Genomic DNA, 52,550 nt, shown 5'->3' with positions numbered 1-52,550 from the left:
CGCCACCGCTCCGTTTTCGGCGTGCCCGGCGGGCCGCGCCGGGGGGCCCCCCCCCCCCCCCCGCGGCCAGCCGGTCATCGCTGACCCGTGGCATCGGTTACAACTCCCGTCGTTGCACTCGCCCGGTCAGCTCTTGATCATGTTCCGCAGGACGTACTGCAGGATGCCACCGTTGCGGTAGTAGTCGGCCTCGCCGGGCGTGTCGATGCGCACGACCGCGTCGAACTCGACCTTCTCGCCGTTCTCCCGCGTCGCGGTGACCTTCAGCGTCTTCGGGGTGACACCTTCGTTGAGCGCGGTGATGCCCTCGATGTCGAACACCTCGGTGCCGTCCAGGCCGAGAGTCTTGGCCGACTCGCCCGCCGGGAACTGCAGCGGGACGACGCCCATGCCGATGAGGTTGGAGCGGTGGATGCGCTCGAACGACTCGGTGATGACGGCCTTGACGCCCAACAGGACGGTGCCCTTCGCCGCCCAGTCACGCGAGGAGCCCGAACCGTACTCCTTGCCGCCCAGGACGACCAGCGGGATGCCGGCTTCCTTGTAGTTGACCGACGCGTCGTAGATGAACGACTGCGGGCCGCCCTCCTGCGTGAAGTCGCGCGTGTAGCCGCCCGAGACACCGTCGAGCAGCTGGTTCTGCAGACGGATGTTCGCGAACGTGCCGCGGATCATGACCTCGTGGTTGCCGCGACGGCTGCCCAGCGAGTTGTAGTCCTTGCGTGCGACGCCGTTCGCGTCCAGGTACTGCGCGGCCGGGGTGCCGGGCTTGATCGGACCGGCCGGGCTGATGTGGTCGGTGGTGACCGAGTCGCCGAGCAGTGCGAGGACGCGAGCGCCCGCGATGTCGGCGACGGGCTCCGGGTCGATCGTCATACCGTCGAAGTACGGAGCCTTGCGGACGTAGGTCGACTTATCGTCCCACTCGAAGGTGTCGCCCTCCGGGGTGCTCAGACCCTGCCAGCGCTCGTCACCGGCGAACACGTCCCGGTAGGAGTTGCGGAACATGTCCTGGCTGATCGCGTTCTTGATGGTGTCGTCGATCTCCTGCGCCGACGGCCAGATGTCCTTGAGGAAGACGTCGTTGCCGTCGGTGTCCTGGCCGAGGGCCTGCGACTCGAAGTCGAAGTCCATCGTGCCTGCCAGGGCGTACGCGATCACCAGCGGCGGCGACGCCAGGTAGTTCATCTTGACGTCGGGTGAGATGCGGCCCTCGAAGTTGCGGTTGCCCGAGAGCACAGCGGTCACGCTCAGGTCGTTGTCGTTGACCGCGGCGCTGATCTCCTCCGGCAGGGGGCCGGTGTTGCCGATGCAGGTGGTGCAGCCGTAACCGCCGAGGTAGAAGCCGAGCTTCTCCAGGTACGGCCACAGGCCGGCCTTCTCGTAGTAGTCGGTGACGACCTGCGAGCCCGGAGCCATGTTGGTCTTGACCCACGGCTTCGAGGTGAGGCCCTTGTCGACGGCGTTGCGAGCGAGCAGGCCAGCGCCGATCATGACAGACGGGTTCGAGGTGTTGGTGCACGAGGTGATGCCCGCGACCGCGACGGCTCCGTGGTCGAGGATGAACTCGCCGTGCTCGGCCGTGGTGACCTTGATCGGCTTGGACGGGCGTCCCTCGGCACCGTTGGCCGCCGAGCGGACGTCCACTGCGCCGTCGTCGGCGAACGAGAGGGCTGCCGGGTCAGACGCCGGGAACGACTCTTCGACGGCCTCGTCGAGCTGGGTGTGCTCGGCGGTGTTGCCCTCTTCCACGTAATTGTGGATGTCCTTGCGGAAGGCGATCTTCGACTCGGACAGCAGGATGCGGTCCTGCGGGCGCTTCGGGCCTGCGATCGACGGGACGACGCTGCCCAGGTCGAGTTCGAGGTACTCCGAGTACGCGGGCTCGCGGTCCGCGTCGTGCCACATGCCCTGTTCCTTGGCGTACGCCTCGACCAGCGCGAGCTGCTCGTCGTCGCGGCCGGTCAGACGCAGGTAGTTGATGGTCTCCTCGTCGATCGGGAAGATCGCGCACGTCGAACCGAACTCGGGGCTCATGTTGCCCAGGGTGGCGCGGTTGGCCAGCGGCACCTCGGCGACGCCCTTGCCGTAGAACTCGACGAACTTGCCGACCACACCGTGCTGACGCAGCATGTCGGTGACGGTCAGGACGACGTCGGTCGCGGTGACGCCCGGCTTGATCTCGCCGGTCAGCTTGAAGCCGACGACGCGCGGAATGAGCATCGAGACCGGCTGGCCGAGCATCGCGGCCTCGGCCTCGATGCCGCCGACGCCCCAGCCGAGGACGCCGAGGCCGTTCTCCATCGTGGTGTGCGAGTCGGTGCCGACGCAGGTGTCCGGGTAGGCCTTGCCGTCACGGACCATGATCGAACGGGCCAGGTACTCGATGTTGACCTGGTGGACGATGCCGGTGCCCGGGGGGACGACCTTGAAGTCGTCGAACGCGCCCTGGCCCCAGCGCAGGAACTGGTAGCGCTCGCCATTGCGCTGGTACTCCAACTCGACGTTCTTCTCGAACGCGTTGGCGGTGCCGAACACGTCGAGGATCACGGAGTGGTCGATGACCATCTCGGCAGGGGACAGCGGGTTCACCTTATTCGGGTCCCCGCCGAGGGCGGTGATCGCCTCACGCATGGTGGCGAGGTCCACGACGCAGGGCACACCGGTGAAGTCCTGCATGAGGACGCGGGCCGGGGTGAACTGGATCTCGATGCTCGGATCGGCGCTCGGGTCCCAGTTGGCGAGTGCGTTGATGTGCTCGGTCGTGATGTTGGCGCCGTCCTCGGTGCGCAGGAGGTTCTCGGCGAGAACCTTCAGCGCGTACGGCAGCTTCTCGGTGCCGGGAACTGCGTTGAGACGGTAGATCTCGTACGAGTTCTCACCGACCTCAAGCGTGCCGCGGGCTCCAAATGAATTGATGCTCATGTGTGCTCCACTCTGTTCGGGCTGACCGGCGACGGGCTGCGTCCCCGGAAGTTTGTGAAGTGTCGCGAGGACGGCCGGGTCTCTGCCGTGTCGCTACGGCTCCCATCCTAGCAGTACAAACGTACTGGTTTGCACGGAACCGGGAGTCGACGCGCCGAATTCACCTGCGGGTGAGATGCGTCGCAGTCGTGGCCGTATGATCCCTGCCGTATTGTCAACGCGGCAGTTGTTCGCCCCATGCCCCGAGACGGGCATGTTCTGAGATGAGGAAGCCCGCGCATGAGTCCGCAGCCGGTCGTGTTCACCGTCGCCGCTCCCGACCCGGTCGGTGGACGCCCCGCTGACGCGTGGGCCGATCTGGACATCGCCGCGATCACGAAGCAACTGGAGGCGACGGGTGTCTCGGCACCGGCCGATCAGGTTCCGGAACTGACGGCACTGGTCAAGGAGGCCGAGTCCGAAGGGCACGACCTGTTCATCCTGGTCACCGACAAGAATTACGTGCCGTTCACCGTCTATCGCGACATCGCGCACCAACTGCAGAGCTCCACCGGTGGCACCGTCCTGGTCTTCGGCCCGGGTGGCATCGGCACCAGCTCCACCGACTTCAGCCGCGTCGAGATCGAGGACGCGACGGCGGAGAAGAGCACGGGCGCGCCCGTCCCGCAGGCCGCGCGTGAGATCTACGAGAAGGCCACCGAACCCAACGTCGACTGGACGTTGGCCACCATCGCGCTCATCGTCGTGGTCATCGTCGGCGCGGTCGCGGCGCGGCTGCTGAGCCGTCGAGGCGCGGCCACCACAACGACGGCCGACGAGATCGAGCCGTCGTCCGACGACGCCGAACTCGACGCTGACGCAGGCGCAGGCGCGGCAAACACTTCCGGCTCGGACGCCGACGCCCCGCGCTGACCCCCGGCCGCCCGCCGTTCGCCCGAGTCGCAGTCGCTCGCCCCGGCGGGCCTGTGTGTTATCTAACTGTGACGACCGGATCGGCCGTTCCCCTTTCTGCTGCTCACCCGTGTTCCCGCAGGTAATCACGCCTTTGTAATTCTCTGGAGCCAGTTTTCAGTGGTGCTCATGTGACGTACGGTGCAGGGGACACTTGTGGTGTGCGGGGGACGATTGTTAAGGGAGTGCACGGTAGATGCGAGCTGATGCGGGCACGCGGTGGACCAGACGAGGAAGCGTGGTGGGAGCGTTCGCGCTCGCCACCCTTCTCGCTGCCGGTCCGGCGGTCGCTGAACCGACGAAGTCGAATCCGGTCGCCGCGCTGATCAACCAGATCGCCGACGTCGACCAGAACCTGACCGAACTCGCCGACGCCGTCGCCGCCAAGCAGGAGACGGTGAACAAGTCGCTCGTCGACTTCCAGAACGCGGTCGCCGCCCGACAACTCGCCGTCGAGGCGAATAGGGGCGCCAAGTCGTCGTTGGAGGAGGTCAGCGGCGAAGTGGAGCGCGCACAACGTGAATTCGATGCGTTCGTACGGAGCGTGTACCGCCAAGGCAACGGTCAGGGCGCCATGACCAAGTACGTCGCATCGGACGATCCCGAGAAGATCCTCGAGCAGATGACTGCCGTCGACCAGGTGACCCGCCAGCAGCAAAGCGTGATCCGTCGGCTCCAGGTCGCGCGGAATCAGCAGGCCAACCGAGTCGCGGCGACCGAGGTCACCAAGAAGCAGACTGTCGCCGCGGCCGCCGACGCGTCGGCCCGCCGTGACGACGCCGTCAGCGCGTACAAGGCTGCGCAGTCGGCCGTCCGCGATCAGCAAGAGCAGCGCGTGGAACTCGCGCACGAACGCGATTCGCTCGCCACGCGCCTGGCCGCGCTGCGCGGCAAGCCGACGTCGAAGACGACGACGGCCGCTCCGAAGCGGCCTGCCGTGCCGGGCGTCCCCAAAGAGGTGACCGACGGACTCGGCCGCGCCGTCGACGCGATCCCGAGCAAGCCGGTCGAGGGCGACGACGCGATGGCACAGGCCGCCCAGGCGGCAGCGCGCCTCGCGACCGACACCGGACAGGCTTTGCTGGCGAGCCTCGTCGGCAATCAACAGATCCCGCATTCGGAGCTGCTCGACGAACTCGGCATCGGCGGAACCAGCCCCTTCGAGGAGGGCGACAACAACACGTTCACCCGCCTCGGCAACGGCTCCCTCGGTTCACTGTTCGGCGGACAGGGCGGCACGCCCGGCCAAGTTCGGCCCGGGCTGCGCGGCGAACAGGCGATCAACCTCGTCGTCGACCGGATGAAGTCCCAGCTCGGCGTCACCTACGCGTGGGGTGGCGGCGACGCCAACGGCCCGACCCTCGGCATCCGTGACGGTGGTGTCGCCGACAGCTACGGCGACTACCAGAAAGTCGGGTTCGACTGCTCCGGCCTGATGATCTACGGCTTCGCGGGCGTCGGCATCGATCTGCCGCACTACACCGGCTACCAGTACACGTCCGGACCTCAGGTCCCGCTGTCGCAGATGCGGCGCGGCGACATGATCTTCTACGGCCCGAACGCGAGCCAACACGTCGCCCTCATCCTCGGCGACGGGACCATGCTCGAAGCGCCGCAGTCGGGCGACGTCGTGAAGATCTCGCCCGTCCGGACCGCCGGCGCCATGCCGAACGTCGTCCGCCTCCTCTGAGACAAGCTGCTCGCCGGGCCCGCGTGGGCTCGGCGGTCCGTCGGCGCCGTGAACGATGCTCTGCGCGTGTGGAGCGGCGGACACCACCGGCCGAGGCGCTACTGTGGTCTGCAGAACCACGCACGTCGATCTTCAGGAGCGAACGCTTGACTTCAACGGACAGTCCGGACCTGGCACTCACGGCCGAGGACTCGAAGGTACTCGAACGCGCGATGTACGAGGTCAAGCGCGTGATCGTCGGACAAGACAAACTCGTCGAGCGGATCCTGGTCGGACTCCTCGCCAAGGGGCACATCCTGCTGGAGGGTGTCCCGGGCGTCGCGAAGACCCTCGCCGTCGAGACGTTCGCGACGGTCATCGGCGGAAGCTTCTCGCGCGTCCAGTTCACGCCGGACCTCGTGCCCACCGACCTGATCGGCACCCGCATCTACCGTCAGGGCCGGGAAGAGTTCGACACCGAACTCGGTCCGGTGGTCGCGAACTTCCTGCTCGCAGACGAGATCAACCGCGCTCCGGCCAAGGTGCAGTCGGCGCTCCTGGAGGTCATGGCCGAACGGCACGTGTCCATCGGCGGCACGACGTACCCGATGCCCGAGCCGTTCCTGGTGATGGCGACCCAGAACCCGATCGAGAACGAAGGCGTCTACCCGCTTCCCGAAGCGCAGCGCGACCGCTTCCTGTTCAAGGTTCTCGTCGACTACCCGAGCGTCGAAGAGGAACGCGAGATCGTGTACCGGATGGGCAACACGCCGCCGTCGGCGTCGCCGATCCTCGACCCGGAGACCACGTTGCGCCTGCAGGCGAAGGCCGCGAATGTGTTCGTCCACCATGCGCTCATCGATTACGTGGTCCGCGTCATCAACGCCACACGTCGGCCTGAGGAGGTCGGCCTCACCGACGTCCGTCAGTGGCTGGCGTACGGTGCGTCCCCGCGTGCCACGCTCGGCATCGTGGCCGCGGCCCGCGCGCTCGCATTGATCAACGGGCGCGACTACGTGACCCCGCAGGACGTCGTCGAGGTGATTCCCGACGTGCTCCGGCACCGTCTGGTTCTCAGCTACGACGCACTCGCCGACGAAGTCACCGCCGAGCACATCATCACCCGGATCCTGCAGACGGTCGGCCTGCCTCAGGTCAGTGCGACACCGGTCGCGCAGGTACCGGTGTCGGCTCAGGTGGCCCAGGCACAAGCACCCCAAGCACCACAAGCGCCACAGGCCCAAGCACCACAGGCCCAAGCACCTCAGGCCCAAGCACCTCAGGCCCAGCCGCAGCAGGCCCAGCAGGCACCGCAGACAAGCGGTCCGGATCAGCAGGGCCATGCCGGGCGCTAGCGGCTACCCGTCGTTCCATGAGGGGACGCTCAACGATCCACAGCTGACCGCAGCGCTCAAGTCGCTGGAACTGACGGTGCGCCGCAAGCTCGACGGCGTGCTGCAGGGCGAGCATCTCGGGCTCATCCCTGGTCCGGGATCAGAGCCGGGCGAGGCCCGCCCCTACCAGCCGGGCGACGACATTCGGCGGATGGAGTGGTCGGTCACGGCGCGCACGTCGACCCCGCACGTGCGGCAGATGATCGCCGACCGTGAACTCGAGACCTGGTTCGTCGTCGACGCCTCGGCGAGCCTCGACTTCGGTTCGGGCGACCGGACCAAACGCGATCTCGCGGTCGCGGCGTGCGCGGCGATCGTGCACCTGACCGCGGGCGGTGGGAACCGGCACGGGGCCGTCATCGTGACCGGGGACGACATCGTCCGGATCCCGGCGCGAGCGGGGCGGGCCCACGATCGTGAGCTCCTCAAGGCGGTCGCCACCACCGAACGAAGTGCGCCGGGGGTGCGCGGCGATCTCGATGCGGGCCTCGAAGCGCTGCGCAGACCGCTGCGTCGACGCGGTCTCGCGGTGGTCGTCAGCGATTTCCTCGGGCCGCTCGACTGGACTCGTTCGCTGCGCGCCATCGGCGCCCACCACGAACTCCTAGGTGTCGAGGTGCTCGATCCGCGAGACATGGAGATCCCCGACGTCGGCCAACTGACGTTGCGTGACGCGGAGACCGGTGAGCTGCTCGACGTCGACGCGACGCCGCAGCTACGCACCGACTTCGCCGCAGCCGCCAGCGCTCATCGCGCCGAGGTCCATCGGGCGTTCCGCGGCAGCGGAGGCCCAGTGATGTCGCTGCGCACCGACCGCGACTGGATCTCCGACACGGTCCGGTTCGTCGGCGAGCGGCGGCGCGGCATGGCGGCGGGGGTCGCCCGATGAGCGAATGGTTCGCGCACCCGTGGTGGCTGCTGTCGATCCTGCTGGTCGTCGCACTGGTCGGCGTGTACGTGTACGTGCTGCGCAAGCGCAAGGCTCGAGCGCTCGCGTTCTCGAACATGGACGTCCTCAAATCGGTGACGCCCGGGAAAGTCGACAGGTTCCGGCATGTCCCGTTCGCGATCCTGGCCGTCGGGCTGCTGCTGTTGACGATCGCACTCGCGGGCCCGATCGCCGAACGCGATGTGGCACGCAACCGCGCGACCGTCGTGCTGGTGGTCGACGTCTCGCAGTCGATGAAGGCGACAGACGTCGCACCGTCGCGGCTGCAGGCCGCACAGGCCGCGGGCAAACGGTTCGCCGACGATCTGACCGACGGAATCAACCTGGGCCTGGTCTCGTTCGCGGGCACCGCGTCGACCCTGGTCTCGCCGACACCCGATCACGAGGCGACGAAGTCCGCACTCGACAACTTGAAGCTCGCCGAGAAGACCGCGACCGGTGAAGGCATCTTCGCGGGTCTACAACTGATCCAGACGCTGAATGCGGCGTTGGGCGGCGACGAGGCTGCTCCACCCGCACGGATCGTGCTGCTCTCGGACGGCAAGCAGACCGTCCCGCAGAGTCCGGACGATCCGCGGGGCGGGTTCACCGCGGCCCGCAAGGCGAAGGAAGAGGAGATCCCGGTGTCGACGATCTCGTTCGGCACGTTGCACGGCACCGTCGACATCGAAGCGCCGGGCGGCGGGACCGAACGGGTCGGCGTCCCGGTGGACGACGAGTCGTTGCGGACCATCGCAAACCTGTCCGGCGGCGACTTCTTCACCGCGTCGAGTCTCGACGAGCTGAACAAGGTCTACGACACATTGCAGAAGCAGATCGGCTACGAGAAACAGCGAGGAGACAATTCGCGTCCGTGGTTGTTGGCCGGAACGTTGATCGTTCTGCTGGGCGCGGTCGCCGGCTTGCTACTCAACCGCAGACTTCCGTAGACCCAGACTTCCGTAGACCCAGCAGACCCAGCAGACCCAGCAGACCCAGAGGGCCCTGGACCCAGACCGCGTTCGCAGTCGCGTCCTCCCTGAGATAGGTTGATCAACCATGGCAGAGACCACACAGACCCCCGAACAGACGCCGCGTTCGGTCCTCGTGACCGGCGGCAACCGCGGTATCGGATTGGCTGCCGCTCGCCGGCTCGCGGCCGACGGACACAAGGTCGCGGTGACCCACCGCGGCTCGGGCGCGCCCGACGGCCTGTTCGGTGTGCAGTGCGACGTGACCGACACCGCATCGGTCGAGCGCGCGTTCGCCGAGGTCGCCGAGCACCAGGGGCCCGTCGAGGTGCTGGTCGCCAACGCGGGCATCGACGAGAACATGCTGCTGATGCGTCTCTCCGAGGAGAGTTTCACCAAGGTCGTCGACACCAACCTGACCGGAGCCTTCCGCTGCGCGAAAGTCGCGACCAAGGGCATGCAGCGGGCCAAGTTCGGGCGCATGATCTTCCTCGGGTCGGTCGTCGCGACGTCCGGCATCCCCGGGCAGGCGAACTACGCGGCGTCGAAGGCCGGTCTCATCGGTCTGGCCCGGTCGATCGCGCGTGAACTCGGGTCGCGCAACATCACCGCGAATGTGGTGGCTCCGGGCTTCATCGAGACGGACATGACCGCTGCGATGGAGGACCGCTACGTCGAGATGGCCAAGCAGGCCATTCCGCTCGGCCGGACCGGCAAGCCCGAAGACGTCGCGGCTGCCATCAGCTTCCTCGCCTCCGACCAGGGCGGGTACATCAGCGGGGCGGTCCTGCCCGTCGACGGCGGCATGGGCATGGGCCACTGAGCCCGCACCCGTCCGACCTCCCCAACACCTCGAGTAGGAGCATCTCGTGACCGGCATTCTCGACGGAAAGACGATCCTCGTCACCGGCATCATCACCGACGCGTCGATCGCGTTCCACACCGCGCGGGTCGCGCAGGAGCAGGGGGCGACGGTGATCATCACCGGGATCCCCGAGCGTCTGCGACTCATCGACCGCATCGCCAAGCGTCTGCCGCAGGAGGTGCCGCCCGCGATTCCGCTCGACGTCACCGATGAGGAGAGCCTCGGCGCCCTCGCCGACGCGGTCCGGGCGATCGCCCCGCAGGGCGTCGACGGCGTCGTTCACTCGATCGCGTTCGCGCCGAAGACGCTGATGGGTCCGGACGCGGTGCCGTTCCTGGAGGGCCCCGGCCCCGACGTCGCACGGTCGTTCGAGATCTCGGCGTGGAGCTACGCATCGCTCGCACGGGCGGCGCTGCCCGTGATGAACGAGGGCGGCTCCATCGTCGGCATGGACTTCGATCCGCGCACCGCGCTGCCCGACTACAACTGGATGGGCGTCGCCAAGGCAGCCCTCGAGTCGGTGAACCGGTACGTCGCCCGCGAGGTCGGCGAAGCCAAGCGGATCCGCTCCAACCTCGTGGCGGCGGGACCGATCAAGACCCTTGCCGCGAAAGCCATCTCGGGTACGGCGACCGACGACGCCAAGAAGCTGAACATGTTGAACAAGTACTGGGACGGTGCGTCGCCGATCGGCTGGAACGTCGACGATCCGGGCGTGGTCGGCACCAGCGTGTGCACGCTGCTCTCGGACTTCCTGCCCGCGACGACCGGTTCGATCGTCTACGTCGACGGCGGCGCGAGCCACAACACCTGGTTCCCGGACGACTTCCTGAACTGACATGACCGCGTCAGAGGTTCGACCGGCCGACGAGCCGTTCGACGCGCTGCTCTTCCTCTCCTTCGGCGGTCCCGACAAGCCCGAGGACGTGCGCCCGTTCCTGGAGAACGTGACGCGAGGTCGCGGCGTTCCGCCGGAACGTCTCGACGACGTGGTGCAGCACTACCTGCACTTCGGCGGGGTGTCGCCGATCAACCGGTTGAATCTCGACATGATCGGCGCGCTCAGGGGTGAACTCGACGGGCGTGGGCGGTCGGCGTTGCCGATCTATTTCGGCAACCGCAACTGGCATCCGCTGGCGGCGGACACGGTGTCGTCGATGGTCGACGACGGGCACCGTCGAATCCTGGTGTTCCCGACGTCGGCGTGGGGCGGATACTCCGGGTGCAGGCAGTACCACGAGGACATCGCGGGCGCGATCGCCGACGCCGGCGTCGGCCGCGACGTCGTGCTCCGCAAGCTGCCGCAGTTCTGTGACGAGCCGGAGTTCCGCGGCGCCGTCGCCGACGCGGTGCGGGAGGGATTGAACCGGTTCCCGGACGGTCCGCCGCCGCGGCTGGTGTTCACGGCGCACTCGATACCGGAGTCCGCCGACCGAGCGGCGGGCCCTGCCGCCGACGGCGGTCGGCTGTACTCGCGGCAGGTGTCCGACGCGTCGGCCGCCGTCGCGGGTCTGGTCGGTGTCACCGAGTTCGACGTGGTCTGGCAGTCCCGGTCGGGCCCGCCCCAGATCCCGTGGCTCGCTCCGGACATCTGTGACCATCTGCGCGCGCTGTCGTCCGACGGTGTGTCTCGCGTGGTGGTGTGCCCGGTCGGTTTCGTGTCCGACCATCTCGAAGTGGTGTGGGATCTCGACACCGAAGGCGCCGAGTTGGCCGCCGAACTCGGCATGGAGTACGTCCGTGTCCCGACCGTCGGCACATCGGCGCGGTTCGTCTCGTTGGTCGCCGACATCGTCGAACGGTACGCCGACGGCGGCGGCGACATCAGCGCGATGGGGTGCGGCGACGACGGCCGGATCTGTCGACCCGACTGCTGCGTCCCGGTGAAGCGACCCGCGCGGTCCGGCTAGGCCCGGCTGTTCGGGGTACGGCCGTTCACCGTCGATAGTCGACGATGCACGTGTTGATCGCGGCCGTGCGTGCCGTGCGAGTGAGCGCGGTCAGCGCGCGGAACCGATCGTCGGCGAGATCGTGCTGCACACCGGTGACACCGATCGACGACGTCCCCGCCAACGCGACGATCGCGTCGATCTGTGCGGCCGACGCGAGCACGCGGTCGACCCGGGGGTTGTCGTGCGGTGGGAGGTCGACGCGACGTGCCTGCGTCATCGCGGCCAGTGCGTCCCGGAGGTCGGCAGGTGAGGACGACCGCATGCCCGACAGTCCCGCGATGATCTGTGCGGCCTCGCTGACCGCCTCGCGCAACTGGTACTCGAGGTCGCCGAGCGGGAGGTCGGCGGACAGCCGGTCGACGGCGATCGGCGTCCGTGATCGCAGCAGCGTCCACCGGCAGCGTTCGGGCGTGCCGCGGGCGATCAACGCCAGCGCGTCCACCGGCCCCGCCGCCGTGCGGGGACGGGGGTCGATCAGGAGAACTTCGCCCGCAGCCATCGCGGCGTCGGTGATCGGGTCGGGCGGCAGCCCCTGAGCGTCGCCGGGGGCCGGCAGGCGGACCGCGAGATGCGCATTGCCCGCGACGGCGTCGAGCACGGCGAGCGCGTCCCCGGATTCGTCGACGCCGTCGAGTTCGTGGGCTTGCGCGAAGTCGTGCAGCGTGTGCAGCACGTCGTCCGGCGCGCAGCGGTGCGCGTCGCGCGCGGCGGCCCACACGGCGAGAGTCGCCGTCGGCCAGGCGCGCATCATGGTGATTTCGGGAGTGCTCATCGCCTGTCCACGATACGCGGAGAGTCGCACCGGCCTGACCGTCCTCATGCCCCCTGTCGTCCGCATGCCATAGGGTTGTGCACCGTGATGGACGATCGTTACGGCCGCGACGTGCTGGCCTCACCCCGCAGGAGCAAGCCGAAGGCCCCAGAGATCGCGGCGGAGCGCGACCTCGTCGTCGAAGACCTGGCCACCGGATTCTGTGGCGCAGTCGTCGGCATGGAACGCAGCTATGCGGGCGACATGGTTCGTTTGGAGGACCGGCACGGCCGGGTCCGGGTGTTCCACATGTACCCGGCCGCATTCCTCATCGACGGAAAACCCGTGACGCTCGTCCGACCGAAGGGTCGCGGGCCCAACGCGCCGCAGAGCATCCAGACGGCCTCCGGGTCACGCGCTCTGCCCAAACAGCGTGCGCGGACCGCTCGTGCGAGCCGGATCTTCGTGGAAGGCGTCCACGACGCGACACTCCTCGAACGGGTGTGGGGCGACGACCTCCGCGCCGAGGGCGTCGTGGTGGTGAGCCTCGACGGCTTGGATAACCTCGACGAGGCGCTCGCCGAGTTCGAACCCGCGTCGAACCGTCGAGCGGGAGTGCTCGTCGACCACCTCGTCGCCGGCACGAAGGAAGCGAAGCTGACCGCCGAGGTGGGGGAGAACGTCCTGGTGTGCGGTCACCCGTACATCGATGTGTGGGAAGCGGTGAAGCCCGCGTCGGTCAAGATCACCGCGTGGCCGAAGATCCCGATGGGGATCGACTGGAAGACCGGGATCTGCGACGAGCTCGGGTGGGGGACTCCCCGCGACGGATGGCGCCGGGTGCTGGCAGGCGTGTCCAGCTTCCGGGACCTCGAGGTCCCGTTGCTGCGGAGCGTGGAGGAACTCATCGACTTCGTGACCGTCGGTCCGGACGACGCCGACCGGTGACGCCCGGCGCGGTGGCGGCGCGTGCGCGGGCCCGTCACGCTCACGCGCGTCACATCGCGATCAACCAGCCGATCCCGGCGACGCCGCACGCCCACATCACCGAGGCGAAGGTGCCGAGAATGAACTGTTCGCTGGCGCGCGGCGCGCGCAGTTCGGAGAACCGGGCGAGGCTCTTGACGGCCAGGATCACCGCGAGTCCGGCCGGCCAGGACATGAGGAGGCACGCGGCGACACTCGCGCGTTCGAGCACCCCGATGATCCGGCCGCCGCGCAGCGGGGTCTGGTCGGGCTCGTCGTCGCTCGGATCATCGTGATTGTCCGCGCGGGTGGGTATCCCGCCTGCGGCGAGGACGAGGCGGACGACGTTGCTGCCTGTCGCCGCCGCGGCGACGACGGTGAGCACCGCGGCCGCGACGTACGGGCCGCCGGTCACCGGGTCGGCGATCCACGCTCCGATCGCGGCGACGGCGAGGAGGACGGTGACGACGACAGCGGTCACGCCGTCGGCCACCAGCACCTGTCGATCGGTGGCACGCGGATCGTCGACGAGCCTGCTGCGCAGCACGCTGCCGATGATCGAGATGATCACCGCGACGGCGAGCAGGGGGATGGGGATCATCGTGCGTCCGCCTCGGTCAATAGCCGGGCGAGGAGGGCTTCGGCGGGAATCTGCAGGTCCCAGCCTGCTGTCGCGAGCCGTGACGACATGGCTTGCGGGGTGATGCCGAGCCGGTCGGCCGCGGTGGCCTGCGTGATACCGGTACGCATGAGTGCGACTGCTTCTCGTCCGGCCTCGGAGCGGTTCGCGAGGACGTCGACGAGGAGGCCGGCCGCGGTCTGAGCGTGGACGGTCCAGTCGGACGAGCCGACCACCCGGATCCGTCGTCGATCGCGTTTCGCGGCTTCGACGGCTTCGCGCGCCGCCTCGAACGCTCGGCCCCGGCCCGCGCGGGTGGCGGCGGGCAGTGGAAGGTCCACGGTGCCGACGCCGATGCCGACGCTCCAGTTGTCGGTGGCGGCGAGGTCGACGGCGATCGCCGTGATCTCGTCGGCGGCGTCGAACACCGCTTGGACTTCGTCGCCTGCGGTGCGATCGAACGGGCGGACGGTGTGGGCCGTCGCGTATCGGTCGATGATGTCGGGGACCCGGTCCCGATCGGTTCTGCTTCCACGTTGGTCGACGGTGAGCACGTACACGGTTCTGCACCTCCGGGGCAGTAGATCAGGCGAGGCAGTAGATCAGGCTTGTTGGCTTGATATGGCCCTAATCAAGGCTATAGACATGATTCCTTGCGGGCAAGGGTCACTCATTGACAGGCATGCGGGCGTCGATGACCAGACCGACCAACCCGACGGCGAACAGGCCGCCGGAGACGAACACCATGGCCGGGTGCGTCTCCCCGGTCAGTGCGTCGGCCAGGAAGACGACGGCTGCGGTGCCCGGCGCGGTGCCGACCACCGACGCGACGAGATACGGGACCGGGCGCACCGCCGACAGGCCGGACACGTAATTGACGAGCGCGAACGGGCACACCGGGATCAGCCGCAGCGAGCCGACCGCGAGCCAGCCGCGTCGCTCGAGTCGGCTCTCCACCGTCGCCACCACGGGTTTGGCCAGCAGCGGTGCGACTCGGGCGCGGCCGAGCCTGCGGGCGAGCACGAACGCGACGGCCGCGGCCAGTGTCGCGGCTGTCAACGAGCCGACGAAGCCGAGCGCAGGCCCGAACAGGACGCCTGCCGCCACCGTGAACGGGGTGCGGGGGAGCGGTGCGATGCAGGCGATCGTGTACACGCCGAAGAAGACCCACGCGAACCACGGCCCCAGGCTGTCCGACCATTCCCTCGCCAGGCTGATCGACGGGAGTGGGACGAAATAGGCGCCGATGAGAACCACGACCACACCGATCAGTCCGATGACCGCTCGGCGCGTCGCTCGGGAGCGACCGACGGTGGCCGCTTTGTCGAGCGGGTTGAGCCCCGTCGCACCTTCGAGTGGGACGGCTTCTTCGGTCAAGCCTTCTCGGCCGTGTGCATCAGGGCGCATCGACACTCATCCTACGATGAAGGTCACAGGCTGATGTGCTGGCCGAGCGATCGATCGGTTAAGGTGCTTCAGGCACGTTTCAAATCGCGTATGACGGAAGGCTGCTGACCCATGACGGCAGGTGAGAATCCGGTGGACCCCCGGTTGAGCCAGGCGTACGACCGCTGGACGAAAGCAGCAGCCGGGGTGCTGGCCAAATCGGCGCGCGTCACCCCGGACGAGTTGACCGACAGTCCCGAGGCGCTGTTGTCCACTCCGACGCGCGACGGCGTCGTCGTCCGGCCCCTCTACACCCGTAAGGACGAGGCCGCCGAACCCGGGGTGCCGGGCTCGTTCCCGTTCGTCCGCGGCGCAGACCCGGTCCGCGACGTCACCCAGGGGTGGCGCGTCACCGAGCGCTTCGGCGACTCCACCGACCAGCGCGACGCGTCCGCGATCAACGAGAGCATCCTCGACGCCGCGGGCAACGGCACGAGCGGCCTGTGGCTGACAGTCGACAGCCGGGGGCCCGACAGCCTGAGCCCCGAAGATCTGTCGAGCGTGCTCGAGGGCGTGTACCTCGATCTGATGCCGGTGACGCTGGACGCGGGAGCCGACGGCATCGCCGCCGCCCGCGCGTTCCTCGCCGTCCTCGCTGCGGCGCCCGCCGCCCCGGAACAGGCTGCCATCACCGCCGCTACGACTCACAGCCTCGGCCTCTCGCCGTACACGGCCGCGTTTTCGGGCCGCCCCACCGTGTCGGCATCCGACGCCGCAGCACTCGCCGCTGAGGCGCCCGAAGGAGTCCGCACCTTCCGCGTCGACGGCGCCGACTTCGCCCAGGCGGGTGCGTCGAACGCGCAGGAACTCGGCCTGGCCGTCGCGGCCGCGGTCGCCCACGTGCGCGACGCCGTCGCCGCAGGTCTGGACATCGCCGCGGCGTTGCGCCAGGTGACGTTCGCTGTCTCGGTCGACGACGACCAGTTCGCGGGCATCGCCAAGCTCCGCGCGCTCCGCACGATGTGGGCACGCGTGGCCGACGTGCTCGGCGCGGCAGAGGCGGGCGCCGCCGTTACCCACGCGGTGACCGATCTGGCGATGTTCACCCAGCGCGACCCCTGGGTGAACATGCTCCGCAGCACAGTCGCCGCCTTCGGTGCGGGTGTCGGCGGGGCCGACCAGGTCACCGTCCACACCTTCGACGCCGCGATCCCGGTCGACGCCCGCACGTCGCGTACCTCCTTCACGCGACGCATCGCGCGGAACACGCAGCTGCTCCTTTTGGAGGAGTCGAATCTGGGTCGCGTCCTCGACCCGGCAGGCGGATCCTGGTACGTCGAATCGTTGACCGCCGAGCTCGCGGCCGCCGCTTGGTCGGTGTTCGCCGACGTCGAGAAGCAGGGCGGATACCGGGCCGCGCTCGACGCAGGAGACGTCGCCGCACAGGTGTCGCAGGCGTTGGCGGCGCGGGAGGACGCCGTCGCGCACCGCACCGCCGCGGTCACCGGCGTCAGCGAGTTCCCGAACCTGGGGGAGCCGAGGTTGGGTGTCGGTTCGGCCGACACCGACAATCTGCCGACCGCGGCGCCCACGCTGGCCCGTGTCGCCCGCCGATTCGAAGCTCTGCGCGACCGCGCCGACGCCGCGCCGACGCGTCCGCAGGTACTGATGCTGCCGCTCGGTCCGATCGCTGAGCACAACGGCCGGACGACGTTCGTCGCGAACCTGCTCGCCGCGGGCGGTATCGACGTCGTCAACCCCGGACCGTTGACCCCGGGCGAGGTCGCCGCGGCCGTCGAGGCGAACCCGAGCACCGTCACCGTCCTGTGCGGCACCAAGGCGCGTTACGCGGACGACGGTGCAGCGGCGGCCTCGGCCGCTCGCACCGCGGGCGTCGGCCGACTCCTGGTCGCCGGGCCCGAACGCGAGTGGACCGCCGACGAGGCGGTCGATGGCCACCTGAAGGTCGGCATCGACGCCGTCGCCGTTCTGACCGAACTGCTCGACGCCCTCGACCCTGACACTGCCTCTACTGCGACTGCGGGAGCGTGAACGCATGAGTGACACCACCATTCCGAGTTTCGCCGACGTCGAACTGACGACTCCGGCCGCCGAAGCGGGCAGCGGTGAAGCCCTCACCGACGGTTTCGCGATCCCGCACGGCTACACGGCCGAGCAGGTCACCTGGGACACGCCGGAGCAGATCGCGGTTCGCCCCGTCTACACCCGAGCCGACCGCGACGCGGCCGCCGCAGACGGCGGTTACCCGCTCGACTCGATCCCCGGCGAGGCTCCGTTCATCCGCGGTCCGTACCCGACGATGTACGTCAACCAGCCGTGGACGGTCCGGCAGTATGCGGGCTTCTCGACGGCAGCCGAGTCGAACGCCTTCTACCGGCGCAACCTGGCCGCAGGCCAGAAGGGCCTGTCGGTGGCGTTCGACCTGGCGACGCACCGCGGCTACGACTCCGACCATCCGCGCGTCGCGGGAGACGTCGGCATGGCGGGCGTCGCGATCGACTCGATCCTCGACATGCGTCAGCTGTTCGACGGCATCGACCTGGGTAGCGTCTCGGTGTCGATGACGATGAACGGCGCCGTGCTGCCGATCCTCGCGTTGTACGTCGTCGCCGCCGAAGAGCAGGGCGTGCCACCGGAGAAGTTGGCCGGGACCATCCAGAACGACATCCTCAAAGAGTTCATGGTCCGCAACACCTACATCTATCCGCCTGCGCCGTCGATGCGGATCATCTCGGACATCTTCGCGTACACGAGCACCAAGATGCCGAAGTTCAACTCGATCTCGATCTCCGGCTACCACATTCAGGAAGCCGGTGCGACGGCCGATCTGGAGCTCGCGTACACGCTCGCCGACGGCGTCGAGTACATCCGAGCCGGTCTGGAGGCCGGCCTGGACATCGACAAGTTCGCGCCGCGCCTGTCGTTCTTCTGGGGCATCGGCATGAACTTCTTCATGGAGGTCGCCAAGCTGCGCGCCGCGCGACTGCTGTGGAGTGAACTGGTCGCCGACTTCGAGCCGACGAACGCCAAGAGCCTCTCGCTGCGCACCCACTCGCAGACGTCGGGCTGGTCGCTGACCGCGCAGGACGTCTACAACAACGTCGCACGCACGTGCATCGAGGCGATGGCGGCGACGCAGGGCCACACGCAGTCGCTGCACACCAACGCCCTCGACGAGGCGATCGCTCTGCCGACGGACTTCTCGGCGCGGATCGCGCGCAACACGCAGCTGCTGCTGCAGCAGGAGTCGGGGACCACCCGGCCCATCGACCCGTGGGCCGGCTCGAATTACGTCGAGTGGCTCACCCACCAGTTGGCGGAGAAGGCGCGAGCGCACATTCAGGAAGTCGAGTCCGCGGGCGGCATGACCAAGGCGATCGAGGAGGGACTGCCCAAGCTGCGCATCGAAGAGGCTGCGGCACGCACCCAGGCCCGTATCGACTCGGGTCGCCAGCCGCTCATCGGCGTCAACAAGTACCGGTCGGAGCAGGACGAGGAGATCGAGGTTCTCAAGGTCGAGAACTCGAAGGTGCGTGCCGAACAGATCGCGAAGCTGGAGAAGCTGCGGGCCGACCGCGACCAGCCTGCGGTCGACGCCGCACTGGCGAATCTCACTCGTGCCGCCGCAGAGCCGGGCGGCAGCGAACTGGACAACAATCTGATGGCGTTGGCGATCGACGCGGCGCGCGCGGGCGCGACCGGCGGCGAGATCTCCGACGCGATGGAGAAGGTCTTCGGTCGCCACCAGGCCGAGATCAAGACGATCAGCGGTGTCTATCGAAACGAAGCGGGTGAGGCGGTGTCGAACATCGACGAGGCGCTGGCCGTGGTCGACGAGTTCGCCGAGGCCGAGGGCAGGCGTCCGCGTGTCCTGGTCGCGAAGATGGGGCAGGACGGTCACGACCGCGGCCAGAAGGTGATCGCGACGGCGTTCGCCGACCTGGGCTTCGACGTCGACGTGGGTCCGCTGTTCGCCACGCCCGAAGAGGTCGCTGCACAGGCCGCCGACAACGACGTCCACGTGGTGGGTGTCTCGTCGTTGGCAGCAGGGCACCTCACGCTGGTGCCCGCCCTGCGCGAGGCACTGGCCGCCGTCGGTCGTGAGGACATCATGATCGTCGTGGGCGGCGTCATCCCGCCGGGCGACTTCGACGATCTGTACGAGGCGGGCGCCGCGGCGATCTTCCCGCCCGGCACGGTCATCGCCGACAGCGCGGTGGACCTGATCGGCAAGCTGGCCGAGCAACTGGGCCTGGACCTGGCCTCCCGGAACACGTGAGTGGTCAGGCACGTGAGCCGGTAGGCACATGAGTCGGGAGGAGCGTATGAGCGCGGCGCAACGACGATCGATCGACGTCGACGCATTGGCGGCCGGTGTGCTGGCGGGGCGTCGCGCCGATCTGGCGCGCGCGATCACACTCGTCGAATCGACACGTCCGGATCACCGCGAGGCAGCGCAGCGGTTGCTGCTGCAGGTCAGCCCGCACGCGGGGAAGTCGTTCCGGGTCGGGATCACCGGCGTGCCCGGCGTCGGCAAGTCGACCACTATCGAAGCGCTCGGGATGTATCTGATCTCGCAGGGCCATCGGGTGGCGGTGCTGGCCGTCGACCCGTCGTCGACGCGGACCCGCGGTTCGATCCTCGGCGACAAGACCCGGATGGGTCAGCTGTCCGCAGCCGCCGACGCCTACGTTCGTCCGTCGCCGACGTCGGGGACCCTCGGGGGCGTCACTAAGGCGACCCGCGAGACGATCGTGCTCGTCGAGGCCGCCGGATACGACGTCGTGCTCATCGAGACCGTCGGCGTCGGCCAGTCGGAGGTCAGCGTCGCGAACATGGTCGACACGTTCACCTTCCTGACGTTGGCGCGGACGGGCGACTCGTTGCAAGGCATCAAGAAGGGCGTCCTGGAGCTCGCGGAGATCGTCGTCGTCAACAAGGCGGACGGGAAGCACCTGAACGAGGCGCGCGGCGCTGCACGCGAACTGCGGAACGCGTTGGGCTTCATCTACCCGCACGATGCGCTGTGGACGCCGCCCGTCCTGACGATGAGCGCGATGGAGAAGTCCGGTGTGGACGACTACTGGGCGGCCGTCGAGAAGCATCGTGACGTGCTGACCGAGGCGGGGGAGTTCGCTCGCCGTCGAGCGCAGCAACAGGTCGACTGGATGTGGACGATGGTGCGCGAGACCGTGCTGAACCGGATCGATGCCGCGCCGGGGGTGCGTGCGATCCGCGCCGAGGTGGAGGCTGCCGTTCTGGACGGCTCGCTGACACCCGCGTTGGCCGCCGAACAGATCGTCGACGGCGCCGGCTTCTAAACCCGGAATCCGAGTACACACGGGGTCCTGATAAGGGGACTCGGGCACAAGCCTCACGTAGACGGCCAGAACGCCGAGATTTCGGTTCGAAGGACCACATACGTGAGGGTTGTGCCCGACCGTGTCATCGAGAGACCGTGTCCACGAGAGACCGTGTCCACGAGAAAGCCGCGGCATCGTTCACACGATGTCGCGGCTTCGTTACAGAGTGTCCGAGGGGGGACTTGAACCCCCACGTCCGTTAATAGGACACTAGCACCTCAAGCTAGCGCGTCTGCCATTCCGCCACTCGGACTCGATTCAGTTGTTGCACGGGCGTTTCGCTCGTGCTCGACAACAATAACCAAGGTTGCCCCGGTATCCCAAATCGCCTAGTAATTGAGGGTGTGAGCCCGATTCAAGCAACCGAAGAAGTCGTCGACATCGTGAGTCGACTCATCCAGTTCGACACATCCAACACCGGTGTCCCGGAGACCACGGTCGGTGAGGCGGACTGCGCTCGCTGGGTGCAGGAGCAGTTGGCGGAGGTCGGTTACGCGACCGAGTACGTCGAATCGGGGATGCCTGGCCGCGCCAACGTGTTCGCACGCCTCGAAGGCGCAGACCGGCAGCGCGGCGCACTTCTGATCCACGCGCACCTCGACGTGGTGCCCGCTCAGGCCGAGGACTGGAGCGTGCACCCGTTCTCCGGAGCGATCCGAGACGGCTACATCTGGGGCCGCGGCGCGATCGACATGAAAGACATGGCAGGCATGGCGCTGGCGCTGGCACGCCAGTTCAAGCGCGACGGCACCGTGCCGCCGCGCGACATCGTGTTCGCATTCCTCGCCGACGAGGAGGCAGGCGGCACACTGGGATCGCAGTGGCTGGTCAAGAACCGTCCCGAACTGTTCGACGGCATCTCCGAGGCGGTCGGTGAGGTCGGCGGGTTCTCGTTGACCGTCGACCGCCCGGACGGCACCGTACGCCGGCTGTACCTCGTCGAGACGGCCGAGAAGGGCCTGGCGTGGATGAGACTCACCTGCAACGCCACCGCGGGCCACGGCTCGTTCCTGCACTCCGACAACGCAGTCACCGAGATCGCCGCCGCCGTCGCGAGGATCGGCGCCCATCGGTTCCCGCTCGTGATGACCGAGTCGGTGTCGGAGTTCCTGACAGCGCTGTCGGAGGAGACCGGGCTCGACTTCAGCCCCGAGACGCCCGACCTGGAAACGGCCCTGTTCAAGATCGGCAACCTGGCCCGCATCGTCGGCGCGACGCTCCGCGACACCGCGAACCCGACGATGCTGTCGGCCGGCTACAAGGCCAACGTGATTCCGCAGCAGGCCGAAGCGGTCATCGACTGCCGCGTCCTGCCCGGCCGCCAGAAGGAGTTCGAGGCGACCATCGACGAACTCATCGGGCCCAACATCACCCGCGAATGGATCACCCACCTCGACGCCTACGAGACGACATTCAACGGCCACCTCGTCGACGCCATGAACGACGCTGTCGTGGCCCACGACGAGAACGGCCGCACCGTGCCGTACATGCTCTCCGGCGGCACCGACGCGAAAGCGTTCGCCAAGCTCGGTATCCGATGCTTCGGGTTCGCACCCTTGCAACTGCCGCCGGAACTCGATTTCGCGGCGCTGTTCCACGGAGTCGACGAGCGGGTGCCGGTAGAGTCGATTCTGTTCGGTACCAAGGTTCTTGAGCATTTCCTCCACCACTGCTGAGCGTGTGGGCCGTGGCCGCGGAGGGCGAAAGGAAACGATCGTGACTGCATTCGATCCGTACTCGGTTCTGCCGAGTCTGCCCGACATCACTGTGACGTCGAACGACTTCACGGAGGGACAGACACTGCCCACCCCGCAAGTGTCGGCGATCTTCGGCGCCGGGGGAGACGACGTCTCACCGCAGTTGAGCTGGTCTGGCTTCCCCGCGGAGACGAAGAGCTTCGCGGTGACCTGCTTCGACCCGGACGCGCCGACCGCCTCGGGTTTCTGGCACTGGGCGGTCGCGGACATCCCCGCGACCACCACGTCGCTGCCCGCCGGTGCGGGATCGCCCGACTCGGCCGACCTCCCTGCCGGAGCCGTCACCCTGGGCAACGACGCGGGGCTCGCCCAGTTCGTCGGTGCAGGCCCGCCTCCGGGACACGGTCCGCACCGTTACATCTTCGCTGTGCACGCCGTCGACGTGGAATCACTCGACCTGCCAGACGGCGCGACCCCGGGGTTCCTCGGATTCAACCTGTTCTCCCGCGCCATCGCCCGCGGCACGCTGTCCGCAGTGTTCGAGCTGCCGGGCGAATAGCGGACCCGCGCTGCTGATCGAGCGGAGTCCAGACGGCGCGGCCGACTGTGCTCGATCAGCGGTTCGCGGAACCGACCGCCTCGCTCAGTGACGAGAAGCCGTGCGAGCGGAGCCGTCCGGCGATGCCGTCGTTGAGGTCGCGGAGCCAGCCGGGGCCACCGTAGATGAAGCCGGTGTAGACCTGGAGGAGATCGGCGCCTGCGCAGATCCGTTCCCACGCCTGGTCGACGGTCTCGATTCCGCCGACACTCACCAGGGCCATCCGACCGCCGACGCGGCTGTACAGTCGGCGCAGCACCGCGAGCGAGCGGTCCGCGACCGGCGGGCCCGACAGTCCGCCAGCACCCATCGCGTCGACGTCGCCTCGTGGCGTGGTGAGGCCGCCACGGCCGATCGTCGTGTTCGTGGCGACGATGCCCGCGAGACCGAGCTCCTCCGCGAGATCGGCGACGTCGTCGATGTCCTCATCGGACAGGTCCGGCGCGATCTTCACCAGGACTGGGACCGACGCGACCTCCAGGACCGCGGCCAGCACCGGACGCAACGACTCGACGGCCTGTAGGTCACGCAGTCCCGGCGTGTTCGGGGAGCTGACGTTGACCACGACGAAGTCGGCGAGCGGGCCGAGCAGGCTCGCCGAGAACCGGTAGTCGTCGACGGCGCCAGCGAGTGGCACGACTTTCGTCTTGCCGATGTTGGCGCCGATCGGCACCCGGACCGGACCGGGCCGAGCCTCGACGAGTTTCGCCGCCGCCGCGGCCGCGCCCGGATTGTTGAATCCCATCCGATTGATGAGTGCACGGTCGGCGGGAAGCCGGAAGAGTCGCGGCCCAGGATTGCCGGGCTGCGGCTGCCCGGTGATCGTGCCGATCTCGGCGTAGCCGAAACCGAGCTGCCCCCACGCGTTGACGCACTCGGCGGACTTGTCGAAGCCTGCGGCGAGACCGACGGGCGCCGGGAAGTCGACACCGAAGACGGTGCTGCGCAGGGCGGGATCGGATCCCGCGAACACCCGCGACAGCAGGGTGCGGACCACCGGAAGCCTCCCGGCGACACCGATCATCCTGGCCATGATCCGGTGGATCCGCTCCGGCGGAACCAGGAACATCACCTTGAGGAGCGGGGGATAGACCAGTCGGTTCAACGTACTCAACATGGTGACGACTCCAAGTCTCCGAACGCGGGGTGAATGCGGGACACGGGTGGGTTCGGCGACGCGGCGCTCACGACGTGATCACAGTCGGGGCGACGACCTGCAGACCGTCGTCGCGACCAGATGCGAGCAGCAGGTCGCCGCTCGTCGGGTCGACCGCCATCGCGGTCACTTGACCGACAGTCGGGACCCGGCCGCGTTCGCGGGCGTCACCCCGCGACAGGTCGTAGGCGACGGCCTCGTTCTCGGCGGTCGAGGACACCCACAGCAGGTCGCGCTTCTCGTCGTAGGCGAGCGCGAACGGACTCGCGGGAGCGGGGTGGCGCAACCGCATCACGATCGGATCGCCGAAGAACGCGTAGAACTCGTCGTCGCGGGTCCCCGTCACCATGATGCGACCGAAGCGGTCGACGACGGCGTTCGTCGCGCCGTTGCCCGCGCGCAGCGACGCCTTACGGTCGCCGCTCTCGACGTCGATCGGAAGGATCGCCGACTGAGCGCGGTCGAACACGCTGACCTGGCCCTCGACCTCGGTCGCCGACGTCGGCGCGACGAGGATGTCATCGACGCGTGCGAAGCCGCCGAACTCGTCGATCCGCTCACCGGCCGCGGACAGCACGAGCACCTTGCCCTTCGCCGTGCCGACGAGGACCTTGTCGCCGTCGACGGCCAGCGAGAGCGGGGAATCGATCGGCGCATCGGCGACCGACGTGCGCCCGTCACCGTCGACGCGGACGAGTCCGCGCGGTCCCACAGCCAGGAAGTGATCGTCCAGGGCGATCAGATCGACGACGCCGTCGATCGGCAGGGCGACACGATTCGGCGCGGGCGCGTCCTGCCCCGCGCCGTGGTGGAGGGTGACGGTGCGGCCGTCGGCGCCGAGCACCGCGGTCGTCGATCCGGCGACCGCGATCGCCGCCGCCGCGTCCTGTGCGACGACGGTGCCTGCGGGCTTCGCGGTGTCGGTCGGCGACGTCGCGGCGGTCGCGACCGGAAGCGTGTCGAGCGACGACGAGTCGCCGTCGTCGGAGTCGGAGCCGCAGGCCGTCAGGGTGAGAGTCACTGCCACCGCGAGAAGGCCGGCCGTCCATCTGGTTCGCACACGCATGGCATCCATCTTGCTGGATAAGAGAAAATCAAGGTTCGATGGGTAGCATCCACCCTCGTGATCGAATCGATGAGTTGGCTGCAGGCGGTGGTGCTCGGAGCACTGCAGGGCGTGACCGAGTTCCTACCGATCTCCTCGTCCGGGCATCTGCGCATCGTGTCGCAGATCTGGTTCGGCCAGGACGCGGGCGCGTCGTTCACCGCGGTCACCCAGCTGGGAACCGAACTCGCGGTGCTGCTGTACTTCGCGAAGGACATCGGCCGGATCGTCGTCGCGTGGTTCGCCGGTCTCCGCGACTCGTCTCGTCGCGACCTCGACTACCGACTCGGCTGGTACGTGATTCTCGCCACCATCCCGATCGGCCTCCTCGGCTATCTCCTCAAAGACGAGATCCGTACCGCGGGCCGCAACCTCTGGCTGGTGGCGATCATGCTGATCGCGTTCTCGTTCGTGTTCCTCGCCGCGGAGATCACCGCGGCCCAACGGCCCGGCAAGTCCCTGGAGCAGATGAGGCCGCGCGACGCGCTCGCGATGGGCATCGCGCAGTGTCTCGCGCTGATCCCGGGTGTCTCCCGGTCGGGTGGCACGGCGAGCGCCGGCCTGTTCTTCGGGATGAAGCGGGAAGCCGCGTTCCGCTTCTCATTCCTGATCGCGATTCCCGCGGTCCTCGCGTCCGGTCTGTTCAGCCTGCCGGACGCCTTCAGTCCCGACGGGAGCGGGGTGAGCGCGTCCGGACCGCAGATCCTGGTCGCCACCTTCATCGCTTTCGTGCTCGGCTACGTGTCGATCGCCTGGCTGCTCAAATTCGTGTCGGGCCACTCACTCGCCTGGTTCGCCGGCTACCGCATCGCGCTCGGTCTCCTCGTTCTGATCCTGCTGACCGCGGGCGTCATCACGACCTGAGCCCCCAGCCCTGTCATCACGCCTGCCCTGTCATCACGCCTGTCTCGTCATCACGCCTGTCTCGTCATCACCCGTCTGCTGTCACCCGTCTGCTGTCACCGGCCTGCCGTCACGCCGTAGCCTGAACGCCATGACGGTGATCCTCGTCCGGCACGGACGATCGACGGCCAACACCTCCGGCGTCCTCGCGGGACGGACCCCGGGCGTCGCGCTCGACGACAAGGGGCGTGCCCAGTCGCTCGACCTCATCGGTCGCCTCGGCGACGTCGCGAGCCGGCTGCAGGCGGTCGTCCGGTCACCGCTGCAGCGGTGCGGGGAGACCGTCGCGCCGCTCGTCGACCAATTGGACGGGGTCCCCGAAGTGATCGACGACCGGCTCGCGGAGGTCGACTACGGGCAGTGGAGTGGACGCAAGCTCACCGACCTCGTCAACGAGCCGCTGTGGAAGACGGTGCAGCGGAACCCGTCGCACGCGGTGTTCCCCGACGGCGAAGGCCTCGCCGACGTGTCGCGGCGAGCGACGGCCGCCGTCCGCGCGCTCGACCGCGAGTACAGCGGCGCGGACGGACACGGAGTCTGGCTGGCGTGCTCGCACGGCGACGTCATCAAGTCCGTCGTCGCCGATGCGCTCGGCATGCACTTGGACGCGTTTCAACGCATCGTCGTCGACCCGGCATCGATCACCGTGATCGGATACTCGCACGACCGTCCGTACGTGCTGACCGTCAACAACGGCGGTTCGCTGACCCTGCCCGCGCCGCGGGTGCACGCAGACGCCGAGGTCGGCGGCGGAGCGGGCGCCTGAGTCCGCGGGTACCGTGAAGACGATGAGAAGGAAAGCGGAGTAGACGTGTCGCGCACCATTCATGAGTTCCGGACGCCGAACCGTTTCGTGGCGGGCACGGTCGGCGAGCCCGGCGACCGGACGTTCTTCCTCCAGGTCTCGCAGGACCAGCGGTTGATGAGTGTCGAACTCGAAAAACAGCAGGTCCTGATTCTCGCTGATCGTCTCGGCTACCTCCTCGACGAAGTCGCCCGGCGGTTCGGTGCCTCCGTGCCCCCGGAGACGGATGCCGTCGCGGACACGGCGCCGCTGACGATGCCGATCGATGCGGAGTTCCGCGTCGGCTCGATGGGGCTCGGCTGGGACGCCGAAGCCTCGTCGGTCGTCGTCGAACTCCTGGCGATCACCGAGCAGCCGTTGGACGAGAGCGTCATCCTCGACGACACCGACGAAGGACCGGACACGGTCCGGATCTTCCTGAACGCCGACGCAGCACGCGAGTTCAGCGCACGATCGATGCGGGTCATCTCCGCCGGACGGCCGGTGTGCCCGCTGTGCAACCAACCGCTCGACCCGAGCGGGCACATCTGCGCACGCAGCAACGGGTACAAGCGCGACGTCGAGTTCTCGCGGTCGATCGAGTTCATCGATCCCGACGTGCTCGCCGCGTTGGGGCGAGTCATCCCTGGAGTCGACACTGCGTTCGAGGTCGAAGACGACTTCTCCGATGAGTTCGACGAGTCTGATGAATCCGGCGAGTCCGACGAGTCTGACGACGATACGCGCGAGTGAACTCCGACGTTCTCGAGGTCCTCGCAGGCGGGGACCTCACCGTTCTCGGTCGGGTCCCGACGGCGAGCAACCTGGCGTTGGCCTGCCGAGTCTCCGACGGCGACGCCGAGTTCATGTGCGTCTACAAGCCGATCCGCGGCGAGGCCCCGCTCTGGGACTTTCCCGACGGGCACCTGGCCGGGCGCGAGGTGGCGACCTATCTGATCAGTGACGCGTTGGGGTGGGATCTCGTGCCCGAGACGGTATTGCGCGACGACGGCCCCGCCGACGCCGACCTCGGTCCCGGCATGGTGCAGCGGTGGATTCACGTGCCCGACGAGCCGTCCGGACCCGACCCGGTCGACCTGGCGCCCCTCGACGAGATCGCCGACGACCAGATGCCCGTCCTGCATGCCTACGACGAGGACGGACGTCTGGTCGCACTGGTGCACGCCGATCGCCCGGACTTGTTGCGGCTCGCCGTGTTCGACGTGGTCATCAACAACGCCGACCGTAAGGGCGGCCACATTCTCGTTGACGGGGACGGACACCTGTACGGGATCGATCACGGGATCTGTCTGCACGCCGAGAACAAGCTCCGGACCGTTCTATGGGGCTGGGCGGGTCGGCCGCTGCCCGCCGAGTCGAGCGACGATCTGTGCCGGCTGGCGAAGCGGCTCGCCGACCCCGACGACGTACTCACCGTGCGTCTGCGCGGACTGATCACCGACGAGGAGATCGCGGCCGTGCGCCGTCGCGCCCGCGTCCTCGGCGACGACGGGGTGCTGCCGATGCCGCCATCCGAACGCGCCATCCCGTGGCCTCCCTTCTGACCGGTTGAGCCGATGACGGTCCACCTTCCGACAGGCCCCGATACTCGGCCCGGGCGCACCACACATACAGTTGGACGCATGCAGTCGTGGTCGTCGCCCCAGATTCCCTCCGTGCCCGGCACCGCACCGGCCCTCCGCCTCTACGACACGTCCGACGCACAGGTGAAACCACTGGCTCCGGGGCCGGTAGCCACCATGTACGTCTGCGGTATCACCCCGTACGACGCCACCCACCTCGGCCACGCCGCGACCTATGTGACGTTCGACCTGATCAACCGGGTCCTGCGCGATCAGGGCCACGACGTGCACTATGTTCAGAACATCACCGATGTCGACGATCCGCTGTTCGAGCGTGCGGAGCGTGACGGCGTCGACTGGCGTGACCTCGGGTCGGGGGAGATCGACCTCTTCCGCGACGACATGGCAGCACTCCGCGTGTTGGCGCCCCGTGACTACATCGGAGCCGTCGAATCAGTCGACGAGGTCGTCGCCGCCGTCGAGCGGCTCCTGGAGATCGGCGCCGCGTACATCGTCGACGACCCCGAGTACCCGGACGTCTACTTCGACGTCGACGCGACGCCCCAGTTCGGCTACGAGTCGAACTACGACGTACAGACCATGGCCACGTTCTTCGCCGAACGCGGCGGCGATCCGGACCGGAAGGGCAAGCGCAATCCGCTCGACGCGCTGCTGTGGCGTGTGCAGCGTCCCGGCGAACCCGCTTGGCCGTCGCCGTTCGGCGACGGCAGACCCGGCTGGCACATCGAGTGCTCGGCCATCGCGCTCAACCGGCTCGGGATGGGGTTCGACGTTCAGGGCGGTGGCAGCGACCTGATCTTCCCGCACCACGAGTTCTCCGCCGCGCACGCCGAAGCCGCCACCGGTGAGCGACGGTTCGCGCGCACCTACGTCCACACCGGCATGATCGGGCTGGACGGGGAGAAGATGTCCAAGAGCCTCGGAAACTTGGTGAAGGTGTCGGTGCTGCGCGCCAACGGCGTCGACGCGAGTGCCGTCCGCCTCGGCCTGCTCAGCGGCCACTACCGCCAGGACCGAATGTGGACCGATCAGGTGCTCTCCGACGGCGAACGGCGCCTGGCGACGTGGCGACGGGCCGCACGCGTGTCGACCGCGCCGGACGCGACGGACACCGTCGCCCGGTTGCGCCAGCACCTCGCCGACGACCTGGACACGCCGAAAGCGCTCGCCGCCGTCGACGCCTGGGCTGCGGACGCGATCCTCGGGATCGGCTCCTCGACCGAGTCGCCTGGGCTGATCGCGGACGCGGTCGATGCACTCCTCGGCGTCGACATCGCACCGCGAGGGTGACGGCATGCCTCGGAAGACCACCATTCCAGCCAGCACGTCCGAAGGTGTGTGGACCGTCGTCACGCACACGTCGACGTACGTCCTCGACTTCGGCGAGATGACGTTGCTGCGTGCCCCCGGCGTCGGCAGGCACGACGATCAACGGTGGGAGGTCAGCGAGCTGCGGCGCGACTCGCAGGACATCCCGCTGCTCGGCGTCAAACAGTGCACGGTCGGTGAGCCGGCTCAGTTCTGGGTATCGGCCGCCGACGACCCGGACGTGCGGACCTGGCGGATCACGACCCCGGTGGTCGAGATCGAACAGATCGGCTGAACCGACGCGTTAGCGTCACTGGCCTTCGTTGCGGCGACGCAGGTACCGCTCGAACTCGGCGGCCAAGGTGTCGCCGTCGACTTCGGTGAGCGCGCCCTCGTCGTCCGACGACGCTGCGTCCTCGGTCTCCTCGAGCTCCCGAACATACGCCGCCATGTCGTCGTCGTCCGACATCATCTCGTCGACGGCCTCCTGCCACTGCTGAGCCTGCTCGGCGAGCGGCCCAGTGTCGATCGACACCTCGATGACCGCTTCGAGCCGGTCCAGCAGCGCGAGTACGGCCTTCGGGTTCGGCGGGTGCGCGATGTAGTGCGGCACCGCCGCCCACAGCGAGATCGACGGAACGCCAGCCTGGACGAACGCGTCCTGCAGTACTCCGGTGATCCCGGTCGGCCCCTCATACTTGCTCGGCGACAACCCGAAGCGGGTCGCGGCGGACTTCGTCTCGGCGGACCCCGACACCGGCACCGGCCGAGTGTGCGGGGTGTCGGCCAGCAACGCGCCCAGCATCACCACGAGCTCGACGCCGAGCGCCTCGGCGAGGTCGACGAGCTGCGTGGAGAAGGTTCGCCACCGCAGATTCGGTTCCGGGCCGAGGACGAACACGACGTCGCGCTGGCTGTCGGGGAGCGTCGCGTACGACACCGACGTGCTCGGCCACTGTATGCGTCGGGTCACCCCGTCGACTTGGGCGATCGTGGGCCGCGTCGACGCGAAATCGTAGAACTCCTCGCCATCGATCTCTTGAAGATCGGTGGCGTCCCAGGTAAGAGCCAGATGTTCCACCGCGCCGGTGGCGGAATCGCCCGCGTCGTTCCATCCGCCGAAGGCGACGATCATGACCGGGCGGCGCAGTACGGGTAGTCCAGGGGGACGCGGAGAGTTCACTGGGCAGAGCCTACGGGGGAGTACGAACTGGGGCGAACTACCCTAGGGGGCATGCCATACTCCTCGACTCGACCAGACAACTACGACTCGACATTCCTGCAGGCGATGTCGAGCCGCGTACTGATCGGCGACGGAGCCATGGGAACGATGCTGCAGAACGCAGATCTCGACGTCGACACGGACTTCCTCGGCCTCGAAGGCTGCAACGAGATTCTCAACGAGACCCGTCCGGACGTGCTCGCCGGCATCCACCGACGTTACTTCGAAGCGGGTGCCGACGCTGTCGAGACGAACACCTTCGGCTGCAACCTGTCGAACCTCGGCGACTACGACATCGCGGACCGGATCCGTGAACTCGCCTACAAGGGCACGGCCATCGCACGCGGGGTGGCCGACGAGATGGGCCCGTCCGCGGACGGCACCGACCGGTTCGTTCTCGGTTCCATCGGCCCCGGCACCAAACTGCCGAGCCTGGGTCACACGACGTTCGCCGCGATCCGTGACGCCTACCAGGAGTGCGTGCTCGGCATGCTCGACGGTGGAGCCGACGCGATCCTCATCGAGACCTGCCAGGATCTGCTGCAGTTGAAGGCGGCCGTCGTCGCGGCCCGCCGGGCGATGGACGAGTTCGGTCGGCATCTGCCGATCATCGCCCACATCACAGTCGAAACCACTGGCACGATGCTCGTCGGGTCGGAGATCGGCGCGGCGTTGGCCGCGATCGAGCCGCTCGGCGTTGACGTCATCGGGCTGAACTGCGCGACCGGCCCCGCGGAGATGAGCGAGCACCTGCGCTACCTCTCCAAGCATTCGCGGGTGCCGATCTCGGTGATGCCGAACGCAGGCCTCCCGGTGCTCGGCAAGAACGGAGCCGAATACCCGCTCACGGCGCCCGAACTGGCCGACGCGCTCTCGTCGTTCGTCACCGACTACGGTCTCCAGTTCGTCGGCGGCTGCTGCGGCACCACGCCCGAGCACATTCGTCGGGTCGCCGACGCGGTAAGCGTCCTGCAGGCACGCGAGCGCACTCCCGACCACGTGTCGGAGACGTCGTCGCTCTACACGGCGGTCCCGTTCGATCAGGACGCCAGCTTCCTCGTCGTCGCCGAACGCACCAACTCGAACGGGTCCAAGGCGTTCCGTGAGGCGATGCTCGCGGGCGACTACCAGAAGTGTCTGGACATCGCGAAGGCGCAGACGCGCGACGGCGCCCACATGCTCGACCTCAACATCGACTACGTGGGCCGCGACGGTGCGCTCGACATGACGGAGCTGGCGAGTCGTTTCGCGACGGCGTCGACGCTGCCGATCATGATCGACTCGACCGAGCCGGACGTGATCAAGGCCGGCCTCGAACATCTCGGCGGCCGGTGCGCGGTCAACTCGGTGAATTACGAGGACGGAGACGGCCCCGACTCCCGTTTCGCTCGGATCATGGCGCACGTCGTCGAACACGGAGCGGCGGTCGTCGCCCTCACCATCGACGAGGAGGGGCAGGCGCGCACCGCCGACCACAAGGTCGCGATAGCTGAGCGGTTGATCACCGACCTCACCGAGAACTGGGGGCTGGCCGACGAGGACATCATCATCGACGCCCTCACCTTCCCGATCTCGACCGGGCAGGAAGAGGTCCGTCGCGACGGCATCGAGACGATCGAAGCGATCCGCCGGATCAAGGAGTCCCACCCCGAGGTTCACTTCACGCTCGGCATCTCGAACATCTCGTTCGGGCTCAATCCGGCGGCCCGCCAGGTGCTGAACTCGGTGTTCCTGCACGAGTGCGTCGCCGCGGGCCTGGATACGGCGATCGTCCACGCGTCGAAGATCCTGCCGATGGCTCGCATCCCCGACGAGCAACGAGAGACCGCTCTCGACCTGGTGTACAACCGGCGACGCGAGCAGGGCGCGGACGGACCGGACGATGCAGGCTATGACCCGCTGCAGAAGCTCATGCAGTTGTTCGAGGGCGTCTCGGCGGCGTCGGCGCGCGAATCGCGTGCCGCTGAACTCGCCCGGATGCCGCTGTTCGAGCGGCTCGCGCAACGCATCGTCGACGGTGAACGCAACGGTCTCATCGAAGACCTCGACGAGGCACGGTCGACGGTTCCGCCATTGAGCATCATCAACGACCACCTGCTCGCCGGCATGAAGACTGTGGGCGAGCTGTTCGGCTCGGGCCAGATGCAGCTGCCGTTCGTCTTGCAGTCCGCGGAGGTGATGAAGGCCGCCGTCGCGCATCTCGAACAGTTCATGGAGGCCTCCGACGACGACGGCAAGGGGCGCATCGTCCTGGCGACCGTGAAGGGCGATGTCCACGACATCGGAAAGAACCTCGTCGACATCATTTTGAGCAACAACGGGTACGACGTCGTCAACATCGGCATCAAGCAGCCGATCGCGACGATTCTGTCCGCGGCCGAGGAGCATCGGGCCGATGTCGTCGGCATGTCGGGGCTGCTCGTGAAGTCGACGGTCGTGATGAAGGAGAACTTGGAGGAGATGAACTCGCGCGGCAAGAGTGAACTTCCCGTCCTCCTCGGCGGCGCCGCGCTGACCCGAACGTACGTCGAGGGCGACCTCGCCGACATCTACGAGGGTGACGTCCGGTACGCCCGCGACGCGTTCGAGGGACTGACCCTCATGGACGAGATCATGGCGATCAAACGCGGTGACGGGCCGGACCCGGACAGCCCGGAGGCCAAAGCGGCGGCCGCGAAGGTCGCCGAACGCAAGGAGCGACGCGAACGTTCCAAGCGGATCGCCGAGAAGCGCAAGGCCGCCGAGGTCCCCGTCGAGGTTCCCGCGCGGTCGGACGTCGCCGCCGACAACGAGGTTCCGACGCCGCCGTTCTGGGGCACTCGGATCGTCAAGGGCATCCCGGTCGCCGACTACTCGGCGATGCTCGACGAGCGTGCTCTGTTCCTCGGCCAGTGGGGCCTTCGTGGCACGCGCGGCGACGACGGGCCGGGCTACGAGGATCTCGTCGAGACCGAGGGTCGGCCGCGGCTGCGCGAATGGATCGACCGGCTCTCGACGGCGGGCATCCTGCAGCACGCCGCCGTCGTCTACGGCTACTTCCCTGCGGTGAGTGAGGGCGACACCGTCCACGTGCTCGAATCGCCGGATCCGTCGTCGCCGGTCCGGCACAGTTTCGAGTTCCCGCGCCAGCAGCGTTCGAAGTTCCTGTGCATCGCCGACTTCATCCGGTCCCGTGAGCAGGCGCTCGCCGACGGGAAGGTAGACGTGCTGCCCTTCCAGTTGGTGACGATGGGCACGCCGATCGCCGACTTCGCCAACGAACTGTTCGCGGCGGACTCGTACCGCGACTACCTGGAGGTTCACGGCATCGGTGTGCAGTTGACCGAGGCACTCGCCGAGTATTGGCATCAGCGTGTGCGCAGCGAACTGTCGTTCACCGGTGGCGTGATGGCCGACGAGGACCCGGACCTGCCGCAGGGCTTCTTCGACCTCGAGTACCGGGGCGCCCGCTACTCATTCGGATACGGGGCGTGCCCGAACTTGGCGGACCGCGCGAAGATGATCGACCTGTTGGAGCCGGGCCGAATCGGCGTCGAACTGTCCGAGGAACTGCAGTTGCATCCCGAGCAGTCGACGGACGCGTTCGTTTTGCACCACCCGGAGGCGAAGTACTTCAACACGTAGATCGGTCGGCGTGCCGAGGGTGGGGGTCGGACCACTTCGCGCCCGACCCTTCCAGGAGGACACCAGTGACCGATGACGCACGCCTTCCCGACGCCCTGTTCTGGGATATGGACGGGACGCTGCTCGACACCGAACCGTTGTGGGAGAAGGTTCTCGTCGAGTTCGCGAACCGGCTCGACATCGAGATGACCGACGCGCTGCGGGATTCGACGATGGGAAACAGTTCGGTCGACGCGATGACGAAGGTGTACGACGCGGCCCTCGTCCCCGAGGCCGGTCGTGACTTCGACGCCGACGAAGACTGGATGGTTCAGCGTGTCCTCGAGTTGTTCGACGGCGGCCCGCCGTGGCGGCCGGGCGCGGTCGACGCGCTCGAGTTGGTTGCCGGAGCCGACATCCCGATGGTTCTCGTGACGAACACGATGCGGGAGGTGACCGACGTGCTGTTGTCGACGATCGGCGCCGAACGGTTCGTCACGACGGTGTGCGGCGACGAGGTCGAGGCTGGCAAACCCGCTCCGCACATCTACCGTCGTGCCGCCGAACTCGTCGGTTTCCCGATCGCCCGCTGCCTGGCGGTCGAGGACTCGCCCGCGGGTGCGGCCGCGACGTTCGCCGCGGGCGTGCGCGCGATCATCGTGCCGTCGGCGATCGAGGTGCAGCCGCGCGCCACGTACACCTACCGGGACTCGCTCGTCGGTCTCAACCTCGACGACCTGGCGGCCGCCCTCGCGCACCCCCACGTTTGAGCACCGTCGCTGGCTCCCCGCACATCACTCAACCGGCGGGGCGGAAGCTGGTCGCGGCGCTCTCACCGGATCAACGGGCCGGTCATCCGACGTCGTGCGCGTCGTGCGAAAATAGGTCACGTGAAAACCTTCGACGAACTCTTCGCTGAGCTGGCCGACAAGGCCGAGACCCGCCCCGAAGGCAGCGGCACGGTGGCCGCGCTCGACCACGGCGTCCATACGCTCGGCAAGAAGATCATCGAAGAAGCGGGCGAAGTGTGGTTGGCCGCCGAACACGAGTCCGACGACGCGCTCTCGGAAGAGATCTCGCAGCTCGTCTACTGGCTCCAGGTCATGATGATCAAACGAGGCCTGAACCCGGCCGACATCTACCGCTACCTCTAGGAACGTCTGACTCATGTTGCGTGTCGCAGTCCCGAACAAGGGCGCATTGTCTGAAGCCGCTGCCGGGATCCTCTCCGAAGCCGGCTACCGGAAGCGGGCCGATCCGAAGGACCTGTCCGTCATCGACGTCAACAACGACGTCGAGTTCTACTTCCTGCGTCCCAAAGACGTCGCGATCTACGTCGGGGCGGGGACCCTCGATCTCGGAATCACCGGGCGTGACCTGGCCGCCGACTCCGGCGCCGAGGTACTCGAAGAGGTGGCGCTCGGCTTCGGGTCGTCGTCCTTTCGGTACGCCGCGCCTGCCGACCAGGGGTGGGGGGTCGAAGATCTCGCCGGCAAGCGGATCGCGACGTCATACCCGAATCTCGTGCGCCGCGACCTCGCCGAACGACGGATCGAAGCGGAGATCATCCGCCTCGACGGCGCCGTCGAGATCTCCATCCAGTTGGGGGTCGCCGATGCGATCGCCGACGTCGTCGGCTCCGGGCGGACTCTGCGACTGCACGATCTCACGGCTTTCGGCGACTCGCTGTGCGACTCCGAAGCGGTCTTGATCCGCAATCCCGAATCGCCTGAGCCGTCGAAGGCTGCGAAACAGTTCATCGCACGCGTGCAGGGCGTCGTCTTCGGTCAGCAGTACGTGATGATCGACTACGACTGCCCGAAGACCCTCCTGGACGCCGCCGTCGCCAAGACTCCGGGCATCGAGTCTCCGACGGTGTCCCCGATGCTCGACCCGGATTGGCTCGCCGTCCGAGCGATGGTCCCGCGCAAGACGCATCAGTCGCTGATGGACGACCTGTCTGAGCTCGGCGTCCGCGCCATCCTCGCCTCCGACATCCGCAGCTGCCGCTTCTGACGCGTCGCGCGCACGCCCTTGTGACGCGACGCGCACGGGCCTCTCCGGCCAGCGTCCGCTCAGCCGGCGGGGGCGATCATATCGGTCTGGGCGGACCGGCCGAGGAAGCCGGAGACGTCGTACAGGTCGGCGAAGCTTGCGCCGTAGCCGGCGGCCCCGATCGCGAGGTCCGCGTCTAAGCCCAACCAGGGGCTCGTCGGCTGTGCGACGAGATGCACGGTCGTGTCCATGTTCATCCACGACCACTGGGTCGGATCGACCTGTGTGCCGACGCCGTTCGCGACGTCGAGCACCGTGAACATCGATTCGAGCGGTGACATCTCCTCGTCTTCGATCAACCCGATCGCAGGGCGAATCCAGACGGCAGGGGTCTGCCCGTTCCGACCGGCCTGGCGTGCGATGACGGTGGTCCCGATGAAGCCGATCCTGCCCCACGGGACAGCCATCTCACCATCGTCGGGGAAACCCACGATCTGCGGGAGCTCGTCCGGTCCGGCGGGCAGCGGTGGCACCGGCGAATGCTCGACGGGCGACGAGTCGCCGGTCATGATCCGCCACGCGACGGTGCGTGCCACGACCCGGAACTCGCCGGACGGCGCCTGCACCTCGAGATCGGCGGCCACCTGAGCGATGCGCTTGCCCGGTCGCACCACCGATGCGCGGACTCGGTTCACGCCGAGGCCAATCGCGCCGAGAATCTCCGTGGTGACCCGCGTGAACGCCTTCCCGTCGTCGCCTGCGGCGCGGATCAATGCACGCATCATCAGACCGGCGGGCGGACCGCCGTGCTGGATGTCCGACGACCAGACGCTCACCGTTGCCGCCGTCGGGACGAAGTACTCGTACCCGGGATCGGCGCCGTCGGGCGCGGCGATCGGACGGTAGTAGCTGGGGGCTGCCGGTGCATGCTCAGACATGAGCGCCACTCTATGCTTGGGGGAGCCTCAGCTCGCCCTCGACCCGAAGGACACCCACACCGATGCCGACGACCGGCCCATTCGCCGAGGGCGACCGCGTGCAACTCACCGATTCCAAGGGGCGCAAGTTCACTGTCGTCCTCGAACCGGACAAGCAGTTCCACACCCACAAGGGCGGTATCGAACACAACGACCTGCTCGGCGCTAATGAGGGGTCGATCGTCACAACGGTCAACGGAACCGAGTATCTCGCGCTCCGTCCGCTGCTCACCGACTACATTCTGTCGATGCCGCGCGGCGCCCAGGTGATCTACCCGAAGGACACCGCGCAGATCGTCTCCGAGGGAGACATCTTCCCCGGCGCTCGCGTCCTCGAAGCAGGCGCCGGATCGGGATCGTTGACGCTGTCGCTGCTGCGCGCGGTCGGGACCGAAGGGGCGGTCCTGTCGTACGAGGTGCGCGACGATCACGCCGAGCATGCGGTCCGCAACGTCGAGACCTTCCTCGGCAAGCGGCCGGACAACTGGCGACTGGTGGTCGACGACCTCGCCAACCATGATCCGGCCGACCAGTACGACCGCATCATCCTCGACATGCTCGCGCCGTGGGAACAGCTCGAACTCGTGTCGAAGACGCTCAAGCCCGGCGGTGTCCTCACCGTCTACGTCGCCACCGTCACGCAGCTGTCGAAAGTGATGGAAGGCCTGCGGGACCTGCAGTGCTGGACCGAACCGCGCGCCTGGGAGTCGCTGGTCCGCGAGTGGAGCGCCGTCGGTCTCGCTGTTCGCCCCGAGCACCGCATGCAGGGTCACACCGCGTTCCTCATCACGGCACGCCGACTGGCCGACGGCACGGAAACCCTCCGGGTGAAACGCCGTCCGACACGCGGGTAGCGTAGAAGCAGGTACAGCGTCACAGTTTGTACAGCGTCACAAGCTGTACGACATCACAGGTTGTACAGGGACGAAGGAGGACCGATGACCCCGACGACGGAGTCTGGTGCGCAGGGACAAACTCCGCAGGAGCAGATCGACAAGCTGACCGAGCGCAACGCGAAGCTTCTCGACACGCTCAGGGAAGCACGCCAACAACTCGTCACACTGCGCGAAGAGGTCGACAATCTCGGTCAGCCGCCGAGCGGCTACGGCGTCCTCCTCGGTGTCGCCTCCGACGACAACGTCGACGTGTTCACCTCCGGACGCAAGATGCGATTGACGGTGTCGCCGAACATCGACGTCGCGGCGTTGAACCGCGGCCAGTCGGTTCGATTGAACGAAGCGCTGACCGTCGTCGAAGCACTCGGCTATGACGAGGTCGGTGAGATCTCCACTCTCCGTGAGGTCCTCGACGGCGGTCGCCGTGCGCTCGTCGTCGGGCACACCGACGAGGAGCGGGTGGTGCAGCTCGCCGACACGCTCGTCCACCTCGACGGGGGAGGCGAGTCCGACCGGAAGCTGCGGCCCGGCGATTCGCTCCTCGTCGACGGCAAGGCCGGTTATGCGCTCGAGCGCATCCCGAAGGCCGAAGTGGAGGACCTCGTCCTCGAAGAGGTGCCGGACGTGGACTACACGGACATCGGTGGTCTGCGCCGACAGATCGAGCAGATCCGCGACGCCGTCGAACTGCCGTTCCTGCACAGCGACCTGTTCGCCGAATACTCGTTGCGTCCGCCGAAGGGCGTGCTCCTGTACGGTCCTCCCGGCAACGGCAAGACGCTCATTGCGAAAGCGGTCGCGAACTCGCTCGCGCGGCAGATCGCCGAACACCGCGGCGACAACTCGGCCGAGGCGAAATCGTACTTCTTGAACATCAAGGGGCCCGAACTCCTCAACAAGTTCGTCGGCGAGACCGAACGCCACATCCGGTTGATTTTCCAGCGCGCCCGAGAGAAGGCGTCCGAAGGAACCCCGGTGATCGTGTTCTTCGACGAGATGGACTCGATCTTCCGCACCCGCGGTTCGGGCGTCTCCTCCGACGTCGAGACGACCGTCGTCCCGCAGCTGCTCAGCGAGATCGACGGTGTCGAAGGCCTCGAGAACGTGATCGTGATCGGCGCGTCGAACCGCGAGGACATGATCGATCCCGCGATCCTCCGCCCGGGCCGCTTGGACGTGAAGATCAAGATCGAGCGTCCCGACGCCGAATCGGCGATCGACATCTTCTCCAAGTACCTGACCGTCGATCTGCCGTTGCACCCGGACGACGTCGCCGAGTTCGGTGGGCAGCCGCAGGCCTGTGTGGACGCGATGATCCAGCGCGTCGTCGAGCGGATGTACTCGGAGACCGACGACAACCGCTTCCTCGAAGTGACCTACGCCAACGGCGACAAAGAGATCATGTACTTCAAGGACTTCAACTCCGGCGCGATGATCCAGAACATCGTCGACCGCGCGAAGAAGTACGCGATCAAGGCGCACCTGGAGAGTGGGCAGCGCGGCCTGCGGATCGGGCACCTCATGGACTCGATCCTCGACGAGTTCTCGGAGAACGAAGACCTGCCGAACACCACCAACCCGGACGACTGGGCTCGGATCTCGGGTAAGAAGGGCGAGCGCATCGTCTACATTCGGACGCTCGTCACCGGTAAGGGGAGCGGTGCCAGCCGCGCCATCGACACCGAATCGAACACCGGGCAGTATCTGTAGTTTGCGAAGTCATTCCGGTGAACGTCTCAGCCGACGTTCACCGGATATGGTGTTGTGCGATGAACACTCAAGGAGTCAGTCCGCTGCGGGTCCGCGTCGGTCAGGGCGCGCAGCAGACGATTCGGGACTCGCCCGCCTCGCTCGGCCGAACCCCCGACAACGACGTCGTGGTCGACCACCCACTCGTATCGCGGCGGCATCTGTCGATCGAGTGGTCCGCAGGCGACGGTTGGCAGGTCATCGATGCGGGCAGCACCAACGGGATGTTCGTCGGCGGCGTCCGCCAGACGGTCGTCACGGTCGCAGGCGGAGCCCGAATCAATCTGGGCGACGGCCAGACCGGCCCCGTCCTTGAGTTGACTCCGCTCGCGCCGTCGCCGCCGACGATCGTGCCGCCCGGCGATAGCGGTCGGGCGCGCCGGCCGACTCAGCGGCCCGCGCCACCGTCGCAGCCGGTTCGTGCACAAGCCCAACGCCCGATCTCGCATCCCACACCGGCCCAGCAGGGTCCGGTACAGCAGCAGCGGCGCCCGCCGACGCCGCCGCCTGCCTACCCGAGCCCGGTACACCCAGACCCGGTCCGACCGGGCACCACGCGTGCGGTCACCTCCGCTGCGGCTCCACGGTTCGGGGATCTCCCCGACGCACCGCATCTTGCGGCGCTGCACCAGAATGCGTCCGCGATCTTCGAGGTCCCCGACAGTCTGCGCGGGCGCGAGGCCATCGCGGTGGCGGGCACACAGTCGATCGGACGCACCCCGGACAACGACATCATCGTCAGCGATGTCCTCGCGTCGCGGCACCACGCGAAGCTGACCTCAACGCCGCAGGGCCTGCTCCTGGAAGACCTCGGGAGCGTCAACGGGACGTTCGTCAACGGGCAGCGCGTCATGGCGCACCGGTTGACCGACAACGACGTCGTGACGATCGGCAACTCCGACTTCGTCATGTCCGGTGGTTCCCTCGTCCGTGGCCGACCGCAGACCGACGTCGCGGGCGGCGTCCAGGTGGACGGCGTCTCGTTGACGATCGACGGTAAGACCCTGCTCAACGACATCTCGTTCGACGCCGGACCCGGTTCGCTCACCGCGATCATCGGACCGTCCGGTGCCGGCAAGTCGACGATCTCGAAGATCGTTGCGGGCCTTGGCGATCCGACGGTCGGCGTGGTGCGGTTCGAGGGCCGCGGAGTGCACAGCGAGTACGAGGCACTGCGGACCCGGATCGGCATGGTCCCGCAGGACGACGTGCTGCACCGCAAGCTGACGTTGCGGCAGGCGCTGCGCTACGCCGCCGAACTGCGTCTGCCCTCGGACCTGTCGACGGCCGACCGCGACCGAGTGATCGACGGCGTCCTTTCCGAACTCCAGTTGACCGAACACGTCGACACTCGCGTCGACAAGCTCTCCGGCGGCCAACGCAAGCGCGCGTCCGTCGCCATGGAACTGTTGACCGGGCCGTCGCTGCTCATCCTCGACGAGCCGACGTCCGGTCTGGATCCGGCGTTGGACCGTCAGGTGATGCAGACGCTGCGTCGCCTCGCCGACGCCGGCCGCGTGGTCCTGGTGGTGACCCATTCGCTGACCTACCTCAACCTCTGCGATCAGGTGCTTCTGCTGGCGCCGGGCGGCAAGACGGCGTTCAGCGGTTCACCGCAGGACGTCGGCTCCGAACTCGGCACCACCGACTGGGCGGAGATCTTCGCGTTCACCGCGGACCAGCCCGACCTGGCGTGGCACAACTACCGGCAACGGCATCCGCGCACGTCGTCGCCTGCGCGCGCTCCGGCGGTCGGGCCGCCGGTGAAGGCGCACCAGGCGAGCGTCGGGCGTCAGACCTCGACGGTGGCCCGCCGCCAGCTGCGCTTGATCCTCGCCGATCGCGGATACTTGATCTTTCTGTTGCTGCTGCCGATCGTGCTCGGCCTGCTCACGCTGGTGATCCCCGGATCCACCGGGTTCGGCATCAGTGCGAGCGATCCGGGCGCGATGATCGCGACCGATCCCGTCGAAGCCGTGCAGCTCCTCGTGGTTCTCGTCATCGGTGCCGCGTTCATGGGCGCCGCCCTGACCGTCCGCGACCTCGTCGGCGAACGCCCGATCTTCGAACGCGAACGGGCGGTCGGGCTGCGTCCGGGCGCATATCTGGCGGCCAAGGTCGTCGTGTTCTTCCTGGTGACGGCGGTGCAGAGTGCGATCATGCTCGGCATCACGTACGGACTGCGCGACATCCCCGAATACGGCGGCGTGGTGCTGCCGCCCGCCGCGGCCCTGTTTGTCGCGGTGGCGGCCCTCGCGTGTGTGAGCACGCTGGTCGGGCTCGCGATCTCGTCGCTGGTCCGATCCAATGAGCAAACGATGCCGCCGCTCGTCATCGTGGTGATGGTCCAGCTCGTCTTCTGCGGCGGCCTGTTCCCGATCAGCGCGGCCGGCGCCGCACAACTCGGGTGGGTCTTCCCCGCCTACTGGGGGTACACGGCGGCAGCCCAAGCCGTCGACATTCCGCAGATCAATCCGGAGGCGAGCCAGGTCAAAGCCACGCCGGGAGAGTCCGTGGAGTACCCGTGGTGGACGCCGACGGCCGGGCACACGGCGCTCGCCTACGGTGTGCTCGCGCTGATGGCGGTGCTGCTGATCGCACTCGTCTACTCGCGACTGCGGCTGCGCAGACGGTGAGACCGAGCGTCGTCCGACCCGGTGACGCGGGGAGCGCCGGTCGTTCGCGGAGCGCTCGCGAGTCCCGTTAGGCTGGGCGCATGGAGCGCATCATCGGCACCGAAGTCGAATACGGCATCTCGGCGCCCGGAGACCCGGCCGCGAACCCGATCATGACGTCGACGCAGGCTGTCCTCGCCTACGCTGCCGCCGCCGCGGTTCCGCGGCGCGAGCGGCGGACCCGATGGGACTTCGAGGAGGAGTCGCCGATGCGCGACGCGCGAGGCTTCGACCTCGGTCGCCACTCAGGTCCCGCGCCGATCATCGACGCAGACGAGATCGGCGCCGCGAACATGATCCTCACCAACGGCGCCCGCCTCTACGTCGACCACGCGCACCCGGAGTATTCGGCGCCCGAGGTGACCGATCCGATGGACGCGGTGATCTGGGACAAGGCAGGCGAGCGAGTGATGGAGGAGGCCGCACGGTACGTCGCGAGCGTCCCCGGCGCACCGCGGCTGCAACTGTATAAGAACAACATCGACGGCAAGGGTGCGTCGTACGGCACGCACGAGAACTACCTGATGCGTCGGGACACTCCGTTCGACTCGATCATCGTCGGCCTCATGCCGTTCTTCGCGTCCCGACAGGTGATCTGCGGGTCCGGTCGTGTCGGCATCGGCCAGCGCGGCGAGGAAGCCGGCTATCAGCTGTCCCAGCGCGCCGACTACATCGAGGTCGAGGTCGGTTTAGAGACCACGCTCAAGCGGGGCCTGATCAACACCCGTGACGAGCCGCACGCCGACCCCGACAAGTACCGCAGGCTTCACGTGATCATCGGCGACGCGAACCTCGCCGAGACCGCGACCTACCTCAAGGTCGGCACGACGGCACTCGTCCTCGACCTCATCGAAGCGGGGGTGGACCTCACCGACCTCGCACTCGCGCGCCCGGTCGAGGCCGTGCACGCCATCAGCCACGATCCGACCCTGCGGGCGACGGTCGCACTCGCCGACGGACGGGAGATGACCGCGCTCGCCCTCCAACGCGAGTACTTCGCACGTGTCTCGGCGCACCGCGACGCGCACGCGGCACACGACGAGCGTGCCGCGCACGTCCTGCAGACGTGGGCCGACGTGCTCGACAAGCTCGAACGCGATCCGATGGAGTGCGCGGACATCCTGGACTGGCCCGCCAAGCTGCGCCTGCTCGACGGCTTCCGCAACCGGGAGGGGCTCGGCTGGGGAGCGTCGCGTCTGCAGCTGATCGACCTGCAGTACTCGGACGTCCGTCTCGACAAGGGGCTCTACAACCGTCTCGTCGCGCGGGGCTCGATGAAACGACTCGTCACCGAGGAACAGGTGACGGCCGCGGTCTCGGCGCCGCCGGAGTCCACGCGCGCCTACTTCCGCGGCGAATCGGTGCGTCGCTTCGGCTCGGACATCGCGGCCGCGAGCTGGGATTCGGTGATCTTCGACGTCGGCAGTGACTCGCTCGTCCGCATCCCGATGCCCGAACCGCTCCGCGGCACCCGCGCACACGTCGGCGAACTTCTCGACACCGCCACGTCGGCTGTCGATCTCGTCGATCAGCTGACCGCGACCTGACCGGCGATTCGCCGCACGGCACATCGCAGAGCCCCGGTAGTGTTGAGGGACAACCACTCTTCAGGAGGCGATGATGGCGCAGGAGCAGGCGAAACGGGGCGGCGGTTCGGGCGACGACGAGGTGACCGGCTCAGGAGCCGCCGGGCAGGAGCGTCGCGAGAAGCTGGCCGTCGAGACCGATGATCTGCTCGACGAGATCGACGACGTGTTGGAAGAGAACGCTGAAGACTTCGTCCGCGCCTACGTCCAGAAGGGCGGGCAGTGACCGCCGGTGTCGGCGGCCAGTCCAGGCATGACATCTCGTCGTTCACCGACTTCCTCCGCGTGAACGCACCCGACCAGCTGCCGGGCGCGTCCACCGGGGGACGGGTGCCGAGCGACGCCGCCGACCAGATCCCGCACGGCACGACCATCGTCGCGGTCAGCTACCTCGGTGGTGTGATCCTGGCGGGCGACCGTCGGTCGACGATGGGCAACATCATCGCGACGCGCGACGTGCAGAAGGTCTACATCACCGACGAGCACTCCGCGGCGGGCATCGCGGGGACCGCGGGCATCGCGATCGAGATGGTGCGACTGTTCGCCGTCGAACTCGAGCACTACGAGAAGATCGAGGGCGTCAGCCTCACGTTGAACGGCAAGGCTTCTCGACTCGCGTCGATGGTGCGCAGCAACCTCGGCGCCGCGCTGCAGGGACTCGCCGCCATTCCGCTGCTCGTCGGCTACCAGCCGACGGACGGTGCACCGGAACCGTCGTTCGGGCGCATCTTCTCCTTCGACGTCGCCGGGTCACAGCACGAGGAACGCGGCGGCTACGAGGCCATCGGTTCGGGATCGGTCTTCGCACGCTCGTCGTTGAAGAAGCTGTACCGCTCGGATCTGACCGCTGACGACGCGCTCGCCGTAGCGGTCGAAGCCCTCTACGACGCCGCCGACGACGACTCCGCGACCGGCGGCCCCGACATGGTCCGCCGGATCTTCCCGACGGCGGTGCGTATCGACGCCGACGGTGCCCGCGACGTCGCCGAGCCCGAGATCGCCGATGCCGCGCAGGCGGTCGTCGACCGACGACTCGCCGCCCACGAGGACGGAGGGGATCGACGATGACGTTCCCGTACTACGCGAGCGCAGAGCAGATCATGCGCGACCGTTCCGAGCTCGCCCGCAAGGGCATCGCCCGCGGACGCAGTGTGATCGCCGTGACGTACCGGGACGGTGTGCTGTTCGTCGCGCACAACCCGTCGAACACCCTGCGCAAGATCAGTGAGATCTACGACCGGATCGGGTTCGCCGCGGTCGGCAAGTACAACGAGTTCGAGAGTCTGCGCAAGGCGGGCATCCAACTCGCCGACCTGCGCGGCTACTCCTACGATCGTGCCGACGTCACCGGTCTGTCGCTGGCCAGCGCGTACGCGAACACGCTCGGTACGGTGTTCACCGAACAGGCCAAACCGTTCGAGGTCGAGTTGTGCGTCGCCGAAGTCGGTCGGGCCGGCGCGGACACGCCGTCGCAGCTGTACCGCATCGGCTACGACGGATCCATCGTCGACGAGCAGTCGTTCCTGGTGATGGGCGGTGCGACCGAACCGATCGTCGCCGCGATGAAGGATGCGTACCGGTCCGCGATGACGTTGAACGACGCGTTGACGGTCGCCGCGCGGGCCCTCGCGACCCCCAAAGACGGTGATGCGGGACCCGACGCGGACGCCGCGCCGCCGTTGTTACCGGTCGCCGAGATCGAGGCCGCGATCCTCGACCGGACCCGGCCTCGTCGGGCGTTCAAACGGCTCAGCGACCAGCAGGTCACCGGCCTGCTGGCAGAAGACTGACTGGAGTTGGGAGACTGACGGTGGAGTTGGGAGACTGACGGTGGAGCTGGGAGACTGACGTGGAACGTCGAATCATGGGCATCGAGACCGAGTTCGGTGTCACGTGCACATCGCACGGACAGCGGCGACTGAGCCCGGACGAGGTCGCGCGCTACCTGTTCCGGCGTGTCGTCGCCTGGGGTCGGTCGTCGAACGTGTTCCTGGAGAACGGCGCCCGGCTCTACCTCGATGTCGGATCGCACCCCGAGTACGCGACCGCCGAATGCGATTCGATCGAGCAGTTGATCGCCCACGACCGGGCGGGCGAACGGATCCTGGAAGACCTCATGGTCGACGCCGAGAAGCGTCTCGCCGACGAAGGCATCGGCGGTGACCTCTACCTGTTCAAGAACAACACCGACTCCGCGGGCAACTCGTACGGCTGCCACGAGAACTACCTGGTGAACCGGATGGGCGAGTTCGGGCGGGTGTCCGACGTGCTGCTGCCGTTCCTGGTGACCCGTCAACTGATCTGCGGGGCAGGCAAGGTGCTGACCGTCGGCCAGGATTCGACGATGTGCCTGTCGCAGCGCGCCGACCACATCTGGGAAGGCGTGTCGTCGGCGACCACGCGGTCGCGTCCGATCATCAACACGCGTGACGAGCCGCACGCGGACGCCGAGAAGTACCGTCGTCTCCACGTGATCGTCGGCGACTCCAACATGGCGGAGACCACGACGATGCTGAAGGTGGGATCGGCGCTGCTGGTCCTGGAGATGATCGAATCGGGCATCTCGTTCCACGACTTCGCGCTCGACAACCCGATCCGGGCCATCCGCGACATCAGCCACGACGTCACCGGACGTCGCGAGATCCGGTTGGCTGGCGGCCGCACGTCGACGGCCCTCGCGATCCAACGCGAGTACCACGCGCGCGCGGTCACACACCTGGAGAACCGCACGCCCGACCCGACGATGGACCGCGTCGTCGACCTGTGGGGCCGCACCCTCGACGCGATCGAGTCCGGTGATTACCGCGGGGTCGACACCGAGATCGACTGGGTGATCAAGCAGAAGCTGTTCCGCCGGTACCAGGATCGCTACGGCATGGACCTGTCGGACCCGAAGATCGCGCAGCTCGACCTCGCGTACCACGACATCCGCCGCGGCCGCGGCGTGTTTGACGTGCTGCAGCGCAAAGGTCTGGTCGCGCGCGTCGTGGCCGACGACGACATCGACCGTGCCGTGCACACCCCACCGCAGACCACACGCGCCAAACTGCGGGGCGAGTTCGTCGTGGCGGCGACGAAGGCCGAACGCGACTTCACCGTCGACTGGGTCCACCTCAAGCTCAACGATCAGGCGCAGCGCACCGTCCTCTGCAAGGACCCGTTCCGAAGCGTCGACGAGCGCGTCGAACGTCTGATCTCCTCGCTGTAGGCCTTAGGATCACCGCGTGGCATCCACTCCGAAGGCCGAACGCCTCCTCAACCTCGTCATCTGCCTGATGTCGGCGCGCCAGTACGTCACCGCCGAGTACGTGCGCGCCAACATCGTCGGCTACGACGCCTCAGGGCAGAGTGACGAGACGTTCAAACGCATGCTCGAACGGGATAAGAACGAGCTGCGCGAGTTGGGGATTCCGGTCGTGACCGGGCGTAACGGCGTCGGCGCAGAGGGGTACCTCATCAAGCCGGACGACTACGCGCTGCCCGACATCCGGTTGGAGACCGAGGAGGCTGCCGCGGTCGCCGCTGCCGCCGCTGTCTGGCGCGTGCCGGATCTCGCCGCCGTCTCACAGTCGGCCGTCCTCAAACTCCGCGCGGCGGGTGTCGACGTGGTCGCCCCCGACGAGCTCGGGGTCGAGCACGCGGGTGGACCCCGATCGGTGGGATCGGAGACCGCGATCCGCGGTCTCATCGACGCGATCGGCGCCGCGCAGGCCGTCACCTTCACACACCGGTCGACCCGAGGGCGGTCGACCCGCCGCGTCGAGCCGTGGGGAGTGGTCGGCAACCGCGGACGCTGGTATGTGATCGGCCACGACCTCGACCGCGACGCGACCCGCACCTTCCGGACGTCCCGCATCGACGACGTCGCTCCGGCGTCCGACCGAGGGGCCGTGCACGTGCCCGCGGGCCTCGATCTGAACGCTCTCGTCGACGAGGCCGTCTCCCGCGCGAACGACGCGCAGAACCTCACTGCGCGCGTGTGGCTGGCGCAGGGACGCGCGCACGGTCTGCGACGGATGGCGCGGTCGGTGACCTCGCAGCCGCTGGGGTCCGAGGACGGCGACGTCGCCGAGATCGATGTCCGTTCCCGCGTCGGAGTGATCCGTGCGGTGCTCAGTGCCGGGGCCGACGCGGTGGTTCTGGAACCGGCCGACCTGCGTGCGACGGTGATCGCCGAGCTCGACTGTCTCGCCGCGGGACAAGGAGGAACGCGATGAACGCCGCGTCGCCCGCCCGGCTGTCCCGCCTGCTCGCGATGGTCCCATACTTCCTGGCCCGCCCGGGGATCAAGCTGTCGACGGCGGCCGCCGACCTCGGCCTCACGCAGAAGCAGTTGACGAAAGACCTTGAACAGCTCTTCCTGTGCGGGCTCCCCGGGTATATGCCCGACGATCTGATCGACATCGAGTTCTCCAGCGGCTACGTCCACGTCGGATTCACCGCAGGCATGGACCGACCGTTGAAGCTGACTGGCACCGAGGCGAACGCCCTGATCATCGCCCTGCGCACCCTGCTCGACACCGGGGCGGTCGACGCCGACGCCGTGCGCCGCGCCATGGCGAAGATCGAGGCCGCGGTCGGCGGGACGCCCTCATCCACGGTGTCGACCGTCGACGCCGCGCCGACTGCCGACGAGCCGGTCCGCCAACGGATCCGGAGCGCCGTCACCGACGGTGTAGCGCTCGCGATTCGCTACTACACGCCGAGCCGCGACGAGGTGACCGAGCGTATCGTCGACCCGATCATGATCAAGGCCGTCGACGGCCACAGCTACCTGGAGGCGTGGTGCCGGTCGTCGGACGCCGTCCGACTGTTCCGCTTCGACCGTGTCCTTGACGCGGAGCCGCTCGACGAGCCGTCGGCGCCGCCCGAACGGGCCCCCGCGCACACCCAGCCGGCAGGCGCGTCCACCTTGACCGACGACCTGCCGACGGCCCGGATCGAGATCGATCCGGACGCCCGGTGGCTGCTCGAGTACTACGCCGTCGACCTCGACACCGACGATGCGGACCTGGTCGAGGACGTTGCCGTCACGGCGACCCTGCGCTACGGGTCGCCGCAGTGGCTCGAACGTTTCCTGCTCGGTTTCGGTGGACGGGTCCGGCTCGCCGAGCCGACCGTCGACGGCGACGTCGCCGAGGCGGTCAAGGCGACCGCCGCCGCGGCGCGAGCGCGATACTGACCGTCGCAGACGTGCAGGGACGGATCACGCTCCAGCGGGTACAGTGAGGCTAGACATTGATATCTTGGGATATTGAGTTTCTGCAACGGAGGTTTCTTGATGGGCGCCCTTTCCTGGTGGCACTGGGCAATCGTGCTGGTCGTGCTCGTCGTGCTGTTCGGTTCCAAGAAGCTGCCCGAAGCGGCGCGCGGTGTCGGGCGTTCGATGCGCATCTTCAAGTCCGAGATGGCCGAGATGGCGAACGACGGCGACGACAAGTCGAAGGCAGGCGAGCCGCGTGAGCTCACCGCACGCGACCAGGACGTCGACGTCAACGTTACGGTCACGGACGAGACTCAGAAGTCGGACGAGATTAAGAAGTCGGCCGAGATTAAGAAGTCGGCATAGCCGCGCACTGACACTCGCGTGCGAATCAACTTCCGCCGACTCGATCCCCGACAACGACGCAGCAAGGTCAACCCGGACGGCTCGATGCCGTTGCGGGAGCACCTGTACGAGCTTCGCTACCGGCTCCTCGTCGCGCTCGTGGCGATCGTCGTCACGACGATCATCGGCTTCATCTGGTACAGCTACGGTCCGTGGCGCATCGAGTCGCTCGGCGAACTCCTGCGCGGCCCCTACTGTGATCTCCCGGCGTCGACTCGCGCCACCCTCACGCCGGACGGTGCCTGCCGTCTCCTCGCGACTGGTCCGTTCGACCAGTTCATGCTCCGCCTGCAGGTCGCGCTCACCGCAGGCATTGTCCTCGCCTGCCCGGTGTGGTTCTACCAACTGTGGAGATTCATCACGCCCGGCCTCCGCGACAACGAACGCAAATACGCGGTCAGTTTCGTCTCGGCGTCCGCCGTCCTGTTCGTCGGCGGCGCGGTGCTTGCGTACATCGTCGTCGCGAAGGCGTTCGAGTTCCTGCTGACCGTCGGCAACGATGTCCAGGTGACCGCTCTCTCCGGTGACCAATACTTCAGTTTCATGCTGCACCTGCTGATCATCTTCGGCATCAGCTTCGAACTGCCGTTGTTGATCATCGCGCTGAACATCGTCGGCGTACTCAAGTACGAGCGACTCAAAGCCTGGCGTCGCGGCCTGATCTTCGCGATGTTCGTCTTCGCGGCCATCGTCACGCCGGGCCAGGACCCGTTCACCATGCTCGCGCTGTCGATGGCCCTCACGGTGCTGCTCGAGGTCGCGATTCAGTTCTCCCGGCTTCACGACCGCCGCAGGGCCAAGCACAGCCCCGACTGGATGAACGTCGACGATGACGAAGCCGCACCGCTCGACGAGGTCGATCGCTCCGAATCGGCGTCGCGACTGGCGCGACCGGCCCCGGTCGGCCCCGCGGGAACGATCGACGGCACGTCCGACCGCGGTTCGGTGCGCGCCGCGTCGTCGTTCGATGAGATCCTGTAGGGGATGACTACGCGCGCTGAGATCACCGGTCCCGAACTCACTGCTTTCACCGGTCGCCTGGATTTCGCGATCGACGACTTCCAGATTCGCGGTTGCACCGCGCTCGAGGACGGTCTCGGAGTGCTGGTGTGTGCGCCGACGGGTGCCGGGAAGACGATCGTCGGCGAGTTTGCCGTCCACCTGGCGTTGGCGCAGGGCGGCAAATGCTTCTATACGACGCCGATCAAGGCGCTCAGCAACCAGAAGTATCACGATCTGATCGCTGTCCACGGCGCGGAGAACGTCGGTCTGTTGACCGGCGACAACTCGATCAACTCGTCTGCACCCGTCGTCATCATGACGACCGAAGTGCTTCGGAACATGATCTACGCGGATTCACCCGCGCTGCAAGGACTCTCGCACGTCGTCATGGACGAGGTGCACTTCCTCGCCGATCGTTTCCGCGGAGCCGTCTGGGAGGAGGTCATCCTCGGCCTCGATCCTGCGGTGCGCGTGGTGAGTCTGTCGGCGACGGTTAGCAACGCTGAGGAGTTCGCCGACTGGATCACCACGGTCCGCGGCGACACCGCGGTGGTCGTCGACGAGCATCGCCCGGTTCCGCTGCACCAGCACATGCTGGTGGGCAACCGGATGTTCGAGTTGTTCGACCGGCGGCGTCGTGACGGCGGGAGACCGGAGGTCAACCCGGAGCTGACCCGCTACATCAAGCATCGGGTACTGGGCGCCGATGCGGTCGGCACTTACCGGGATCGCCTCGCGCGCGAGCGCGGCAGGCGCGGCACCCGCACCACGGGGGTCTCGCGACCGCGGTTGGTCTCGATGCTCGAGAACGAGGGGCTGCTGCCCGCGATCACGTTCATCTTCTCGCGTGCGGGATGTGAGGGCGCGTTGGCGCAGTGCCTGCGGTCGGATCTGCGGCTGCTCGATCCCGACGAGGCCGACCAGGTCGACGAGGTCGTCGAGCGACACCTGACGGAATTGGCTCCGGGGGACGCCGACGTCCTTGGCGTCGACGCCTGGCGGTCGGGTCTGCGTTGCGGGTTCGCCGCCCATCATGCAGGCATGCTGCCGACCTTTCGCCAAGCCGTCGAGGAGTTGTTCACCCTCGGGTTGGTCAAGGTGGTCTTCGCGACCGAGACCCTCGCTCTCGGCATCAACATGCCCGCTCGCAGTGTCGTCCTGGAGCGCCTCGTGAAGTACAACGGCGAGTCGCACGTGGATCTGACGCCGGGGGAGTACACGCAGCTGACCGGCCGCGCGGGACGCCGCGGCATCGACGTGGAGGGCCACGCCGTCGTCGTGTGGACGCCCGAAGTGCTGCCCGACCGGGTCGCGGGTCTGG

General features: G+C 67.7%; 46 protein-coding genes and 1 tRNA gene (1 of these 47 running past the window's edge). 37 read left to right on the top strand and 10 right to left on the bottom strand.

Features of this window, described 5'->3' with window-relative positions:
* Positions 1 to 126: 126 nt before the first annotated feature.
* Entirely contained in the window at positions 127 to 2,925 is a 2,799-nt protein-coding gene (acnA, locus tag L5G28_RS10800; protein WP_237001548.1) for an aconitate hydratase AcnA, read from the bottom strand.
* 279 nt (positions 2,926 to 3,204) lie between these two features.
* On the opposite strand from acnA, the gene L5G28_RS10795 reads away from it, so the two are divergent.
* The 8 genes from L5G28_RS10795 (at position 3,205) to L5G28_RS10760 (ending at position 11,613) form a co-directional block, all read left to right on the top strand.
* A complete protein-coding gene (locus L5G28_RS10795) occupies positions 3,205 to 3,837 on the top strand; it encodes an Rv1476 family membrane protein (protein ID WP_237001547.1) in 633 nt (210 codons plus the stop codon).
* Between the two features lie 235 nt (positions 3,838 to 4,072).
* Positions 4,073 to 5,566 (top strand): NlpC/P60 family protein, encoded by a 1,494-nt coding sequence (locus L5G28_RS10790; RefSeq protein ID WP_237001546.1) that lies wholly within the window; start codon positions 4,073 to 4,075, stop codon positions 5,564 to 5,566.
* A 146-nt stretch (positions 5,567 to 5,712) separates the two neighbouring features.
* Positions 5,713 to 6,900, top strand: a complete 1,188-nt coding sequence (locus L5G28_RS10785) for an AAA family ATPase (RefSeq protein WP_237001545.1) — start codon at positions 5,713 to 5,715, stop codon at positions 6,898 to 6,900.
* Positions 6,887 to 7,828, top strand: a complete 942-nt coding sequence (locus tag L5G28_RS10780) for a DUF58 domain-containing protein (protein ID WP_237001544.1) — start codon at positions 6,887 to 6,889, stop codon at positions 7,826 to 7,828. Before L5G28_RS10785 ends, L5G28_RS10780 begins: the two co-directional genes overlap by 14 nt.
* Positions 7,825 to 8,817: a VWA domain-containing protein gene (locus L5G28_RS10775; protein WP_237001543.1), complete on the top strand. Its 993-nt coding sequence runs from the start codon at positions 7,825 to 7,827 to the stop codon at positions 8,815 to 8,817. The genes L5G28_RS10780 and L5G28_RS10775 overlap by 4 nt, the downstream gene beginning before the upstream one ends.
* Before the next feature lie 109 nt (positions 8,818 to 8,926).
* Positions 8,927 to 9,661: a 3-oxoacyl-ACP reductase FabG1 gene (fabG1, locus tag L5G28_RS10770; RefSeq protein WP_236997155.1), complete on the top strand. Its 735-nt coding sequence runs from the start codon at positions 8,927 to 8,929 to the stop codon at positions 9,659 to 9,661.
* Between the two features lie 46 nt (positions 9,662 to 9,707).
* On the top strand, positions 9,708 to 10,541 hold the full coding sequence (gene inhA, locus L5G28_RS10765; RefSeq protein WP_236997154.1) for an NADH-dependent enoyl-ACP reductase InhA: 834 nt from the start codon (positions 9,708 to 9,710) through the stop codon (positions 10,539 to 10,541).
* Position 10,542: 1 nt separating this feature from the next.
* The gene (locus tag L5G28_RS10760) at positions 10,543 to 11,613 is read left to right on the top strand and encodes a ferrochelatase (RefSeq protein ID WP_237001542.1); all 1,071 of its coding nucleotides are present in this window, start codon (positions 10,543 to 10,545) and stop codon (positions 11,611 to 11,613) included.
* A gap of 25 nt (positions 11,614 to 11,638) precedes the next feature.
* Here L5G28_RS10760 and L5G28_RS10755 read toward each other — a convergent pair whose 3' ends face one another.
* Positions 11,639 to 12,427, bottom strand: coding sequence for an Rv1486c family protein (locus L5G28_RS10755; RefSeq protein WP_237001541.1), 789 nt, complete (start codon positions 12,425 to 12,427; stop codon positions 11,639 to 11,641).
* 87 nt (positions 12,428 to 12,514) lie between these two features.
* Here L5G28_RS10755 and L5G28_RS10750 point away from each other — a divergent pair, with 87 nt between their 5' ends.
* Positions 12,515 to 13,354 (top strand): DUF3097 domain-containing protein, encoded by an 840-nt coding sequence (locus L5G28_RS10750; protein WP_236997183.1) that lies wholly within the window; start codon positions 12,515 to 12,517, stop codon positions 13,352 to 13,354.
* 49 nt (positions 13,355 to 13,403) lie between these two features.
* Here the strand turns inward: L5G28_RS10750 and L5G28_RS10745 are convergent, their stop codons facing one another.
* The 3 genes from L5G28_RS10745 to L5G28_RS10735 form a co-directional block, all read right to left on the bottom strand.
* Positions 13,404 to 13,973 carry a hypothetical protein gene (locus L5G28_RS10745; RefSeq protein WP_237001540.1) on the bottom strand — a complete coding sequence of 190 codons (570 nt, stop codon included), beginning with the start codon at positions 13,971 to 13,973 and terminating at the stop codon, positions 13,404 to 13,406.
* Complete coding sequence (locus L5G28_RS10740) at positions 13,970 to 14,551, bottom strand: hypothetical protein (protein WP_237001539.1); 582 nt, start codon at positions 14,549 to 14,551, stop codon at positions 13,970 to 13,972. Before L5G28_RS10740 ends, L5G28_RS10745 begins: the two co-directional genes overlap by 4 nt.
* A 106-nt stretch (positions 14,552 to 14,657) precedes the next feature.
* Positions 14,658 to 15,398, bottom strand: coding sequence for a TVP38/TMEM64 family protein (locus L5G28_RS10735; RefSeq protein ID WP_237001538.1), 741 nt, complete (start codon positions 15,396 to 15,398; stop codon positions 14,658 to 14,660).
* Positions 15,399 to 15,509: 111 nt separating this feature from the next.
* Here L5G28_RS10735 and L5G28_RS10730 point away from each other — a divergent pair, with 111 nt between their 5' ends.
* The 3 genes from L5G28_RS10730 to meaB are packed head-to-tail and all read left to right on the top strand — an operon-like array spanning position 15,510 to position 20,719.
* On the top strand, positions 15,510 to 17,429 hold the full coding sequence (locus L5G28_RS10730) for a methylmalonyl-CoA mutase family protein (protein WP_237001537.1): 1,920 nt from the start codon (positions 15,510 to 15,512) through the stop codon (positions 17,427 to 17,429).
* Between the two features lie 4 nt (positions 17,430 to 17,433).
* Positions 17,434 to 19,677: a methylmalonyl-CoA mutase gene (scpA, locus tag L5G28_RS10725; RefSeq protein ID WP_237001536.1), complete on the top strand. Its 2,244-nt coding sequence runs from the start codon at positions 17,434 to 17,436 to the stop codon at positions 19,675 to 19,677.
* A gap of 46 nt (positions 19,678 to 19,723) precedes the next feature.
* Positions 19,724 to 20,719 carry a methylmalonyl Co-A mutase-associated GTPase MeaB gene (gene meaB, locus L5G28_RS10720; protein WP_237001535.1) on the top strand — a complete coding sequence of 332 codons (996 nt, stop codon included), beginning with the start codon at positions 19,724 to 19,726 and terminating at the stop codon, positions 20,717 to 20,719.
* A gap of 209 nt (positions 20,720 to 20,928) precedes the next feature.
* Here the strand turns inward: meaB and L5G28_RS10715 are convergent.
* A tRNA-Leu gene (locus L5G28_RS10715) sits at positions 20,929 to 21,014 on the bottom strand.
* A gap of 91 nt (positions 21,015 to 21,105) precedes the next feature.
* Here L5G28_RS10715 and L5G28_RS10710 point away from each other — a divergent pair.
* Positions 21,106 to 22,437 (top strand): M20/M25/M40 family metallo-hydrolase, encoded by a 1,332-nt coding sequence (locus L5G28_RS10710; RefSeq protein ID WP_237001534.1) that lies wholly within the window; start codon positions 21,106 to 21,108, stop codon positions 22,435 to 22,437.
* Positions 22,438 to 22,477: 40 nt separating this feature from the next.
* Positions 22,478 to 23,017 (top strand): YbhB/YbcL family Raf kinase inhibitor-like protein, encoded by a 540-nt coding sequence (locus L5G28_RS10705; RefSeq protein WP_237001533.1) that lies wholly within the window; start codon positions 22,478 to 22,480, stop codon positions 23,015 to 23,017.
* A 55-nt stretch (positions 23,018 to 23,072) separates the two neighbouring features.
* Here the strand turns inward: L5G28_RS10705 and L5G28_RS10700 are convergent, their stop codons facing one another.
* Positions 23,073 to 24,173 (bottom strand): quinone-dependent dihydroorotate dehydrogenase, encoded by a 1,101-nt coding sequence (locus L5G28_RS10700; RefSeq protein WP_237001532.1) that lies wholly within the window; start codon positions 24,171 to 24,173, stop codon positions 23,073 to 23,075.
* A gap of 67 nt (positions 24,174 to 24,240) precedes the next feature.
* Complete coding sequence (locus L5G28_RS10695; protein ID WP_237001531.1) at positions 24,241 to 25,278, bottom strand: YncE family protein; 1,038 nt, start codon at positions 25,276 to 25,278, stop codon at positions 24,241 to 24,243.
* Between the two features lie 57 nt (positions 25,279 to 25,335).
* On the opposite strand from L5G28_RS10695, the gene L5G28_RS10690 reads away from it, so the two are divergent.
* From L5G28_RS10690 to L5G28_RS10665, 6 genes are all read left to right on the top strand, one after another.
* Positions 25,336 to 26,181: an undecaprenyl-diphosphate phosphatase gene (locus L5G28_RS10690; RefSeq protein WP_237001530.1), complete on the top strand. Its 846-nt coding sequence runs from the start codon at positions 25,336 to 25,338 to the stop codon at positions 26,179 to 26,181.
* Positions 26,182 to 26,311: 130 nt separating this feature from the next.
* Complete coding sequence (locus L5G28_RS10685) at positions 26,312 to 26,986, top strand: MSMEG_4193 family putative phosphomutase (protein ID WP_237001529.1); 675 nt, start codon at positions 26,312 to 26,314, stop codon at positions 26,984 to 26,986.
* Positions 26,987 to 27,031: 45 nt separating this feature from the next.
* Positions 27,032 to 27,757 carry a DUF3090 domain-containing protein gene (locus L5G28_RS10680; protein WP_237001528.1) on the top strand — a complete coding sequence of 242 codons (726 nt, stop codon included), beginning with the start codon at positions 27,032 to 27,034 and terminating at the stop codon, positions 27,755 to 27,757.
* A complete protein-coding gene (locus L5G28_RS10675; protein ID WP_237001527.1) occupies positions 27,754 to 28,569 on the top strand; it encodes an SCO1664 family protein in 816 nt (271 codons plus the stop codon). The genes L5G28_RS10680 and L5G28_RS10675 overlap by 4 nt, the downstream gene beginning before the upstream one ends.
* Before the next feature lie 78 nt (positions 28,570 to 28,647).
* A complete protein-coding gene (mshC, locus tag L5G28_RS10670) occupies positions 28,648 to 29,898 on the top strand; it encodes a cysteine--1-D-myo-inosityl 2-amino-2-deoxy-alpha-D-glucopyranoside ligase (RefSeq protein ID WP_237001526.1) in 1,251 nt (416 codons plus the stop codon).
* Positions 29,899 to 29,902: 4 nt separating this feature from the next.
* The gene (locus tag L5G28_RS10665; protein ID WP_236997136.1) at positions 29,903 to 30,211 is read left to right on the top strand and encodes a hypothetical protein; all 309 of its coding nucleotides are present in this window, start codon (positions 29,903 to 29,905) and stop codon (positions 30,209 to 30,211) included.
* A gap of 15 nt (positions 30,212 to 30,226) precedes the next feature.
* Here the strand turns inward: L5G28_RS10665 and L5G28_RS10660 are convergent, their stop codons facing one another.
* Positions 30,227 to 31,099 (bottom strand): PAC2 family protein, encoded by an 873-nt coding sequence (locus L5G28_RS10660; RefSeq protein WP_237001525.1) that lies wholly within the window; start codon positions 31,097 to 31,099, stop codon positions 30,227 to 30,229.
* 51 nt (positions 31,100 to 31,150) lie between these two features.
* Here L5G28_RS10660 and metH point away from each other — a divergent pair, with 51 nt between their 5' ends.
* The 4 genes from metH to hisG all read left to right on the top strand — a co-directional run bounded on the left by metH (position 31,151) and on the right by hisG (position 36,757).
* Positions 31,151 to 34,762, top strand: a complete 3,612-nt coding sequence (gene metH, locus L5G28_RS10655; RefSeq protein WP_237001524.1) for a methionine synthase — start codon at positions 31,151 to 31,153, stop codon at positions 34,760 to 34,762.
* A 65-nt stretch (positions 34,763 to 34,827) separates the two neighbouring features.
* Complete coding sequence (locus L5G28_RS10650) at positions 34,828 to 35,511, top strand: HAD family hydrolase (protein WP_237001523.1); 684 nt, start codon at positions 34,828 to 34,830, stop codon at positions 35,509 to 35,511.
* A gap of 120 nt (positions 35,512 to 35,631) precedes the next feature.
* Complete coding sequence (locus tag L5G28_RS10645) at positions 35,632 to 35,895, top strand: phosphoribosyl-ATP diphosphatase (RefSeq protein ID WP_236997132.1); 264 nt, start codon at positions 35,632 to 35,634, stop codon at positions 35,893 to 35,895.
* A gap of 13 nt (positions 35,896 to 35,908) precedes the next feature.
* A complete protein-coding gene (hisG, locus tag L5G28_RS10640; RefSeq protein ID WP_236997131.1) occupies positions 35,909 to 36,757 on the top strand; it encodes an ATP phosphoribosyltransferase in 849 nt (282 codons plus the stop codon).
* A gap of 59 nt (positions 36,758 to 36,816) precedes the next feature.
* On the opposite strand, the gene L5G28_RS10635 is transcribed toward hisG, so the two are convergent.
* Positions 36,817 to 37,674 (bottom strand): thioesterase family protein, encoded by an 858-nt coding sequence (locus L5G28_RS10635; protein WP_237001522.1) that lies wholly within the window; start codon positions 37,672 to 37,674, stop codon positions 36,817 to 36,819.
* A 62-nt stretch (positions 37,675 to 37,736) separates the two neighbouring features.
* On the opposite strand from L5G28_RS10635, the gene L5G28_RS10630 reads away from it, so the two are divergent.
* From L5G28_RS10630 to L5G28_RS10570, 13 genes are all read left to right on the top strand, one after another.
* Positions 37,737 to 38,567 carry a tRNA (adenine-N1)-methyltransferase gene (locus L5G28_RS10630; protein WP_237001521.1) on the top strand — a complete coding sequence of 277 codons (831 nt, stop codon included), beginning with the start codon at positions 37,737 to 37,739 and terminating at the stop codon, positions 38,565 to 38,567.
* Between the two features lie 84 nt (positions 38,568 to 38,651).
* On the top strand, positions 38,652 to 40,319 hold the full coding sequence (arc, locus tag L5G28_RS10625) for a proteasome ATPase (RefSeq protein ID WP_237001520.1): 1,668 nt from the start codon (positions 38,652 to 38,654) through the stop codon (positions 40,317 to 40,319).
* A 59-nt stretch (positions 40,320 to 40,378) separates the two neighbouring features.
* Positions 40,379 to 42,994 (top strand): FHA domain-containing protein, encoded by a 2,616-nt coding sequence (locus tag L5G28_RS10620; RefSeq protein ID WP_237001519.1) that lies wholly within the window; start codon positions 40,379 to 40,381, stop codon positions 42,992 to 42,994.
* An 80-nt stretch (positions 42,995 to 43,074) separates the two neighbouring features.
* Positions 43,075 to 44,580 carry a depupylase/deamidase Dop gene (dop, locus tag L5G28_RS10615; protein WP_237001518.1) on the top strand — a complete coding sequence of 502 codons (1,506 nt, stop codon included), beginning with the start codon at positions 43,075 to 43,077 and terminating at the stop codon, positions 44,578 to 44,580.
* A 73-nt stretch (positions 44,581 to 44,653) separates the two neighbouring features.
* A complete protein-coding gene (locus L5G28_RS10610) occupies positions 44,654 to 44,845 on the top strand; it encodes a ubiquitin-like protein Pup (protein ID WP_236997125.1) in 192 nt (63 codons plus the stop codon).
* On the top strand, positions 44,842 to 45,687 hold the full coding sequence (gene prcB, locus L5G28_RS10605) for a proteasome subunit beta (protein WP_237001517.1): 846 nt from the start codon (positions 44,842 to 44,844) through the stop codon (positions 45,685 to 45,687). Before L5G28_RS10610 ends, prcB begins: the two co-directional genes overlap by 4 nt.
* Positions 45,684 to 46,409 (top strand): proteasome subunit alpha, encoded by a 726-nt coding sequence (gene prcA, locus L5G28_RS10600; protein ID WP_237001516.1) that lies wholly within the window; start codon positions 45,684 to 45,686, stop codon positions 46,407 to 46,409. Before prcB ends, prcA begins: the two co-directional genes overlap by 4 nt.
* 59 nt (positions 46,410 to 46,468) lie before the next feature.
* Positions 46,469 to 47,827 carry a Pup--protein ligase gene (gene pafA / locus L5G28_RS10595; RefSeq protein WP_237001515.1) on the top strand — a complete coding sequence of 453 codons (1,359 nt, stop codon included), beginning with the start codon at positions 46,469 to 46,471 and terminating at the stop codon, positions 47,825 to 47,827.
* A 67-nt stretch (positions 47,828 to 47,894) separates the two neighbouring features.
* Positions 47,895 to 48,836 carry a helix-turn-helix transcriptional regulator gene (locus L5G28_RS10590; RefSeq protein WP_237001564.1) on the top strand — a complete coding sequence of 314 codons (942 nt, stop codon included), beginning with the start codon at positions 47,895 to 47,897 and terminating at the stop codon, positions 48,834 to 48,836.
* Complete coding sequence (locus L5G28_RS10585) at positions 48,833 to 49,801, top strand: helix-turn-helix transcriptional regulator (RefSeq protein ID WP_237001514.1); 969 nt, start codon at positions 48,833 to 48,835, stop codon at positions 49,799 to 49,801. The genes L5G28_RS10590 and L5G28_RS10585 overlap by 4 nt, the downstream gene beginning before the upstream one ends.
* Before the next feature lie 99 nt (positions 49,802 to 49,900).
* Complete coding sequence (gene tatA / locus L5G28_RS10580; RefSeq protein WP_237001513.1) at positions 49,901 to 50,188, top strand: Sec-independent protein translocase subunit TatA; 288 nt, start codon at positions 49,901 to 49,903, stop codon at positions 50,186 to 50,188.
* 18 nt (positions 50,189 to 50,206) lie between these two features.
* On the top strand, positions 50,207 to 51,208 hold the full coding sequence (gene tatC / locus L5G28_RS10575) for a twin-arginine translocase subunit TatC (RefSeq protein WP_237001512.1): 1,002 nt from the start codon (positions 50,207 to 50,209) through the stop codon (positions 51,206 to 51,208).
* A 3-nt stretch (positions 51,209 to 51,211) separates the two neighbouring features.
* Positions 51,212 to 52,550, top strand: the beginning of a protein-coding gene (locus tag L5G28_RS10570; RefSeq protein ID WP_237001511.1) for a DEAD/DEAH box helicase. 1,409 nt of this gene lie beyond the right edge of the window; 1,339 of the gene's 2,748 nt are visible here — the first part of the coding sequence; its start codon is at positions 51,212 to 51,214; its stop codon lies off the right edge, out of view.

The organism is Gordonia liuliyuniae, from assembly GCF_021739025.1.
GTDB classification, from domain to species: Bacteria; Actinomycetota; Actinomycetes; order Mycobacteriales; family Mycobacteriaceae; genus Gordonia; species Gordonia liuliyuniae.
The sequence above is the reverse complement of the archived record's forward strand: the minus strand, read 5'-3'. Positions and strand labels throughout refer to the sequence as shown.

What these genes read in the sequence shown, in the direction of transcription:
- L5G28_RS10735 (WP_237001538.1), bottom strand. Translation starts at nt 15,398, where the DNA reads ATGCGCCCTGATGCACACGGCCGAGAAGGCTTGACCGAAGAAGCCGTC.
- L5G28_RS10590 (WP_237001564.1), top strand. Translation starts at nt 47,895, where the DNA reads ATGTCGGCGCGCCAGTACGTCACCGCCGAGTACGTGCGCGCCAACATC.
- L5G28_RS10665 (WP_236997136.1), top strand. Translation starts at nt 29,903, where the DNA reads ATGCCTCGGAAGACCACCATTCCAGCCAGCACGTCCGAAGGTGTGTGG.
- mshC (WP_237001526.1), top strand. Translation starts at nt 28,648, where the DNA reads ATGCAGTCGTGGTCGTCGCCCCAGATTCCCTCCGTGCCCGGCACCGCA.
- meaB (WP_237001535.1), top strand. Translation starts at nt 19,724, where the DNA reads ATGAGCGCGGCGCAACGACGATCGATCGACGTCGACGCATTGGCGGCC.
- L5G28_RS10750 (WP_236997183.1), top strand. Translation starts at nt 12,515, where the DNA reads ATGGACGATCGTTACGGCCGCGACGTGCTGGCCTCACCCCGCAGGAGC.
- prcA (WP_237001516.1), top strand. Translation starts at nt 45,684, where the DNA reads ATGACGTTCCCGTACTACGCGAGCGCAGAGCAGATCATGCGCGACCGT.
- L5G28_RS10700 (WP_237001532.1), bottom strand. Translation starts at nt 24,173, where the DNA reads ATGTTGAGTACGTTGAACCGACTGGTCTATCCCCCGCTCCTCAAGGTG.
- L5G28_RS10620 (WP_237001519.1), top strand. Translation starts at nt 40,379, where the DNA reads ATGAACACTCAAGGAGTCAGTCCGCTGCGGGTCCGCGTCGGTCAGGGC.
- acnA (WP_237001548.1), bottom strand. Translation starts at nt 2,925, where the DNA reads ATGAGCATCAATTCATTTGGAGCCCGCGGCACGCTTGAGGTCGGTGAG.
- L5G28_RS10745 (WP_237001540.1), bottom strand. Translation starts at nt 13,973, where the DNA reads ATGATCCCCATCCCCCTGCTCGCCGTCGCGGTGATCATCTCGATCATC.
- L5G28_RS10790 (WP_237001546.1), top strand. Translation starts at nt 4,073, where the DNA reads ATGCGAGCTGATGCGGGCACGCGGTGGACCAGACGAGGAAGCGTGGTG.
- L5G28_RS10630 (WP_237001521.1), top strand. Translation starts at nt 37,737, where the DNA reads ATGCCGACGACCGGCCCATTCGCCGAGGGCGACCGCGTGCAACTCACC.
- L5G28_RS10685 (WP_237001529.1), top strand. Translation starts at nt 26,312, where the DNA reads ATGACGGTGATCCTCGTCCGGCACGGACGATCGACGGCCAACACCTCC.
- scpA (WP_237001536.1), top strand. Translation starts at nt 17,434, where the DNA reads ATGAGTGACACCACCATTCCGAGTTTCGCCGACGTCGAACTGACGACT.
- arc (WP_237001520.1), top strand. Translation starts at nt 38,652, where the DNA reads ATGACCCCGACGACGGAGTCTGGTGCGCAGGGACAAACTCCGCAGGAG.
- L5G28_RS10760 (WP_237001542.1), top strand. Translation starts at nt 10,543, where the DNA reads ATGACCGCGTCAGAGGTTCGACCGGCCGACGAGCCGTTCGACGCGCTG.
- L5G28_RS10610 (WP_236997125.1), top strand. Translation starts at nt 44,654, where the DNA reads ATGGCGCAGGAGCAGGCGAAACGGGGCGGCGGTTCGGGCGACGACGAG.
- L5G28_RS10795 (WP_237001547.1), top strand. Translation starts at nt 3,205, where the DNA reads ATGAGTCCGCAGCCGGTCGTGTTCACCGTCGCCGCTCCCGACCCGGTC.
- dop (WP_237001518.1), top strand. Translation starts at nt 43,075, where the DNA reads ATGGAGCGCATCATCGGCACCGAAGTCGAATACGGCATCTCGGCGCCC.
- hisG (WP_236997131.1), top strand. Translation starts at nt 35,909, where the DNA reads ATGTTGCGTGTCGCAGTCCCGAACAAGGGCGCATTGTCTGAAGCCGCT.
- L5G28_RS10775 (WP_237001543.1), top strand. Translation starts at nt 7,825, where the DNA reads ATGAGCGAATGGTTCGCGCACCCGTGGTGGCTGCTGTCGATCCTGCTG.
- L5G28_RS10780 (WP_237001544.1), top strand. Translation starts at nt 6,887, where the DNA reads ATGCCGGGCGCTAGCGGCTACCCGTCGTTCCATGAGGGGACGCTCAAC.
- L5G28_RS10730 (WP_237001537.1), top strand. Translation starts at nt 15,510, where the DNA reads ATGACGGCAGGTGAGAATCCGGTGGACCCCCGGTTGAGCCAGGCGTAC.
- L5G28_RS10695 (WP_237001531.1), bottom strand. Translation starts at nt 25,278, where the DNA reads ATGCGTGTGCGAACCAGATGGACGGCCGGCCTTCTCGCGGTGGCAGTG.
- fabG1 (WP_236997155.1), top strand. Translation starts at nt 8,927, where the DNA reads ATGGCAGAGACCACACAGACCCCCGAACAGACGCCGCGTTCGGTCCTC.
- L5G28_RS10755 (WP_237001541.1), bottom strand. Translation starts at nt 12,427, where the DNA reads ATGAGCACTCCCGAAATCACCATGATGCGCGCCTGGCCGACGGCGACT.
- L5G28_RS10585 (WP_237001514.1), top strand. Translation starts at nt 48,833, where the DNA reads ATGAACGCCGCGTCGCCCGCCCGGCTGTCCCGCCTGCTCGCGATGGTC.
- tatA (WP_237001513.1), top strand. Translation starts at nt 49,901, where the DNA reads ATGGGCGCCCTTTCCTGGTGGCACTGGGCAATCGTGCTGGTCGTGCTC.
- metH (WP_237001524.1), top strand. Translation starts at nt 31,151, where the DNA reads ATGCCATACTCCTCGACTCGACCAGACAACTACGACTCGACATTCCTG.
- L5G28_RS10635 (WP_237001522.1), bottom strand. Translation starts at nt 37,674, where the DNA reads ATGTCTGAGCATGCACCGGCAGCCCCCAGCTACTACCGTCCGATCGCC.